A 40,736-nucleotide genomic window follows, 5' to 3' on the forward strand; every position below is an offset into this window, starting at 1 on the left:
CATTATATTACGCCACCCTAATGAGGAAAAAATTACTAAAAACACCGCTAATTTACTGAATTTAGGCTTAGAGAATTGCCAAATCATCGCAGGCGAGTCAGAACGGGACTTTTTGCAGCTTGCAACATTACCAAAGGCAACAACAGCGGTACTCTACCCTGCGGATGACGCATTAAATTTAGACGAGCACACTGCCACTACAGATGCTTTCAAACAGTCTTTGACCCATTTAATTGTGATTGATGGCACATGGAAAAAAGCCTACAAAATGCTGCAATTAACCCCAAGCCTCCACGCATTTGAGGCTGTGAGTTTTAAACAGGTACCACAAAACAAATACGTCATTCGCAAAGCGCCACGAGCAGATAGTTTATCAACTTTAGAAGCTGTGGCTCATAGCCTTAAATTAATTGAAGGCCTTGATGTAACGCCACTATATAGATTATTAGCTGCGCTGGTCGATAAGCAAACTCAGCATATGCCAGCTAATGTTAAGGCGCGCTATCTATAATGCGAGTATCAAAACGACTTAGTGCGGGTTTTCATCGTCAGGGACCCGATTATCGCTTTGATGATCAGGTCGATTTTGACGATATTCGCGATACATTTGGCTTTCGTACAATGGTGGTTGGCAATTGGGTCAACAAACAAGAACGTTTATTAGCGGCAAATTTAATTTACGATGCCTTAGCTGATCTTGCGCAAATACTGACTTTACCACCAACGGCAATTGGTCTTAGGGGGAAGCTTAATTTTGCCTTTGGTCATGGCGGCCAAAAAGGTGTGCAGGCTCATTATAATGCCAATAGTCAAACCCTTGCTCTGGCTAAAAATGCCGGTGGTGGCGCACTCGCCCATGAATGGTTTCATGCTTTTGACCACCATATTTGTCAGCATTTGTTTAGCGACAGAAAGAGTATGCAATTTTGCTCAGCGCTATGGCTCGAACAGTCACCAGATTTAAGTCATCCACTTAATCAGCGCTTAAATGAGTTTTATCATCAGGTATTTTTAGACAACTCAGGTGCGAACCCAAATGAGTTTGTGAAGCAATCTATCGCTTTTGATCAGCAGGTTAAGCAACTTTATATGAGTATGCCTGAAGAACTCGCGGCCCGCTGTTTTGAACAGTGTATTGACAGGCACCCTGATATAAAAAATAGCTTTTTGGTAAGTGGTTTATCAACAAGTGGCTTAATTTACCCAGATGAGCAACATACCATGCGCTGTTTTGCAGCGCTACTTAATTACTTTAATCAATTAGGTTCGCTGTTGCATCAAGACTAATTTCAACTTTCTGCACCTCGTTTATCCAATCTAAATAATCATCTGCACAGAGCGGCTTTGAAAAATAGTACCCCTGCCCAAACTGGCAGCCATAACTTTGCAACATAGCCAGACTTTGCTCATCTTCGATACCCTCAGCTACAACATGCGCCCCTAAAGTAGTGGCTATATCACAGGTTGCCCTACAGATACTTTGATCATTAACCGAAAACGGCAAATTCAATACAAACTGCTTATCTATTTTCACTTCATCAAAGCCAAGCTGACTTAAATAAGCAAGTGAAGAATAACCTGTACCAAAATCATCAATCGCGAGCTTTAATCCGATTAAACGGTAGTCATCCAGTGTTGCTTTAATCTTTTTACTTTCTTCCAAAGTTGCTGATTCTGTAAGCTCTAACATCACTGAGTCAGCCGATACTTTTTGCTCATTTAAAATGGTGATTAAAAGCACCGGTAAGTCTTTATTTAATAGATCTTTTGCTGATATGTTAATGGAAATAACGTGATCGGGTATCAGTTTGCAAAACTTCGCTTGCCACTCAATACCTCTTTCAACAACCCATTCAGTCAACTGATTGATCACCCCTGCTGACTCTGCTATTGGAATAAACACATCAGGGCTTACTGCGCCAAATACTGGATGCTGCCAACGCAGTAATGCTTCACAACCCACTACTTTGCCTGTTTTCAGACATATCTGCGGCTGAAAATGCAAGCTAAGTTGGTTTTCATCAATTGCAGTTTTAAGAGCCGCAGCAATAGATAACCTTTGCTCTGAAAGACGCGCACTTTCAGAGTCGAACATACGCCAACGCTCACCTTGTAAACGCTTTTCCGACATCGCTTGTATAGCACATTGAAAAATTTGCTTCGCAGTATTGCCATGCATAGGGTAATACGCAACACCAATATCAACACTGTCGACTAAATTAATCTCTTCATGAGTTAGTCCTTCTTCAAACACGCCATGGATCAAACATGCAAACTGCTCTATGTGACTTAGCTCAAGTTCTCCCATTACTAAACAGCCAAACGTACTGTCATCAACATGAGCGAGCCATGCACTTCTGCTGGCTTGAATTTCGAGTTTCAATGCATTCATACTCTGCAGCTGACTATTTAAAATACTTAATCTTTCATTGATACAAATATTGGCTTGTTCAAAGCCAAAAGTAGAGCGTGCATTTGAAAGTACATGAGCCTTAAATAATAAAACTGAAAAGTGTTGTTTCTGCGATACTTTTTTTACAATTTGCGCGATCAAAAATTGTTTATTTGGCAGTTTAGTATCTACATCATGCAGCATCGAATAACTAAATGCTGAAATTTGTTGGCGATCTTTTAACAACAGCACAGAACAAATCGCCAATGAAGTAATAAGCAAAATGGTATTATGAACGTCATGATAACCAATGCCAAAGCCATTCCAAATGAATAAACTAAATACTTGAATAACGATAGTTAAAAGCATAAAAACACGCAGATGAGTACGGTTGTTAATACGCTTAATCAAACTGTAAAAGATTGCTGCAACAAAGCCCAAAAAGCCCAAACAGCTGACTATAAATAGCCACTGACGATTAAATTGAGGCAATATTGATGAGAGCAAGGCCGCAATCAACAAACAAGCCATCATTGCTTGCCAAGCTTTTTTAAACTTAGCTGTGTAAGTATGAATCGCTAAAAAGTGATATAAAAAATAGCTAACAAAGCACAATGCAAGCTCATTAACAGGCCATTTAGCTTCCCAATCTAAGCCGTCAGCCAGGTAGCTAATCAGGCCGTTATCAATCAAGAAACCGATACAAACCAGTACAAAGTAAGCACTTAACACCATATATTTTGGTTGCTTCGATACAAAGAAGTACATTGCGCTTACTAAGATACATAAAATGAGTACACCTAAAATAGCACCGTAACCTAAAATTGTTTGATGTAAGTTGGCTTCAAATACTTTTGCAGCAACAACTCCCACCTCAATAGTCAACGCCCTATCATGCACAAAATTAACCAATGCCCAGCGATGCCCTTGGCCATGCTCAATCAACCAATGAGGGCGAACATTCGATAAGCTTTCTAGTGAAGCAAGCCGCTGATTATTAGTAGCCTGAAAATTTTCATCTAAAAGATAAAATTTAGCCCATGTTAAGTTTGGCTCGCCGAGAAAAACAACATAGTTTTTGTTCTTAGGTAATTGATATAAATCGATGATCAGCCAATGAGATGTTTTTGCTGCAAGGCGAATCGAGCTTGTTTCTAACGCATTTAATTTTTTTGCATTTTGTAACGATGCTTCGAGGGATTGGCTCAGTTTGGCAAGTGGCTGCTCTGAATCAAGCAACCATACAGGCAAATCTTCATTAGCAGCAGAAACAATGCCGCTGTGTAGCAATACACAACACCATAATATGAGCAGCTTTGTAATTATCCGACTGACTTGCTTGCCAATAAAGTGCATTTTAGCTCCGTGCTTTAAACACCAGCTAAAAGTATGGGGGTGATAAGCTTAAATTGCCAATTATAGTTAACTAAATTAGGTAAAAAGTTTGGCAACAAAATATTATGTGGCACTCAAGCCACATAATATACGATTATTTATTATCATCACTGATACGACTTGCAACGGCCGAATTTTGATCTTTATATTTCGCGTCTTTACGGGTGTTATATGGATTTTCTGCAGGGCTTGTCATGGTTTCAAAGCTCATAGCACCAATTTTCATCATCGGACGAAGTGCTAACGGCAATTTGCCTGAGTTATAAAACTCTAAGACAATATTTCCAGACCAACCTGGATCAATACGATGAGCGGTTACGTGTACCATTAAGCCTAAGCGAGCTAATGATGAACGTCCATCTAACCAACCAACAATATCAGCGGGCAAAGTCACTTTTTCATAAGTGATAGCCAAAGCTAACTCGCCAGGATGAAGGAAGAAAGCTTCTTCTTCTGCAAGCACAATTTCATCACTCATGATTGATTCCATCGCCTTGTTTAGCTGATCTTTTGGACCACTTAAGTCAACATAAGCTGCGGTATGATCTTGAAAGACTCGAAATTTATTGCCCAAACGTAAGTCCACAGTCACACCTGAAATCATTTCTTTACTCGGTGTTGGCTCAATAACAATGCGGCCTTCGTCAATATACTGCTGAATATGGGTGTCTGATAATCTCATTAATTATTCTACCTAAAACAACTTAAACATCTGATTTTAAGCTGAAAAAACACGCTAAGCTTTAAACTAAACACAGCAAAAGTCGCGTGTGTATTAGTAAAGCCAAATGGGGTGGATATAGTGTGACATATATTACACAAATCAACAGCGTGTTGCGCGAATAATTCTCAACAAAATAAGATAAGCCATCTCAGCTAATAACATCAGCTATTTCCGGTTTATCTGAACTGCTGAGTTTTGTTTTAATTCCCAGATTACAGGGAGAATGAGGATAAGTTGTTATGGATTACGTTATTTTATCCGTAATAACATTACCAGCATGCGTTGTCGCAATTTTAATCGCCAAACATTACGCTAAAAAGCACGATTTATGGTATGGCTTTCTCGTTTTTGTAGGTTCACTACTATTAACTAGCTGGTCGGTGGCTGGCTTAGTTGCTAACGAAACTTTCTTTTTTCCGCTACCTTCATTGCTCAGTATTGCCTTTTACTTCTACTGTTTTGGTGAAACCGATATTGTGTTTATGCCAAATTTTTTAATTAATCCTGGCATTGCTATTTTTTGCTATTTTTCTGGTTACTTTTTTTATCGTAATAAACTCTTTTAAAGCCCTGCTATTTTAAATCGATTAGCTTATCTCAATTAGTTTAATAAAAATAAAAGCCGCTCATTGAGCGGCTTTGGTTCTATCAGGGATCATATATTAAAAGCTATAACGGGCACCAATTGTGTAACGAGGTCCGTATTGACGAGCAAATAAGAACTGCTCTTGGTAACGACCGTAGCCACGCTCAGTTTCGTTGTTAAGATTTATACCTTCAAAGAAAACGGTCATGTTTTCGTTAATGTCATAGTTAACGCTTAAGTCCCATTGACCGTAAGTGTCGCCAAACTGTGGTGGCGCATCAGATGAACCTTGTGACTGACCCACACCAATCAAGTACGAATCACGCCATGCGTAAGTTACTTTAACTGACAAGCCATCTTTATCATAAAAGGCTTGGAAGTTAGCTGAATCGCTCAAACCTGATAACGGAGCTTGTTGGGTCAAACTATCAACATCAAATTCAACATCACCATCTACAAATGTGGCATTAACACCTAAACCGAAGCCACTTTCACCAAATAAGTGTTGAACAGCAAGTTCAAAGCCATCGACTGATTTGCTGTCGGTATTTTGTGGCTGAGAAATGTTCCATACCATGAGGGGGTCTGAGCTCGTCGGTTCAATAGCGCCATCCGCATTGCCATAACCAAGCGCTAACATTTCATTGAAAATAGCATCACTCGTAGCCTGCTCTCCGCGCGCTTCAACTGACGCTACAGCCTCTTGGTAACGAGGACCATTTAAGATGTCATGTAAACCATCAATCGTTGTTTCAGTAATTTGTGTTTGAATAAAGTTATCAACGTCTTTTTTGAAGTAGCCAAGCGATGCATAGCTACCTTCGCCGTAGTAATATTCAAGCGATAAGTCTAAGTTAGTTGATTCAAAAGGTAAAAGACTAGTGTTACCTTGGCCACCAGTGCGTGAACCCGGTTTAGGACTACCTGATAAGCTTCGGCCACCAGCAAGGTTACCAAGCGGTGCACGGGCCATGGTTTTACCCCATGAAACACGCCCCACAAGCTCGTCTGTGATCTCAACTTTTACATCGATATTAGGTAACCAGATATCGTAATTACCTTCTTCTTGATAAAAATTATCTGTGCCACCAGTTTCGTACTGCATAATCCATTCAGATGCACTCACCCAGTTCACTTGGCTTTCAACGCGTTGGCGAACCGTACTGGTTACATCCGTTTCTTCATAACGAAGACCTGCGTTAATCTGAACGAAGTAATTAGCTACATCAAATTCCCACAAGCTGTTCACATAAAAACTTTGCGTTTTCTCTTCTACATAGCTTTCGCTGTCGATACCATCAAAGAATGGGTCAATTGAATATTGATTATCACCCAATAAATCTTCGTTTAAAAAAGCAAGCTGACGAGCTAACGCCTCTTCAAAGCTGTAGGTGTAATAGTAATTTGGCTCAAGGGCACTACCACCACCAGCGAACTGGTCAAGCATGTCACCTGTATCGTTATAAGTGAACATGCCATCAGGGAAAATTTCGGTAAATGATGGATTAAAACCCGGACCGCCTCTTAAGCCACTCCATGCAGTAAAACCACCCATGGTTTGCTTGGTATTTGCCGCCCCAATTTTTACTTTTACTAATGGAATTTCGAAGCTTTCATTAAACCAAGTTGTATGAAGCTGGGCTTGCTCAACCTTAGACTCACCTGGCGAATAACTAAACTGGCTGAAGTTTGAATCAATTTCACTTGGGTCAAGTACTGTTGTGCCGTTGTTCCAGTTAACGTATGCGTGCGGAATTTCACCTGTGCGGTAGTCATATACTTTGCTCTTTAACTGGTCAGAACCAAGGATAATTTGACCGTCTGAGCCTAAACCGTCATCTGCACCATTATCTGTTTCGTTTTTCGAATCATGATAATCGAACTCAACTTCCCACTGATCGTTAATTTGCCACTCTAGGTTTAAACCGATTGAACGCGCTTTAACTTCTGTAGTAACACGGCTTGCAGTAAATGAGCCGTCGTTTCCACTGATATCGGCATAAAGTGCAGTACCATTTTCATCAAGCTCATAGCCATTAATGTTACCACCGAACTCATTCCAGATACCCCAACCTACGGTATTCACACCAGTAATAGCACGGCTTGCTGTGTAATCAACTGTTGCAGTAAAGCTTTCAACTGGCGAGTACTGTAAAGTTACTTGGCCATTAGTACGCTCACGTTCAACATCAGCAATACTGTAGTTCATGTCTTTCGGGAAGAAATGATTACCGACACGGTTGCCTTCGCTATCTAATGGACGCGGGTCAATGTACTCTCCTTCATCAAGAGTTGGTAAATCAACATTAGCTTGCCAACCTTGAATATTGGCACTTTGCTGTTGAAAGTCACGTTCTTGATGTGAGAAAGATGCCGCAAAACCAAATGTATCATCAGCATAGGTATTGCTGTACATCGCTGAAAATTCTGGCGTTACATCATCACCTTTTTCATTTGACGAGTCATGAATAGCTTTAATAGACGAGCTAAACTTTTCGCCTGGGCTATTTAATGGGCGAGTTGTAATAATATTTACAGTAGCACCTAGACCACCACTTGGTACATCAGCTTGACCTGATTTTGCTACTTCAAGTGCACTTACACCATCAGCGGCAATATTCTCAAGGGCGTATGAACGCGTATAACCCGTGCCTGGCATTTGGCGACCATTAAGCATTACGAGGTTAAACTCAGGGCCAAAACCACGTACCGTAATTTCGCTACCTTCGCCGTTTGAACGACTCACCGATACACCGGTAATACGCTGTAATGATTCAGCTAAGTTAGTATCTGGGAATTTACCCATCTCTTCTGCTGAAATCGCATCAACAACACCTGTTGCATCACGTTTCATATCCATGGCGCGGATCATACTGCCACGAATACCTTTAATTTCGATAACTTCAATATCGTTATCAGCTTTCTCTTGCTCATCCTGTGCATAAGCCGACATAGTGCCTAGCCCTGCGGTTAAAATCATCGCAACTGACGCTGCAAGAGGTGTTTTAATAAATTTTGTGCTTTTCATGATTTACCTGCTTTTGCAATATGTTGTCATGGATACTGGGTGCTGTAATCAGCACCCATCACTTGTTGCCAATGTTCATTACGGGTTTGCAATAACTGCATTATCAATACGGTAAACCGCACCTTCACCCATCCCCCATGACGGGAACACCATAACAACGTCGATTGCACTAATATCAAGACCTGCACTTAGTAGATCAGCAAGTGTATAGGTATACGTTTGCCACTCACCAACTACAGGCTCGACACCTTCTTGGCTTGCACTTAACGCAAGCTCCACAGCTTGAGCTGCATCGTTTGACTCAATTTTGAATAACCACTGAGCATCTTGGTTGCTGGCGTTTGAAACTATTTTCATTTCAAAGCGAACCACACCTTGTGATAATAAGTGTGAAGCATCAAAGCTTACGCCGTCATCAGCTAAGAAGCCCATAACTGTTGGTTGAGCGCCAATTTGAAACTCTGCAACTGAGCCATGTGCTTCGTCGTCAGTTTCAACTGTTGGCGTACTACCTGCACAACAATCCCAAATACTCCATTGGTCAGCTACATTATTAGCAAATAATGTTAGCTCTGACGCAGCCGTATCTTGCTCAGGTGCATAGATGCGGGCATTGTCAACACGGTAAACCGCACCTTCACCTTGCCCCCATGCAGGGAAAATCATAATTACATCAATTGCACTGACATCTAAACCAGCGTTTAATAAGGTGCTAATTGGGAATGTATAGGTTTGCCACTCTCCAGCAACAGGATCAACACCTTCAGCACTCGTGTTAAGGTTTAATTCAACTGCTGTAGCACCTTCATTTGACTCTACTTTTAGAAGCCAAGGTGCATCTGGCGTTGACGATAAAGACGTGATCTTCATTTCAAATTGCAACATGCCATCATCAACTAATGCTGATGCATCAAACTGGCTACCACTACCACCTGATGAAGTACGGTTGATAAAGCCCATTACTGTTGGTTGAGCACCAATAGAGAACTCAGCTGTCACACCATGCTCTTCATCGTCGACTACTTCGACAGGCGTTGAACCGCCACAACAATCCCATAACGGCCAATCAAGGTTCATTTCATCTGCAAATAAGGTTAATGAAGGTAATGTCGTCGTTGCACCATTGGTGATCTCTACGTTATCAACACGGTAAACTGCGCCCTCACCTTGACCCCATGCAGGAAAAATCATAATCACATCAATCAGTGAAACATTTAGCCCTGCATCTGCCAGTGTTTGCAGAGGGAATGTATAGGTTTGCCATTCACCGGCAACTGGACTTACACCTTCAGTACTCGCACTTAGATTTAACTCAACCGCTGTCGAGCCTTCATCGCTCTCAATTTTAAATAACCAAGGTGCATCTGGAGTTGAAGGAAGCGAAGTTACTTGCATGTCAAAAGTTACATAACCGTCTTCTAACATAGCACTAGCATCGAAAGGTGAGGCTTCTCCGTTTTCATCTGTGATAAAAGCATCACGACTAATGAAACCATTTACAGTAGGTTCTGCGCCAACAACAAACTCAACCACATCACCGCGCTCAGCATCTTCTACTAGCGCAGGTGTTGAACCGCCACAGCAGTCCCATGCAGGCCAGTTAGGATTAAAGCTGTTATCAAAAATGGTGAGTGGCGTTACGGTGCCATCACTCGGTGGAGTCGGAGCTGGTGCTGCACCCTGCACAAGTGCATCTTCTGGATTGTCGTAACCAGGACGAACTGTTTCACAGCCTTTGCCTGTGTCTGGGTTTTGCGAACATTCATAAACACGAACATAGTCAACTTCAAAAGTCTGACCATTTTCGAATGCACTAGCATCAATACCTAAAGCATTAACGTTTTCTGGCCAGTCACCGCCCACTGCAAAGTTAAGAATTAAATAAAACTCTTGATCAAATGGGGCTGTGTCCCAATGAGTTTCTAACTCACCCGTTGTTTGATCAAAATACTCGGTATACCAACCCTTATGTTTTAGAGCAAGCGCCTCACCATTTGCATTGTAAAGTAATTCTGATTTGCGCTGCGTGGCATACAAGTAGTCATCGACGTACCAGCGGATTTCACCCTCTTGCCACTCAATAGCATAAGTATGAAAGTCATCAGCAGGGTTTACACCTTGGTCAAATGTGTAAGCTTTGCCGCTTTGATCGTTATTTGGCCACTCTTTACCATAATGAAGTGTTCCGTAGATGTTTGACTCGACACCATCCTCGGTTGGAACTTTCAAGTTAACCGACTCAACAATGTCAATTTCGCCTGAACGAGGCCAGCCACCGTAAACTTCATCGGTTGGCATCATCCAAAACGCAGGCCAAGAGCCTTGGCCACTTGGTAATTTAGCTCTTACTTCAAAGCGACCATATTTAAAATCAGCTTTGTAACGAGTATTGATACGTGCAGACGTATAAGGTTTTGCTGCCCCTTCTTCTGCAGGTAATGCAACAATATTAAGAATACCGTCTGCAACAAAGGCGTTTTCTTCACTATCGGTATAACATTGTTTTTCGTTATTACCACCACCTGCACAGTCTATTTCGAAATTCCATTTGTTGTCATCTATGGCATCGCCGTCAAAGTTATCTTCCCAAACCATAACCCAATCTGAAACTGGCTCAGTCGGGTTTACAGTATCTATTTTTGTATCTGTGGCAGAGCCACCGCAGCCAGCTACAGTCACTACTGAAAGCGCCATTGCTAGTTGTGTTAAGTGTGTTTTGAATTTGTTCATTGCATTGAACCCTAACATTATGTGTTTGTTAGTACTCAACTGATTCATATAGTATTATTTTAATCAGTTAATTGTAAGCGCTTACAAAACAGGTTAAATAAAAAGAACCATTAATGTAAGCGCTTACATTAGAGTATGGCATGGTTATTAAAACGTCAATAAATTATTAACAATTACTGCAAATTTTTTGACATGTTTTACGTAAATTTAGGCTATATGCTGCTAAAAGCGTGGTTGGGAGTGAATTTAGTACAAAATAATCAATCAAGTCTTTGTTAATAAGAAAAACCCATTAACAAAATCTTTGCAACAATCAATCTTCAGTAATAACAATTTCAACGGAGCTTGTGTGTGACTGCTGATAATACAAGCTACTAGCAAGTACACGGGCAGCTGTTTTGTATGTTTCACTTATTTGAGCCGCGTTATCTTTCGCTATTAAATTGCCCTGCTCTGAGCTTTCACGAATTTCAATGGCCAACGGAATATTAGCAAGTACAGGCACACCATGGCGATGAGCTAATTTTACGGCACCATCTTTACCAAATACATGGTTTGGTTGCCCACAATGGCCACACAAGAAGTAGCTCATATTTTCAATTAAACCAAGCACAGGGACGTTTACTTTATTGAACATAGCTATACCTTTTTGTGCATCGGCAAGGGCTAAATCTTGAGGGGTGGTAATGATCACAGCACCACTAGCAGGCACTTTTTGGCTCATCGTCAATTGAATATCACCCGTACCAGGGGGCATATCAACGATTAGATAATCAAGCTCTCCCCAAACGGTTTCGTTCATTAATTGATTAAGTGCTCCTGATGCCATAGGACCACGCCAAACGGTGGCATCATCACTTGGAACTAAAAAGCCGATCGATTGCGCTTTGAGATTATGTGCCTCAAAAGGAAGTAAGTTTTTATTATCCGCTGTTTTAGGTTCAGCTCCTTGCAGACCTAAAAGTAATGGAATAGACGGGCCATAAATGTCGGCATCGAGAATACCTACTTGTGCACCCTCTTGCTCTAAAGCCGAGGCAAGATTCACTGCCGTGGTTGATTTGCCAACTCCACCTTTACCTGATGCAACTAGAACAATATGTTTAATTTGCTTAAAACTATAAGAATTAGGTAATTTGACTTTGGCGCTAATTGACACAGGCACTGATAATTTATCGGCGACAAACTTTTCAATTTCGTTGATTTCACCACAGCCAGCAAAAGGTAGGCTTAGTTTTACTTGCCAGCTTTTATCGCTGTTTTGATTAAGCTCTTCGAGCCAGCTTTGCTCAATACCAATGGCAAATGCGCTACTACGATAGGCGGCGAAGGCATCAATGATCGGTGCTTTTTCAGTCGATTTACTTGAGAATAGTTTTGACAGTCCAAACATAGCAATAAATTAGCGTTTCTTTGATGAAAAGTGCTGCGGAATTATGTAACATTCAAGGCATTAAAACCAGACAATTAGATAATATCATTGCTTTAGGTTGTATATAAGCAACTCACAATGAATTAAATAATGATATTCGTGCATGTTTGCATCGAACTAATCTCAATTCGGAATGATTATGGCACAGCGAAAGATCCTGATTACTAGCGCATTACCTTATGCCAATGGCCCGACTCACTTAGGTCATTTACTAGAATATATCCAAACTGATATTTGGGCGCGTTACCAAAAACAACAAGGTCATGAAACCTACTACGTTTGCGCGGATGATGCCCACGGCACACCAATTATGCTTAATGCGCAAAAACAAGGGATCACGCCTGAGGAAATGGTTAAAAACGTGAGTGTTGAGCGTCAACGCGACTTTGCTGATTTCAACATTGAATTTGATAACTATCACAGCACGCACAGTGAAGAGAATCGTCACTTTAGTGAATTAATCTACAATCGTTTAAATGAAGCGGGTCACATTAAAAAGCATACTATTTCTCAACTGTTCGACCCAGAGAAAGGTATATTCTTACCAGACCGCTTTGTAACAGGTACTTGCCCTACGTGTAAGTCAGAAGATCAAAACGGTGACAGCTGTGATTCTTGTGGTGCTACTTACAGCCCAACTGAGCTTATCAACCCACGTTCTGTAATGTCGGGTGCTGAGCCAATCTTAAAAGATTCTGAGCATTACTTCTTCGATCTTCCAGCTTTTGAAGACATGCTTAAAGAGTGGTTACACTCAGGTACGATTCAACAAGAAATGGCGAACAAGTTAGATGAATGGTTTGCAGATGGCTTACAGCAGTGGGATATCAGCCGTGACGCACCTTATTTTGGCTTTGAAATCCCTGGTGCACCGGGTAAATACTTCTACGTATGGTTAGATGCTCCAATTGGTTACATGGCGAGCTTTAAAAACTTGTGCGATAAAAAAGGTATCGATTTTGATGCATTCTGGAGAGAAGACTCAGATGCAGAGCTTTACCACTTCATCGGTAAAGACATCATCTATTTCCACAGCTTATTCTGGCCGGCAATGTTAGATGGCGCAAAATTCAGAAAGCCAACAAACGTATTCGCCCACGGTTTTGTGACAGTAAATGGCGCAAAGATGTCTAAATCAAAAGGCACCTTTGTTAAAGCGCGTACTTACCTTGATAACCTAGACCCTGAGTATCTTCGTTATTACTACGCAGCAAAACTAAACAACGGCATCACTGACCTTGACTTAAACCTTGAAGACTTTGCACTGCGTGTAAACTCTGACTTAGTAGGTAAAGTTGTTAACATCGCAAGCCGTTGTGCAAGTTTCATCACCAAGAAATTTGACGGTAAGCTTAGCGACACAGTGATGGATGAAGCACTGTTAGGTGAGTTCCAAGCGGCTTCTGCAAGCATTGCAAATCACTATGAAAACCGTGATTACAGCCGTGCAATTCGTGAAATCATGGCCCTTGCTGATAAAGCAAACCAATTTATAGATGCTAAAGCGCCGTGGGTGTTAATTAAAGACGAAACAAAACAACAAGAAGCACACGATGTATGCTCTCTTGGTTTAAATATGTTCCGTGTACTTATCACTTACTTAAAACCAGTTCTTCCAGGTATGGCTGCTAACGTAGAAGCCTTCTTAAACGACGGTTTAACATGGCAAGGTGCGCAAACAGCGCTTGTAGGTCACGCAATTAATAAATTCAAACCGTTAATGCAACGTGTTGAAATGGATAAAGTAAATAAAATGATTGAAGAATCTAAAGAAAGCCTAGTTGCTGAAAAAGACAAGATTGATCCAAACAGCCCGCTAGCAAAAGAGCCAATCAGCCCAGAAATCGAATTTGATGATTTTGCTAAAGTTGATTTACGTGTAGCAAGAATTGCTAAAGCAGAACACGTTGAAGGCGCAGATAAGTTATTAAAACTAACCTTAGATTTAGGTGGCGAAACGCGCCAAGTCTTCGCAGGTATTAAATCTGCATATGCTCCTGAAGACATCGAAGGCAAGCTAACGGTAATGGTAGCGAACCTTAAGCCTCGTAAGATGCGTTTTGGTATGTCTGAAGGCATGGTATTAGCAGCTGGCCCTGGCGGTAAAGAAATTTATATTCTTAACCCAGATGAAGGCTCAGAGCCTGGCATGCGCGTAATGTAATTGCACAATTACTAGCTACTAAAAAACCGTTGTGTTTTAGGCACAACGGTTTTTTTATGTTGAATGTATGGTTATGAACTTGGGCATGCCGGGTGCTCAGTCAGTACTTGAGTAATTATTTGTCCGAACTGCTGGTGTTGTTGCTCTGTGATAGCAAAAGCAGCATTGTAAGCGAGAGTGTCAGCAAGCTCACCGGTTACTACTTCATAAAAAGTCATTGCGGTAAGTAAGTGCCCTGCATCTGAAGCATGATTACCATCGGGACTGTAAAAATTCAGATCTGGTAATGCAGCTATTGCTTTGTCCCAAACTAAACCGACAGGTGCAACACAGCTTGTTTCTTTTTCGCTAATAGACAAGTGTAATTGATAGACAAGCTCCCCTTCTTTGCTGTCACCTCGCTGTGGATGCTCAGGAAATAAGATGGGTGTGATATCCAGCTCTTTCGCACTTGCAATCAATCGCTCTGCCTCACTCGTAGAATAGCTAACAGAGCCAGACTGAGAATATTTCTGACCTTGAAAAATAGCATGACTCCAATTGTCTTGCTGTAGCTTTTCAACATTGCCCGATTCGTTAACTATCTCATCTAAAAAGCGACCACTGACGGTAAGGGTTGATACTTGAGCGTTGGTTAACTCACTTGAAATGAGCTGTTCAAGCAAATCCCCTAATTTAGCGCTATGGCTATTACCGTAAATAATAACTTTATAGTCAGCACTACCACTGTTATCGACTAGCCCAACAGTTGTATCTGGGGTGGAGCTGTCATGCTCATCGACTTTTGTAGTTTCGCTTTTTGAGCTTGAACCACATGCAACGAGACTAAATGAAATGACTAGTAACAAATAGCATCGAATTAACCTAGCAAGCTTATCATTGATCATATTTAACCTTTTTGGCTTATTATTTTTATGTCGTTAATATTGAGACATAAAACTGTAAATTGCCAATTTTTATACGATTTTCATCTAAGGTGCTAAATATAAATCATGTAAAACTCGCTCTTTTCGAGGTAAATAATAGTCATCATAATCAAGTGACACTATGACTCTTTTAGCTTTACCTAACAACTCACTGCGAGGCACTAAACCAATCACTCTCGAGTCTGCACTATGATCGCGATTATCACCCATCGCTAAATACATATCCTTAGGAATTACGACAGGTGCAAAATGCTGCATCACCGAAGAGGCTTTTGATACCTGGATGGCGTGCTGAACACCTGCAAGGTTTTCAATCAGTGTCTGCTGTTGTTGCTTGTCATCAGTTAATGCGTAATTAAGCGCTTTACCGTTAATAATCAATTTATTATCTACTAAAGTCACTGTATCGCCCGGCACACCAATAACACGCTTTATTAAACGATTATTTGCAGCCTTGGAATCAAATACGATGATATCCCCGGCTTTTGGCTCATCGGTGCGCATAAGCGAAATATGAGTAAATGGCACACGCAGATCATAAGCCATTTTATCCGTTAAAATACGATCCCCTTCGACAATGGTCGGATTCATTGAACCTGTTGGCACTTCATACCAATCAGCTACCGCACTTCTAAAAACACTCATCAAGCAGATAAATACAATCAATGAACGGTTATTTTTCCATACTTTTACAATCCAGTTCATAGTCATTCCTTATTTTGTGGTTTGTTTTACTAAGAGCCTTTAGCTGAGAATTAGTTCTTAACTAAATGTAACGAGATACGTCAAAGATAAAAATATCATACATGATGTTAAAAATATTTGACACAGCAAGCGATGAGTAGTTTACTTAACATCAAGTCAAATATATTTTACATGGGATTATGAAATATGAGCTACAAAGAAATGACAATTTGGGGCACTTTAGTAGTGACAATTGGCCTTTTAAGTTATTACCTCCTAGTTATTAATTCACTACAAGCTGCTGGAAACCTTAGCCAAGATACCATGGTTTCATACTTATATAAGGTCGTTGTTGTAGCGGTAATCTTAGAGATAATCATGCAATCGATACTTGCAGGCATTAAACACAAAGAAGCAGACTTAGGTGATGATGAACGCGATAAGCTCATTGAATTAAAAAGCACCAAACTTGGACACTGGTTTTGCTCTGCAATTATCTTAATGTGTGTATTTCTAACGACTCAAATTGAGCGTGTGTCAGACCGTATGTTGTTACCTGAGGTCTCTGATCTATATAATATTATGCATTTTCTTATTATAGGTTTTTTAATTAGTGAAATTATCACTAATGCTAGCAAAGCGTATTTATATCGAAGAGATAGCTAAATGACAAAACAGCTCAGTAATACCATTCGTGAACTTCGATTTCATCACAATGAAATGACTCAGCAAGCATTGGCAGAGGCTGTTGGCGTTTCAAGGCAAACCATAGTAGCGATTGAAAAAGGTAAATACTCACCGTCCCTTGAAGTGGCTTTTAAGATTGCTCAATTGTTTGATAAGAAGCTGGATGATGTTTTTTCGTATCAATAGACCAACAAAAAAGGTTAGCTATTTAGCTAACCTTTTTTGTTCAGTAAGCATCGTAAAATCTTACGGCTGCTGATTTTTGAACTGCGCTTTGGCTTGTTCAACTTCGTCATCACTGATCCCAACTGATTCAGCCGCTTCTTTAATAAGGTGTGGCTGCGTCATCACTAATGCCATAAGTTGTTGAAGCTTTTCTGGTGGGATACCTAACTGTTGAAACAAACCCATTGCCATCATTGGGTTTTCCATAAATGCTTGGAACAGCTCACGCACTTTTTCGTCACTTACATTGTGCTCTTTGAGCATTGCAATAATTGGGTTCATACTAACCTTTACTTTTAACTACTAATAAAACCAATAATATGGGCAAATTAATGTTATTCAACTAACATCACCACTTTTCCCGAATTTTCGTTGTTATCTAAAATACGATGAGCCTCATTTGCATCTTGCCAATTTAACGTTTTATAGATATTGCAATCCAACAGTCCTTGTGCCAAATCATCATAAAAGCGGGTTATAAACTGCTCTTTTAAATCGCGCTTAAATTCAATTGAACGGTTTCGTAAGGTTGATGCATGAAATGAAATACGCTTACTAAGCAGCCTTGCAAAGTCAACCTCAGCAAAGCGCGCATCTAAAAACGCTAACATCACAATTTGGCAATCCATTGCTGCAACGGCGGCATTTTTGTTTAAATAGCTCCCTGAAACTGGATCAACAATGGTATTGGCCTGTAAATTATTTGCTTTGAAGTATTTTACAAAGTCGGTGGTTTTATAATTGATGGTATGGTCAGCACCCAGCTGTTTGGCATGCTCGCACTTTTCATCGCTTCCGGCGGTGATCACCACTTGAGCGCCAGCGCGTTTTGCCATTTGAATTGCGGCACCGCCTACGCCACTGGCTCCTGCATGAATAAGTGCCGTTTGCCCTGCTTTAAGCTGACCAAATTGAAACAAAGCAGAAAATGCCGTTAAGTAAACTTCGCTGATAGCAGCGCCTTGGGCCATTGTCATTTCATCTGGTAAAGGCATCACTTGCGCAGCATCAACGGCAACATACTCGCTGTAAGCACCGCCCGCACACAAGGCAAAAACGCGTTTATTAAGCCAGTCACCGGATACTGCACTACCTTGCTCAACAATGGTACCGGCGCATTCTAACCCTAGAATTTCACTGTCACCTTTGGGCGCAGGATATTTACCTTGTCGCTGTAAACAATCAGCCCGATTAACGCCGATTGCTGCAACAGCAATAAGAACTTCGTTATCTTTTAGGGCTGGTTTATCTGTTTGCGCAAAATGTAACTGTGAGTCTTCGTGCTTAATATAACGCATATCACCTTCTATTTAATTCGTTGCCAGATCTCAGCTTCGACTAATTTGCCATTTTCATACAAGGTGTGGTGCCACAAGTCACCTTCTATTTTGTAATCAAATGCCATGGTCTTGCCAAGTAATGAAGGTACATTACCATAGGAAAAAGTTTCGATAAATTGCTGGTCTTGCAAAACATATTTGCCGCCACCAGCATAATGAAAGTTACCTTTCTTTTGGGTGATATAGCTAAAATGACTAGGCGTAATCAGCTTTACAGAAGTTATTTCTGGCGCTTTTGCCGTTACATAACCATCACTGGTTGCATATTTACCTTCAACAAATTGCCAACTACCTAATAACGGATTGGCGCTTACCATAGACGAAATAAATAAACTCGATAATAACAGTGTGTTTTTCATAGTGCGTTCCTTAGCAATTTTTTCAATAGCATACGCTAACACTATGTTTCGATTAAACAGTTATAGGTTGAGATTTTTTCATTTGAGCTTTCATCGAAGAAAAGCGCCAAGACTGCTTATAAGGATAAACATCAAGCAATTGCCCATCGTTAATAGCCGCTTGTAATTGCTGCCACATAGTGGCTGTGAAAATATCTTGGTGGGCTGCATTAAAATAATCAAACGCCCGCTTATTGGCGCTAAAAAATACTTTAAACTGGCTCGGAAATACGTCGTTTTCTGCGATATCAAAGTAGCTTTCGCTGCTGAGCTCATCCAATGAGTCATCAGTTTTTGGTAGCTCTCTAAATTGACATTCCGTCATTGGGCAAATTTCATCGTAGTCATAGAACACCACTCTTCCCCAACGAGTGACACCAAAGTTCTTCATCAGCATATCGCCGGGAAAGATATTAGCCCCCGCGAGCTCTTTTATTGCTTTACCGTAATCAACCATGACTTGCTGCAGTTTTCGCTCATCACAGTCATTGATATACAAATTAAGCGGCGTCATTTTGCGTTCTACATAAACATGGCGCAATATAAGTGCATTACCCGAAATTACTAAACTATCACCAATTTGCTGCTGCATTGTCTTTATTAGCTCTTCACTAAATCGACTTAAATCAAACGCTAAATAACGAAATTCGTGTGTATCAACTAGCCGGCCTACTCGGTCGGCTTGTTTAACAAAGTCGTACTTGGCCATGACCTGCTGTTTGGTGGCTGTTTTCGGTGCACTGAATTTATCTTTGATTACCTTATAGACATAATCTGAGCCTGGGGTTGTAAATACTAGCATTACCATGCCCGGCGTTCCTGGCGCAATAATGTATTTATCATCCACAGGGCTATTGCGCGTGGTATCAACTTTGTAACGATAGAACTCGGTTTTAGCATGTTTGATAAAGCCTATGGCATTAAACAACTCAAAGCGTTGCTTATGGGGCATTAAAACACTGAGATAATCAACGTATCGTGCGGGTTGGTCGGTATCGACCATAAAATAAGTACGCGCAAAGCCAAACAATAAGCTAAGTTGGTCAGCTCCCATCATCACAGCATCAATATGCAGACCTTTTTCACTGTTTAACAACGCAATCGCAAATGGCATGTTATCGCCATTTTTAGCAATACATCGACCTATGATGTAACACGCTTTATTTCTGAAAAACAAAGAATTTGCGTATTCAATATAACCATCGTTGAGTGCAAGTAGCTCATAGACTTGCGGGCATTGCAGTTTTGCACCCGCAATTAAAGTACGCTGCAACATGGCAACATCACCAGTAAAATCAGCGTATTGTGAACGAAACACATGGCGTTTTATTAAGCTGCTGATGGCACTTTCAAAACCATTTTGTAAAGAAATGCGGCTAACCAATGAATCAAAAGGCCGCGGCCCAAGTTGATAACGTGCTTTTAGTACAAACAAATGTACATTGCGGATTTTTCGTGAGTCCCAAATAGCACCGAAGGTTGAGTTAAAAAAAGTATGAGCAATCGGCTGATTTTCATGGCTTTGCACCATTTCTGCGTATATTTTTTTGGCTAGTAACCAAATTGCAGGGTCATCTACCTCGCTATAAGCAATAATTTTTACAGCTTGGCTTACCTTTTTTACTTGCCCTTCGTAAACCTGTAATCGCGATTTCATTGCCCCTTGAACTTGATGCCACTGGCGCTGTTCAAAACGACTTTGTGCACCGAGGGTAATATTTAAAAACTCTGCAAACATAGCCTCAAAGCCAGCATACACCGCGCGGGCAAGCTTAGTCGCTACTACCTGATTTAACTGTTCGCTGTGTGATTTAACAGCCAAATGTGAGCTCTGCTGTGGCATTATTTTTATCGCTTATGCTGATTATTTTAGTCGCCTTGTTTACACACAATAGCAAGCGCGCTTTAATTTAGGTAATTAATAAAGATAATAAATAAGATTGATCAAATGAATATTAGGCACGTCGACCTCAACCTATTGGTGTATTTAAATGTCCTCATTGATGAACAAAGTGTGTCAAAAGCCGCCAATAAACTGGCTTTGACTCAACCAGCAATGAGTAATGCCCTTAAGCGTTTACGTGATTTATTTGATGATCCATTATTAGTGAGAGCCGCTGGCACGATGACGCCGACAGCAAAAGCGCTCAGCCTTAAACCTGAAATAGAATCACTGTTAAAAATGGCCGAAGAAATTACTCAGCCAAGTGAAGTATTCGACCCTAGCACAGCTAAAATTACATTTCGGATTATGGCAAACGACTACCTAGAATCAACCCTAATTGCGCCGTTTATCACGCAGCAGCTGGAAAAAAATCCGGGACTTAACTTTGATATTTTGAGCCCAAGCGATGTTAATCTTCAAGATATGGAAAAAGGCACCATCGACCTTGCCATAAACCGCTTTAACGGCCTGCCCCGCTCATTCCACCAAGCCAGTGTTTGGCGCGATAATTACTGCTGCTTAACACACCCAGACAATCCCTACTTACAACAGCAAAATCTTGAAGGCTACCTTGCACAAGAGCACATTTGGGTGAATCGGGCAGGTTGGGGCGTAGAAGCGGCATTGACGAATAAATCAGGTAGTCAAAAACTCGGCTGGGTCGATGAGGCATTATGGCAATTAGAACAAACCCGCAATATTCGCGTATTCACCCGCCACTACATGGTGGCAAGCTTGCTGTGTCAATCACCAAAACTGATTGCCACATTACCTCGTCGACAAGCCATGTTATTAGCAAAACACACTGATTTGGTAATAAGTCCAGTACCTTTTCAAATTGTTCCTATTGAAGTGAAAATGTTATGGAGCCCTTTGTTACATCACGCAAACCCGCACCAGTGGCTTCGCAGAGAGCTACTTGCCTTTGCCAGCACCGTGGCTGATCGCTAAAAACAGCGTAATATTGATAAAATCAATATCAGTTATTGAAAACAACAATTTCATTAATAATGAGTGAAGGGCTAGAGTGAAGTTAAGCACATAAACAAAGAGAAAATGATTATGGAAACTTCAGCGCAATTCACTCAACAGGACGGCCTTTACATTAATGGTCAATTACACTCATTCATCGAGCAACAACTTTGTAAAAAAAGTAATTTACCTTGTGAAGAAATTTACCAAACATTAGCCACTATGGTTGATGAGTTTGGTTGCCAATGCCGTAAAACCAAACATCAAGATGATGATGTTTTACAAGCGGACACACTGTTAAAAGCATACAGCACAGTACGCACTCACCCGCATTGTCATGTTGATGCTCAAACAACAACTGCAGTACTCGATGAATACTGCTGCCAAGTACCAGCTATTTTAGTGGTTGCGTTAATGGACACATTAACAGGCATGACAAGCAATGAACCAGGTGCAGAACATATTTACCAACGTGCAGCACAATTAACAGGTAAACCATGTGTCTACGCAGTTAAAAGCGCCAGTGCCGCATAATATGGTTAATTATTTGAGTTACTTATTCGCGCGATGATGCTTTTTGCAAAATCACTGCAACTAAGCATCGTCGCATCGGCTACTAAATTAGCCAAATCAAACGTCATTTCATTTGCTTTAAGCGTCTCTTCTAGAGCTTTTTCTATTCTATTCGCAGCCTGATGCCAGTCCATAAAACGTAGCATCATTACCGCACTTAAAATACTGCTTGTTGGATTTGCACTGTCTTCACCGGCAATGCGATTAAATGTGCCATGAGTCGGTTCAAAAAAGGCTACTTCATTATTTAAGTTTGCCGCAGGCATAATTCCTACCCCACCGACTTGTGCTGTTAACATATCAGCTAAGTAATCGCCGTTTTGATTGGTTGTTACCACCACATCGAATTGCTCAGGAGTGAGCAGCGCTTGTTGTAACATGTTATCGGCAATGACTTCTTTGATGATTAAATCATCTTGCTCTTCACGTTTGATAACTAACCAACGACCATTGTCATGCGCTATAGCGTTAAACTCTTGCTCAGCAAGGGCAAATGCCCAGCGTTTAAAAGCGCCATCGGTAAATTTAAGTACATTACCTTTGTGCACCACAGTCAGTGATTCACTGTGCTCTTTAAGGGCAAAGTTAAGGGCATAGCGCATCAAGCGTTCTGCCGCCTCTTTCGAGCTGTTTTTAATACCAATGCCGCATTGGTTATCAAAACGTAGTCGGGTGACACCCATTTCTTGACACAGAAAATCAAGCATCCGCTCGTTGTCAATACTGCCAGCCTGCCACTCAATGCCTGAATAAACGTCTTCTGAGCTGTCGCGGATTACTGTTATTTGGGTTTTTTCAGGTTCTTTTAAAGGTGATGGTAAGTGCGGATAACTGCGAATGGGCCGCATGTTAACGAATAAATCCATCTCATGACGAAGGGCCACATTTAAAGAGCGAAAACCACCGCCGAGGGGGGTTGTTAATGGCCCTTTTATGGCAATTTTATACTGTCTAACGGCATGTAGGGTTTCTTGCGGGAACCAGTCGCCATCGTAAAGCGCAGCTGCTTTTTCGCCATTGAACACTTCCATCCAATGTATTTGTTTATCGCCTTGATAAGCCTGATTCACTGCAGCATCAACAATATCTCGCATCACCGGGCTGATATCTTGACCAACACCATCGCCTTCAATGTAAGCAATAACCGGGTTATCAGGAATATGCCATTGACCCTTACTATCGATAGTAATTTGCGCGCCATTCGAGGGTACTGAAATGTGTTGATACTGCATCATGCCTTCCCAGCAAGGTGTTTTAATAATATTAATATCAAGAAATAGCTAATTTGTCTGTGCTTACAAAGAAATAGCGGCTATTCAAGCAATTAATGCGTCACTTTAGTAAATTCACTTTCCATTGCATTGAATAATGAAAAAATGAGCTGAGTGTCCAGGGTGACCGTATCGTTTTTTAGCGCAGTATCAACGGCAACCGCTTTAACATAGAGCATTTCACATTCGAACATGTTTGCAGCGCCTTTAAGCATATGAACATTTCTGCTTAAGCCATCAATATCCATGTTTTTATATTGCTCACGCATTTCTCGATATTGTTCTTCAAGGCCCTTTATATAATCATCTTTAAGCGCCTGAAACTCTTTTTCAGGTAATTTAATATCAGCTAATTCATCACAATCTAAGTAACTGGCAATTTTATGACTAAACGCATTTCTATCAATTGGTTTGGCTATTAAATCATTAAACCCTTGCTTCATATAACGGGCAATTTCATGCTTCATGGTATTAGCTGTAAGTGCAACGATAGGAACGCTCACTCCTGTAGCTTGCATCATCTTTAATGCTTCTTGGCCGTCCATGATTGGCATTTGAATATCAAGCAAAATAAGATCAAAACTCTCTTCTAGGGTTGCTTGGACTGCGTCTTTGCCATTTTCAACGGTTGTTACAGTCAGTCCCATACGCTCTAATATTCGCGCAATTAAACGCCGGTTGTCTGGGTGGTCTTCAGCAAGTAGTACCCTACCCTTTAAGTTCTCAGGTGCATCAAGCTTACTAAACGGTGAGGTTTCAACTAGTTTGACTTCACTCATATCATTGAGCCAACGTGTATTATCTGTGGTATAAACCGACATGGTAAAAATAAATTCACTGCCAGAACCGACATTACTTTTAACACTGATATCCCCATCCAATTTTTTGGCGAGGCTTTTAGAAATATTAAGGCCAAGACCAGTGCCGCCATATTGCCTAGAAATACTTGAATCCGCTTGATAAAAGGCACTAAACAAGGCTTGTTGCTCTTTGTCTGTCATGCCGATACCGGTATCTTTTACGCTTATCGACAACTTATCGTTATGACAGCTCACCGTTAAGGATATACGCCCGACTTGAGTAAACTTAAGGGCGTTGGTTGTTAGGTTTAATAAGATTTGCCTTAATCGACTCGGATCAGTAATTAGGTAGTCTGGCAACGGGAACTGATAATCAACACTGAACTTTAAGCCCTTATCACGGATTTGCTTGCCAATAAGTGACTCAATATTGGCAATCGTGGCAAACAAGTCTGTTTCGACTAAATCTATTTCTAGCTTGTTGGCTTCAATCTTCGACATATCGAGTATATCGTTTATTAATCCAAGAACATGGCGGCTATTTTGCAATATAACGCCAATCCCATGGTTGCGCTCATGAGGCTTAATGTCCCCGAGCATAATGCCATCTGCATAGCCAATAATTGATGTCATTGGGGTGCGAATCTCATGACTGATATTCGCTAAAAAGCGACTTTTAGCTTCATTCGCATCGCGAAGCTCAGAGGCAAGCTCTTCAAGCTCCAAGGTTCTTAAATGTACTTTTTCTTCTAGATTTTTATTGAGCTCTACGTTGTCATCGTGAAGCAGCCTAAACTTATCGGCCACAGCAAACGCCAGCAACATGGCGTCCATGGCTGTGCCTATCAACCCCAATAAATATAAATTAATGGAAGTAGCTGGCAGCAAGCCTAAATTAGTTAAATTACCCACCATATTCGGTAGCATCATGGCAATGTAAGCCAGCACAAAATAGCGTGCTGGCTTAAAGCCAATGAGCATACAGCGAATACCTATGTATAAGCCTAAACATAAAGCAACACCCGTTACTAACGTTGACCAATAAAAACCAAAGCTTGGCCATAAAATACAAAACGGAATACCCAAAGTGGCAATTACACCCACCGTGAGTGATAATTGCGCCAGTTTCGGAAATGTTTCTTTGAGTTTAAGTAAGTTGTTGTAAAACAGAATATTGGTTAATGGTGTGAGGGCAAAGCCGAGCCAGTGAAGATGAGGATTATAGTAACCAAACAGCTGATCAGAAATATGGAAAAAATGGCTCCAAGCAAACACCCAAGATGCAGTAAATAATGCGTAGTAAAGGTGTGTGACATCACGGGAAACCAAGTAAATTAATAAATTATACAAACCAAGTGCAATGCCCACCCCAAAGCACAGCATCATGATCATATTTTCAACGGTTATGTTCTGAAAATAATCTTGATAAGGCGTTAATACCAGCTTTGCGGGAGTATAAAAGTAGTCACTCTCAAAATAAGTGATTAACGTGTAGTGCTTACCTTTTTCAAGAGATAAACGATTGCCATAGTGAAAAGCAAATTGGTTAGGCTCGACCCCACCGGTTACAAAGTGCTGTATCGGGGCACTTGGATCAGATATATCATAAATGCGGCTTTCTATTTTCGAAACCAAAGTGTTATACGGATAGAGGACTAAATCTTCGATATCACTTTGATTTTCAATTTCAACAATTAACCAATAGCTACCGCCGACAGAGCTTATTCGAGATTGCGGTTTTTTGCTGACTCGCCAAGCATCAATCGCAGCCACAGATTGCGGGAACATATTATCGTTCGCCATAAACACTTCACCTACATCATGGAGGTTTTGATCAGCTACAGCATCAGTGTAGACAAACGTATCTTGTGCATTAGCCGAAACACTTAATATAAACAATAACAGCAGAGTACTTAAATACAGCTTTAACCGCATTCACAAAACCCCTGTACCATTGTGGTGATGGCAACGACTAGAATTGTAGTGAAACATCAAAGCCATAGCGACGCCCTTCCCCTTTAAAGTCTTCAAGCATGCCTAGGAACGAACTTAAATCGAACTTTAACTGACTATATTCAGTATCAAATAAATTTTTGCCCCACAAAGTAAATGACCAATTATCAACATCGTATTTTAGATGCGCATTCACAATGCTAAAGCCGTCTTGGCGAGCATATGGGTTCATGTTCTGATCAAAATAAAATTCAGACTGATAATCGTAAATAATGTTTGCCGATAACGGATACGACGCCAAGCTGGTATCATATTTTAATCCCGCTGATACATTCCATTTAGAAGTAAATGGTAGTTGGTTATCGGTAATACTATTGCCAAGAGGGTCAACGTATTCTTCAAATTCAGCATGGGGGATATAACCTACTGAAAGTAGCATGGCTAATTGCTTAGTTGCTTGGTAATTAATTTCAGTTTCAAGACCATAAATAGTTGAATCAGCAACATTTTCAAGTAATTGCACAGGAGGCATTTGCGGTGTTTCTGACGCTTGGTTCATAAACACCTGTTGGTCGTTATAATCATAGTAAAACGTTGCCCAATTCATTCTTAATTGCTGGCTAGGCCAGAACGACTTCAAGCCAACTTCATGGGCATTTAAGCGCTCTTTGCCGTAGTTTGCTAACATTGCTTGTTCTTCAGATGATAAAAAGCCACCATTGTAGCCGCCACTTTTACTACCATTTGCAAAACGATAATAAAGATTGCTTGCATCTGAATAACGATAATTAATTGCAAATTGCCCGCTAAAGCCATTATCTGATTGCTCATCCGTGACGCGATAAAATGGTACAAGCACACCGTCTAAGTCGTTCACATCAAGCACCGTATTTAACGTGGCGATTGAGTCATACTCAAGTGACTCATAGTCATATCTAAGACCCGCGGTGATCATCCATTTATCTGCGACAGGCACTTCAATTTGGCTAAATACTGCCAAATTTTGCATCTCGATTTCGTTATCGTAGATAAAGGTCGCGGTTAAGTTTGTGGGTAAAATGCCACGAAAATCGCGCAAAATATCATTTAAATTATCTTGCTCAATTGTTTCATCTGCAAAATACACCCCACTGGTTAACGTGTAATCAGCAAATTCGTTAAGTAATCTGAATTCTTGGCTAATTAGATGTGTATCTAACCCTAATACTCCTTCACACAAGCGAGCTGGCGAGCCATCGCAATTAAAAGCATGGCTTCTTTCGAGATCGTTAAAGCTCGAAAGCGTTGTAAAAGTACTTTGCTCGTTTAAATGCCAATTTACTTCAGCAATAAAGCCATAGCCATCAGATTTATGAGGCGAGTCATTATTGACGCTTACCGCAAAGAAATCATCACTGCCATCATTAAAACCAAAGTTATCAAAGCAGCGTGTTGAGCCTGCATCTGCTGGTGAACACAGCTCACCCGTTAAAGGGTTGGCGACAATACCAATACTGCCAACAGGCTGGGCAATACCATCCCAGTCTTCAATATGCGCTTGCAGGTAAAGATCAACCTCATCCCACTCAGATAGAAAAGACACACGGGCATTTTTTTGCTCCATACCTGCTGTTGGTGAGTCTGTATAGATATTATTTGTTGAGTACTCGTAGTCTTGATAGTTAACAGCAATACGCATTGCACTTAAATCTGATAGTTGTTGGTTCCACATACCATCGATGCTAGTAGCGTTATTATTGGCAATGCCTAATGTCAATGAACCATAGCTATCAAACTCAGGGCGGTTTGAGCGAATCAGAATTGCACCACCGGTAGAATTGCGCCCAAACAGAGTGCCTTGTGGGCCGCGTAAAATATCGAGCTGTTCAATATCGTATAAGTTAACAATTTGATTATTGGCAGACCCCACCGCAACGCCATCAATATACATAGCGACAGGTGAAGTGTTCGCCGTATTGTAATCAAGTAACCCTACCCCTCGAATACTAACAGCAGGTGGCGTTCCTTCTGCGGCGTTTTGGGTTATTTTTACATTTGGCGCAAACAAACCAATTTCAGTTGAATCTTTAAAATGCTGAGCTTTTAAAATTTCGCCATCCACTTGGCTTACCGCTACACTCACGTCTTCAATTGCTTGCGGACGTTTTTGTGCATAAACGCTAATAACTTCCATGTCTTTTTCAATCTCAGCTCCTTGTGCAACAGCGCTTGCAATTACACATGCCGCCAAGCTGGTGCTCGACAACATCATAAACTTAGGATCTTTCAGAAAGGGACGCTTCATTAGCTTTTAGACCTTAAAAGAGGGAAACTTGTTAAATTGTTGTAATTTAGTAGTAAGTATAGACCAAACAATCAATTAAAGTCGCATATAAATCATGGAATTTCATGACTTATATGCATACTTATTTACAACTTTACTCACACTAACCTTTTTCGAATGCGTGCTCTCCGCTGATCTTAGTTGGCCAACCACATATTGCCCGCGCTGTTTGCATACCGGCCATGACCGCAGCCTCAACACAGCCTGCATTAACCCCTGTTTTTATCCAGTCGCCAGTGATGCGTAAATTGACAAACTGACTGCCATCTGTAGCAAGGCGGTATTTACTCGAATCAACCACAGATAAAACATAACGCTCACTAGGGTCTACATTAACGCGCCAATATTGCTGCTCAAGTACAGGTAAAATGCTGTGTGGATCACTATAAAAAACCTGCCAATCAAACTTGTTATCAATATAGGCTTCGGGCCAAAGTGGCCGCATATCTGCGCTAAACAAATTATGCATATTCAATTTGACTTCGGCTTTCATTTGCTCTGGGAATTGATGTGCACTGGCAGGTGGGTAGTTTTCGCAGCTAAACGCACTGCAAAAATAGGCAATGTTCACTGGCGCATTTTCACTTGGCCAATCTTCTTTATCTAGCAAATTGCCCATTGCGGCCCAAGTATCAAACGGCTCAACAAAGCCGCTTAAAATAGGCCCTTCATCAGCGGCATTAGTTTGCGTAAAGCCAAGTTGTGGATCGGTTTTATTCAACCATACTTGGCAAGCCTGGATCGCCACACTTTGCACTTTTGTTGCTTGTTGAGAAAGCGCGTAATCTACAGCTAATAGTTCAGAAGCAACGTGCTCAAGTGAGGCAACTGAGACACCTAAAATCAGTGTATCAAAATCAATACCATGGCGAAGCGTCACTGTTGGCAATGGGCTACTAAAGTGCTCTTGATAGACCTCAGGCCAATTACTCCAAAATGACTCTAAATTGATCTGATATTCTTGTAATAAATGCGCTTGTTCAGGACTGATTTGCTCATACAATGGCTCACTAGGCCAGCAAGGTAGCTTTTTTACATCAATAAGCGGTTCATAATCTTGGCCAATTAAACTCACCTGTTGGCAAAGTTTAATTTCACTTACCAGCGGCTCACCTTGGTCATTTTGTCCTGCCGATAAGTTAGTTAACTGATGAAAAAACTTAAACTTAACGCCGCGCTGCTTTAAAAGCTCATAAATTGGACCGAAAATGACATCGCCCATCCCTGCTTGCATTTTCCACATCACGCCACCTTTATAGCAAAGGCCTATTCGTAACATGGCAAGGGCGGCAACGCCGGCTTCAACATTGGGTTTATTAAAGTCTCCTTTTGGGTAAGCGAACACCAAATCATAAAAGCCACGTACTGGCGCTGAATCGACGCTGTAAGTTTTGTTAGCACCATTTTTTTCTAGCCACTGACGAAAATCGTAGCAATTAATGACGCCAAAACCGTCTCGATAGACCTGGTCTTTAATCAGTCCTGTGAGCATTGCAATAGCAAGATCGGCGCAAATATAAAGTCTACGCAACTCTGGGTTGTCCTCCAGTAAATCAATCACTTGATCTTTGAACCAACGTTTTAACTTTCTGACGATATACCAAATCACCAAGCGATCAGCTTGCTTATCGGTGTGCGTAGCCTGCTTTTCAGTGAACTGTAGCAAATGGGTTATCAATGTTCGTGGGTTCGAGGCAATTTCAGTTGCGCCTGCTTCAATATCATCAATAAACTGCTTTGTGCCATTTAAATGGGTATCAATATCTGCTTTGATTTCTTGATACATGTGCTTGAGTAACGATTGATCCCGTGATTTTTTAGTCACTAACGTAGTTTGAGCATGTTGCTGCTGACAAACATGCTCAATGCCTTCGGTCCATTTTTTTAGCCATGCTAATGTCATGGTGACAAAGTCCCACACTGTTATATCTAGGCTGCCATCAGCGGGGTTACCTGCAACGGTTGGAAAATCAATCGGCCAAGTTTGCCATTCGTTATCAATAAACTCTTGTAAGGCAATAAAGCTGTGTGGTTTAAAGGCCTGCTGCCAAGTAGCCAATGAACAACTAGCGGGTCTATTGAGTGAATTATATACACCTTCTAAGGTGCGAAAACTATTCACGTATGCGCCAAACCAAACATGTAAACCATGCTCTTCAATTCGCTGTCCGAAATGGGCGTTACGGCCACTTGCCCCTTTCCCGCCAAGACGCCAGCCTTGTTGATAGACAGTAATTTCGCGCTGGCTTTGCCAATTAACTTGCTCGGTTAAGTACACAGCCGCAGTCATCGCTGCAACACCGCCCCCGACAATAGTGATTTTTTCTTTTTCCATGGTCACCTCTATGCTGGTAACAGTTGTGTTGCGCCAAGCTGGTCAAAATCCATATTGACGTAAAAAGGTAAATGAACAACTTGCTTGCCAAGTGCGATGCCAAACATGTCATTTAAAGGAAAACTCGCAAGCGCTTTTACATCAAGACTAAAATCATTGTGTAAAAGTTTTAATTGGTGGATTTTTTTGATTAGTGATGGCGAATGAACAACGCTCTGATAAACCGCTTTTTCTCCTACACCATCAGGAAATTGTTTAAATAAAATCTGATCCATCTGCGGGTGTATAAATCCCTCTAACAATTGTTTAAGAAGTGATATGTCAATGCCTTTAATTTGCGCATCAAACAAGTCTGTTACGTGTTTAGAAAATTGCGATAAGTTATCGAGTAGGTTTTCACTAGTAATTGCATCTGTCTGCTCAATGCTTAATAGCTCATGCATTGCTAATTTAGAGTCAGGGTGAAATACATCAAAACATTCTAAAGTTATACTAAAGGGCCCCGCATCACTCACAGCTGTAGGCATTTGGTATTCACATAAGTATTTATTGTAACCCCAAGCCTCTCTGCCATTAATTAAGGCATAGATATTATTCACACTAATAAAAGCCGGATACCAATATAAGTGGCTAATATCACCATCTTGCATTTTTGCTACTGGAAGCCAGATGATAATATCTGTTTCTTGCATCCAACCATGATCTAAAAACGGCGGTGTTAACGAAGAAATTTTCTCAATATCAGTGAAGGTAAGTAAGCAATAGCTACCTAATACATTGAACGAGACTGATTCAGTAGCAAGTAGGTTTAAGGTTGCATCAACATACTGCTGCATTTTTTGCTCACACCCAGAGACAAAAAATCCATACATTTGTGCATTGATCATTCGACAAGGTGGTTTAGCAACCGGGTTAGATAAGAAGTGGCTGTAATTTGCTTGGTCCGTCATAGTCATTACTTATATTATTGTTTAGTAATGACTATAGACTAATTTTTAATCGTTGGTGACAAGTTCTAGGTTACAACTTTCTTTTAACAGTTGTTCTGTAAATTGCTGATAACCGAGCTGATTAAAATTCTCAGATAACGGATTCATAAAACCATGACCAAAGTCGGCTATTTCACAACTTACCTTAGCTTTATTTTTTAATGTTGCAATCACAGGCTCAATATCAAAATGTTCTTCACTGTGAGGAAAAATAAATCGACAAGGAACGTTAGCCTCAAGCTCAAGATGATGTCTAACTTGGGATGGGTAAAAGGCAATAATTTTTTTAATAAACGAATTTTTTAACTCTGCTTGAGCTCGCCAAGCGGCAGCTGCGCCCGCACTAAATGCAATAATCGTGGTTGGCTGACGAATAGCAGCCATCTTTACATGCACCCTTTCAAAATAATTATCGTGGCCGCAATGAGTTAGAAAATGTTGGTATTGAAACTGCTCGTTAATCGGGAGCTGAATTTCTCCCAAGTAAGGATCACAAAGACTCACTTTACCGCGAAGCTGCTGAGCAAGCAGCGATAGATGCGCTGTTTTACCGAATATATCTGATACTAAAAGGTAATTCATAAGCATACTTCTTATTATTATTTTGTGCCTAATCACAATACGCCTGTTTCTGTTAAACATCCAGAGATTATTTTTGATGTTTAAAAAATAAACCTTGCGCTTAATTGATTCTTACAGTACTCTGATTGTCTGGTTTTTAGAAACCACGCGGTTAACCCCTTACCTTGATCCAGTAATTCCCGCATATTCGTATAAATACTTGCAGCTTGTTCACTAAATGACATTTTGATGAATTTTCAAATCATCACCAAACTGTCACAAACTTAGTCGACACTGTTAGCAAGACAACAAATGTCGGTCTGTATTTTTTAAATGCCTATTAAAGCTCTACAGACACAGACAAAAGAAAAAGTGAGTTTTATTATGTCATATAAATACAACGGATCTTTGATCCAGATCGCACATCCAGTGCAATCAATCTCGGTAAATAAACAGCGTGTAATTTTTAGCGACACGCAGGGCTTAAAAAATGCCATCTTCCAAAAGGCGAGTGATGCACGCCAATTTGTGAAGTGGTTAAAAGCCAACTAAACCCTACCGATAAACGCCAGCCAACAAGCTGGCGTTTTAGTTTTCACCACCAGCCAGCATAAGCCTATATTCCTGCTACACTTATATTTTAGTTCCTAAATAGGTAGTAACTATGCGTAGTGTGTGGTCTATTTTACTATTACTTTTTTGCTTGCCAGCTTATGCAAATAAGCAACCTAAAGCCATTGAGTGGATCATGGTTGATTTTGCCCCCTACTACATCATGCATGATAAATATGAAGGCACAGGTCGTGATGAAAGTGTGATCAAATTATTAGAAAAAGCACTGCCTGAGGTTTCATTTAAACGCACTTTATTGCCAGCCAGTCGTGCTGTGCATGAACTATCAAACCCACACAATAATTACTGTATGCTGTCGTTATATCAAAACGAGCACCGTAAGCAGCATATTCAGTTTACTGAACATTCATCAACTGTAGGTTTGTCGCCGTCTATTGCAATACGTAAAGAGTTAGCCGCAAAACTTAAGCTAGACTCAACAAAACCTGTGTCACTTAAATCATTACTAGCCGAAAACCTTGCTTTAGGGGTCTCTATGAGTCGCTCTTTTGGAGCAAATATCGACAAAGTTATTAACGAAAGTCATGACGCTAATATTATCTCACGCCCCGGCAGAGACACCCTCGCAAGCTTGACTTATATGCTACAAAAAAAGCGTATTGATATATTACTTGGCTACCCAAGCGAGCATTATTACTTGGCTCACTCCATGGGCTTTGAAGATGAACTAACCCAAATCACACTTACTGAAGCACCAGCGTTAAGCATTGGCTATGTAGGCTGCACTAAAAACAAGCAAGGTGAGGTAACGGTAAAATTATTAGATCAAACACTTGAGAAAATCGCTCATACAGATGCTTTTCATGATGTGTTAGTGCGCTGGCTACCTGATAATTTGCAGCCAATTTTAGAAAAGAGATTAAAAGATAGAAACGAAAGTGCCGCTCACTAAGCGGCACTTTTATTAATTAAACATTGATAAACTTACTTACGTACGCCTTCAATAAATAAACCTATATCAACATGTGTCGAAGCAGGACCAAGGTTGTAGTCGATACCATAGTCAGCTAGTTTTAGGCTTGTTTCGCCTTCAAAGCCAACACGATAACCACCCCATGGATCTTTACCTTCACCAATTTTATCAATTTCAAAGGTAATGGTTTTAGTGACACCATTTAAGGTGAATTCACCCGTTACATCAGCTTCATCACCGTCTTCATCAAATTTGATTGAAGTACTTTTAAATGTTGCGGTTGGGTACTTATCAACATTTAAGAAATCTTTGCTACGTAAATGTTTGTCACGCTCAGCATGATTTGAGTCGATGCTTTTAGTTTCAATCGTTACATTGATTTTAGACGCATTTGGCGCTTTATCGTCATAGCTAAAATCACCTGAGAAAGTATTAAAACGACCATGTAACCAGCTGTAACCTAAGTGCTTAATTTTAAAAGTTACAAATGCGTGCGCACCGTCTGTATCAATAACGTAGTCAGCTGCATTTGCGTTAGCAGTTGAGAAAAGTGCAGCACTTAGTGCTGTGCTTAATAGTAATTTTTTCATGTTAATCATCCTTCAATGGTTTGATCATTCTAATTAAGGTTTTATCTTTATCGATAAAATGATGTTTTAGTGCCCCTAAAGCATGTAAAACAACCACAGCTATTAGCCCATACGCGGCATAAAAGTGAATTTTACCTGCAATATCTTCTTGATTCGCGACCGACTCAGGTAGTGCCGGTACAGCAAATAAATTAAATACTTCAATTGCACGGCCATCGGCCGTAGAGATTAAATAGCCAGATGTCACAATGACAATTAAAGCTAAATAAATCAGTTTATGTACTGAGTGTGCAACCCGATTCATTGCTTTCGAGCTACCTGCAACAGGCTCAGGTTGAGTATCTAACAAGCGCCAACCAAAACGAAACAACAATAATGCCGCTAAGGTAATACCCATGCTTTTATGCAAGTCCAAAGAGCCTTTGTACCAAGCGTCGTAATAGGTTAGCTCAACCATATAAACGCCTAAGCCAAATAAACCAAACACCCCAAGTGCCATTAACCAGTGCACTAAGATGGCCACCCAGCCATAACTTGACTTTGAATTCTTTAACATACTCATTTCCCATGAGAATCGTGAAACTAAATACAGATTAACCGATGGGTTAAATAATGAAAATAGCGTAAAACGAACAGCTTCTGTGCATATATGCACACACAAGGGGAAAGAGAAAAGGTGCTAGGTGCTAGCAGATGATGGAGAGCTTATTACCGCAATATTAAAATTGTATCTTCAGTAAAAAACGAATGTAGTTTCGCTAAGCTGGGCTGGTGGCTGAATTTGACCGATTAGATACTTTTTTTCGAATTAAATTTGCTACTGGCTTTTCAAAAAATTGATATGAAATAGCTGCTGCTATGACACTCAGCAGCAGAGATAGCAAGAGTTTTAGCTCAATCGAGGCGTCTAATTGGTTCACTTTTGCGATTATTGGCATATGGAGCAAGTAAAGCGAATACGATATCTTACCAATAAAATCACCAAATCGATTAGCGAGCAATACATTATTGTCTGGCACGAGGAAAACAACACAAAAGAAAACAGAGCTCATTACAAGCAGAACTTCATAACTCAACCACATTCTTACCTTATCAGCAGTATTTATGGGAGAAAATGCTGGGTACAGCAGAGGAATAAAACCAAGCGTTAATACAAACCAATGTTTTCGCAAGTAATATGGAATAGTTAATGAACGATAGTTCATGCCCAACATAACCCCGACAAAAAAGAAGGGGAATGTCCTCAATACACTAAACAGACTGTATGGAACACCATTTATATCACCATAAATACGTGGATAATTTGTAAAGAACAACAATAGCATTACAGCTAAAATTGAAAGATAAATATACCCTGTTCTATTTTTCGCCATTGCCCAAAAAAGTGTAAATATAAAATAAAAGTGTATTTCTGGCGGTATTGACCACAGAACACTTTCGCCATAAATAAACAGCAAATGGGCTAATAAGGTCTCGGTATCAGGAATGTTATAAAGAACAGAACACCCATTATTCGATAACAAGTAAGAAGCAAGAACAACCACTAAATACAGAGGAATAACTCTAGCAAAGCGAGCAGAAAAATAGCGGACAATATTATCTTTGTTAAAGCCTTTTTCTATATATAGATAAGACATCAAAAAGCCACTAAGAAGAAAGAAAAGCATCACCCCATATGCCCCTGAGCCCCCTCCTAACACACCACCAAGCCAATTAGTTATGTCGCTAAAATGAGTGAAAAAGACAATGAGCGCAGCTAAAGCACGTAGTGAGTTAAGTTTTCTAATTTCCAAAATACGTCCTTGGATAAATGTAAGAACTTATATTAATGTTTAATCGAGCTTTGAATATCTCGTGAAATTGAATAGCTATAAGATTTAACTCAGCCGATTTCAAAAGAAGTAACACCAAAAATACGATTTAATGGCAAGCTCGGACATTCGCTGGTATACATTCTGGCGGTTTCAAATGACACCTGCATGTTGTATTTCTGTGCTAAAGCGACAGCAGCTTGATTGATTTCTGGCGTATCAAGGAAAATAACGTCGGATGCACTCGCTTTAGATTTTAAAGCAAGGAACAAAGATTCGGCCAATTCTGGTGAGTCGGCAAATAAAGGGCCAATTTTAAAGCCGTTTTGGCATTTGCGAATTACGCCGTACCCTGCCAATTTCCCGTTATTCATTATGCCAAACGCGTCGCACTGGGGTTGGCTTAACCATGCTTTATTAAAGTTTGACCTATTTACAGGGAAAAATGACTGTTCGTATGCGTCAATGATTTCGAATGGCACAGCATTAAGATCAACAATGTCAGCATTTTGAGGCGAACTACCACCGCCAACTCCTGCAAAGCGAATATTGCGATAGGCCAGATTAAAACCAGACTTTTTATAGTTCTCTTGCTGCTCCACCACACCATCAAGGCCAATATTCAACCCTTCAAGGCGCTTTAACGCAGCATTCCAAATTTGCATTCCGTAACCTTTGCCACGGTAATCAGGTTTAACAATGTAAAAGCCGATAAAGCCAAATGCATCGTGGTAATTAATGGCAGAAATTGTCGCTATAGGCTCATCGCCAAGAAAACCAACAAGAAATCCTTCAGGATCAGCAGCAAAATAACACTCTGCATCATTAAGGCCTGGATTCCAGCCTTCTGCTGCAGCCCAATCAATCATGAGTTCAACTTCCTTCTTGGTCATGGTTTTGATTGTAAAGTGTTTACTCTGCATCTGCTTTCCTTAAAAAGTTGAAATACCTCTAACTCAATAGCTATTTGTATTATGATGCCACTCAAAATACATCTATTTATTAAACGCATACCTAAATCTAGCCGCTATAAAAATGTATAGTAAATTTCATAGCAGCTATATTTTACTTGCTGTTATTTCAATCCTATAAACTTCAACACCCTCAGTACCAACCTCAATCGTTGCAGGTTTATTAAGGTTTACCATTAACTTAGGTTCTTGAAATTTATTGTAAGAGCCATTTTCAAATTTATATAGTGTTGATGTCAGTGTCACAATTTGGTTGTTCAACGAAGGGGTTACATCAAATTTAAGAATGCCATCTGCAGTCACTGTTTGAATTTTGTCTTCTTCAGTTTTAACTGCGTGCGTTTTTACAAGTTGGTTATTCAAATAAAGGTTAAGGTCTAATTGCAAATTTTCTGCAGCAGAGGCTCCAAATGCCGCGAGAGATAACAGTACCATTCCTAACTTTTTCATTATATTTTCCTTAATAGTAGGCTTATACCTAGCAGCGTGGGAAAAACAACTTAGCAGGTACTGAGCCTTGGCGCAATTATTTAACACTCTCTTAGTTAAGCGCTTCATTCGTATGGAAATATCTATTTTTTGAGTGGTGAATACCTACTTGCTATGAAAGCAGGTACAGCTTTTGAAACTTAGAACTTACCGCTTAAAACGATTAGCTTGCTACTATTCGCTTTCTTCCACCAAACCAATATAAATCTGGCTATTGGCATCAACCTGAAAGCAACTGATGAGGTTTTCTTTCACTAGCTCTAACATGGCGATAAAGCTTACTACAACACCACTTCTGCCCTCTTCAATAGTAAAAAGAGTATGAAAAGGTAATTGTGATTGCGCTTCTGAGAGCTTATCTAATATTAAGCTCATGCGTTCACGGGTCGATAAAGCTTCTGCTGTAATATGATGGTGTTCAAATGTTTTAGCTCGGGCCATAACGTCGCTTAACGCAACGAGTAAGTCTTTCATGTCAACATCAGGTAACAGTACCTCACGTTCACTGAATTCTGGCACCAGAGCTTCGGCTACAAAGATATCGCGGCCTTCGCGAGGGATCTCATCAAGATTCTCCGCTGCTTTTTTAAATTGCTCATATTCTTGTAAACGTCTTACAAGCTCAGCTCTTGGATCTTCTTCCTCTTCAAGCTCTTCATGTTTTGGCAGTAATAATCGTGATTTAATTTGTGCTAATAGCGCCGCCATCACAAGGTACTCACCAGCTAGTTCAAGCTGAAATTCACTCATCATTTCAACATAACTAACATATTGCTCAGTAATACTAAATATAGAGAGCTCTAGCACATCGAGTTTATGTTTTTTGATTAAATACAGAAGTAAATCGAGAGGCCCTTCAAAGGTTTCTAAAATGATCTCTAACGCATCAGGTGGAATGTATAAGTCTTCAGGTTTGTCGACTACTGCTTTGCCATGCAAAAAAGCCAGTGGCAGCTTTTGCTGAACTGGCTCTTGTATATTATCTGGGGCATCAAGCTCTGGGCTAGTCAACGAAGTCTCTACATTTCAAATGGTTTAGTATCACCACAACCCACACGTAAGATTTCAATATCATCATCCGACAAATCAATCACTGTGGTTGCTTGTTCAGGAAGATAACCACCATGAATAATTAAATCAACTTGCTTTTCAATGCGATCGCGAATTTCATCAGGATCAGCCTCGGTATATTGCTCACCCGGTAAAATCAAGGAACACGACATTAACGGCTCCCCTAGTTCAGCCAATAAAGCGCAGGTGATTGGGTGTTCGATAACACGAATACCAATGGTTTTTTTCTTTTCGTTTAATAAACGCTTGGGTACTTCTTTTGTGCCTTTAAAGATGAACGTGTAAGGCCCCGGCGTGTTATTTTTAATTAATCTGAATAGCTGGTTATCGACGCGAGCATAAGTAGATAGCTCCGATAGGTCGCGGCAAACTAAGGTAAAATTATGGTGTTTTTCAATACCACGAATACGTTCGATGCGCTCTTTTGCTTGCTTATTACCAATGCTGCAGCCAAGTGCATAACCCGAATCGGTTGGGTATACAATAACACCACCTTGCTTAATAATATCAACCGCTTGGCTGATTAAGCGTGGTTGCGGATTATCTGGATGAATATGAAAAAACTGACTCATTACACGCTCCTATTGCCCTTCCCATGCTTGCCAAACCCCTTGGCAATCTTTTGGCAAGTATAAATTTTTACCTAACTCCAACCAACTGGTCGGAAAATGAAAATCTGACCCTTGCGACGCAAGTAAACCATATTCACGACTAAGTTCACCTAAAAACTGGCGCTCACTCGGTGCTTGTTGTGGTTGTGCTACTTCCATTGCATCGCCACCCGCGTCTTTAAATTCAATAATTAACTTACGCAGCCATTTGTTAGACATTTGATATCGCCCAGGGTGAGCGAGCACTGCAACCCCACCAGCTTGGTGAATTGCAGCAATTGCCGTTTGCATATCGCACCAACTACTTGGTACATAGCCTGTTTTTCCTCGCCCTAAGTATTTTTTAAATACGCCAGGGAAGTTTTTAGCTACGCCACGCTCTATCAGTGCACGAGCAAAATGCGCGCGTGTGATTTGTGCGTTTTCAGCGAATGTTTTTGCTTGGTCGTAAATGCCTTCAAAACCATTTTTAGCAAGGCGGCGACCTATCTCGGTGGCTCGCTCTTCACGCTTGGCTTGTTGCGCGTGTAATAATGAGAGCAGTGAATTGTTCTCATCATCAATATTTAAGCCAACAATATGAATCTCAAAGCTTTCCCATTTTGTTGATACTTCAACACCAGCAATCAATTTAAGCGGTAAATTATCATCTGCAATGACTTTGCGTGCTGGTTTTATCGCACTTAAAGTATCGTGATCGGTAATTGCAAACACATCTATGTTTTTCTCAACCGCGCGGTGTAACAATTGCTCGACTGATAGCTGACCATCTGAGTATGTGGTGTGGCTATGTAAATCGTATTTTATCAAAGGGAAAGACTGCTTTACGTAAGTTCTTGAATCAATGATGTGAGTATAACAAAAATTTAGTGCGAGGGCGTGATTATCTTTTTAAGTAAGATATATAACTGTGTGTTTTACCCTCATAAATGGGCAATTACGATGGGTAAATGCCGAACTCGTATTAATATGTAAATTAATGCTTGACAGTATCGGCTTAGGTACGCTTTACTGTAGGCACTTTCAGACACGTTAAATAAGAAATAACAATGAACAAAACAATTCAAATCACAATTTGGTGGTGGCACTCGTAACTAGCGGGTGACGAATTGTCGTGTCTAACGATTTCAAAACCCGCTCATGTAGCGGGTTTTTTTATATCTAAATTTTAAGGTTTTATAATGAATTACATAGCAACTCTTACACATCATTGG

At 40.5% G+C, this 40,736-nt stretch carries 35 protein-coding genes; 10 read left to right on the forward strand and 25 right to left on the reverse strand.

The features are described 5' to 3' along the window. Window positions 1-511: tRNA-uridine aminocarboxypropyltransferase (locus L1D46_RS07305; RefSeq protein WP_275668418.1), on the forward strand; the 511-nt coding region annotated here is incomplete at its 5' end. Beyond that, entirely contained in the window at window positions 511-1,287 is a 777-nt protein-coding gene (locus tag L1D46_RS07310; protein WP_178926853.1) for a CLCA_X family protein, read from the forward strand. The genes L1D46_RS07305 and L1D46_RS07310, both read left to right, overlap by 1 nt. Here the strand turns inward: L1D46_RS07310 and L1D46_RS07315 are convergent. Both L1D46_RS07315 and dcd read right to left on the reverse strand, forming a co-directional pair. Beyond that, window positions 1,253-3,748 (reverse strand): EAL domain-containing protein, encoded by a 2,496-nt coding sequence (locus L1D46_RS07315; RefSeq protein ID WP_239977186.1) that lies wholly within the window; start codon window positions 3,746-3,748, stop codon window positions 1,253-1,255. The two genes, L1D46_RS07310 and L1D46_RS07315, sit on opposite strands and share 35 nt — an antisense overlap. Window positions 3,749-3,881: 133 nt before the next feature. Next, a complete protein-coding gene (gene dcd, locus L1D46_RS07320) occupies window positions 3,882-4,469 on the reverse strand; it encodes a dCTP deaminase (RefSeq protein ID WP_130051745.1) in 588 nt (195 codons plus the stop codon). Window positions 4,470-4,750: 281 nt separating this feature from the next. Between dcd and L1D46_RS07325 the strand changes: the two genes are divergently transcribed. Beyond that, entirely contained in the window at window positions 4,751-5,077 is a 327-nt protein-coding gene (locus L1D46_RS07325) for a hypothetical protein (RefSeq protein WP_130051746.1), read from the forward strand. Between the two features lie 96 nt (window positions 5,078-5,173). On the opposite strand, the gene L1D46_RS07330 is transcribed toward L1D46_RS07325, so the two are convergent. The 3 genes from L1D46_RS07330 to apbC all read right to left on the reverse strand — a co-directional run bounded on the left by L1D46_RS07330 (window position 5,174) and on the right by apbC (window position 12,248). After that, window positions 5,174-8,125 (reverse strand): TonB-dependent receptor, encoded by a 2,952-nt coding sequence (locus tag L1D46_RS07330; RefSeq protein ID WP_239977187.1) that lies wholly within the window; start codon window positions 8,123-8,125, stop codon window positions 5,174-5,176. A gap of 78 nt (window positions 8,126-8,203) precedes the next feature. Then, window positions 8,204-10,855 (reverse strand): glycoside hydrolase family 16 protein, encoded by a 2,652-nt coding sequence (locus L1D46_RS07335; protein WP_239977189.1) that lies wholly within the window; start codon window positions 10,853-10,855, stop codon window positions 8,204-8,206. Between the two features lie 313 nt (window positions 10,856-11,168). Further along, window positions 11,169-12,248: an iron-sulfur cluster carrier protein ApbC gene (gene apbC / locus L1D46_RS07340; protein ID WP_130051749.1), complete on the reverse strand. Its 1,080-nt coding sequence runs from the start codon at window positions 12,246-12,248 to the stop codon at window positions 11,169-11,171. 178 nt (window positions 12,249-12,426) lie between these two features. Between apbC and metG the strand changes: the two genes are divergently transcribed. After that, the gene (metG, locus tag L1D46_RS07345) at window positions 12,427-14,451 is read left to right on the forward strand and encodes a methionine--tRNA ligase (protein ID WP_239977191.1); all 2,025 of its coding nucleotides are present in this window, start codon (window positions 12,427-12,429) and stop codon (window positions 14,449-14,451) included. A gap of 71 nt (window positions 14,452-14,522) precedes the next feature. Here metG and L1D46_RS07350 read toward each other — a convergent pair whose 3' ends face one another. Next, complete coding sequence (locus L1D46_RS07350; RefSeq protein WP_239977193.1) at window positions 14,523-15,338, reverse strand: hypothetical protein; 816 nt, start codon at window positions 15,336-15,338, stop codon at window positions 14,523-14,525. A gap of 84 nt (window positions 15,339-15,422) precedes the next feature. Next, window positions 15,423-16,082, reverse strand: coding sequence for a signal peptidase I (gene lepB / locus L1D46_RS07355; protein WP_167658610.1), 660 nt, complete (start codon window positions 16,080-16,082; stop codon window positions 15,423-15,425). 186 nt (window positions 16,083-16,268) lie between these two features. Between lepB and L1D46_RS07360 the strand changes: the two genes are divergently transcribed. Together L1D46_RS07360 and L1D46_RS07365 are read left to right on the forward strand one after the other, a co-directional pair. Then, window positions 16,269-16,727 carry a hypothetical protein gene (locus L1D46_RS07360; protein WP_239977195.1) on the forward strand — a complete coding sequence of 153 codons (459 nt, stop codon included), beginning with the start codon at window positions 16,269-16,271 and terminating at the stop codon, window positions 16,725-16,727. After that, a complete protein-coding gene (locus L1D46_RS07365) occupies window positions 16,728-16,934 on the forward strand; it encodes a helix-turn-helix transcriptional regulator (protein WP_054552938.1) in 207 nt (68 codons plus the stop codon). It abuts the gene before it with no gap. A 60-nt stretch (window positions 16,935-16,994) separates the two neighbouring features. Here L1D46_RS07365 and L1D46_RS07370 read toward each other — a convergent pair whose 3' ends face one another. From L1D46_RS07370 to aceK, 4 genes are read right to left on the reverse strand one after another with little or no spacing between them, the layout of a single operon-like run. After that, window positions 16,995-17,255 (reverse strand): DUF2999 family protein, encoded by a 261-nt coding sequence (locus L1D46_RS07370; protein WP_239977196.1) that lies wholly within the window; start codon window positions 17,253-17,255, stop codon window positions 16,995-16,997. A 53-nt stretch (window positions 17,256-17,308) separates the two neighbouring features. Continuing rightward, entirely contained in the window at window positions 17,309-18,271 is a 963-nt protein-coding gene (locus L1D46_RS07375) for a zinc-binding dehydrogenase (RefSeq protein ID WP_239977197.1), read from the reverse strand. Between the two features lie 8 nt (window positions 18,272-18,279). After that, window positions 18,280-18,672 (reverse strand): hypothetical protein, encoded by a 393-nt coding sequence (locus L1D46_RS07380; protein ID WP_239977198.1) that lies wholly within the window; start codon window positions 18,670-18,672, stop codon window positions 18,280-18,282. A 52-nt stretch (window positions 18,673-18,724) separates the two neighbouring features. Next, window positions 18,725-20,554, reverse strand: coding sequence for a bifunctional isocitrate dehydrogenase kinase/phosphatase (gene aceK, locus L1D46_RS07385; protein ID WP_167658613.1), 1,830 nt, complete (start codon window positions 20,552-20,554; stop codon window positions 18,725-18,727). A gap of 105 nt (window positions 20,555-20,659) precedes the next feature. On the opposite strand from aceK, the gene L1D46_RS07390 reads away from it, so the two are divergent. Together L1D46_RS07390 and L1D46_RS07395 are read left to right on the forward strand one after the other, a co-directional pair. Next, entirely contained in the window at window positions 20,660-21,607 is a 948-nt protein-coding gene (locus tag L1D46_RS07390) for a LysR family transcriptional regulator (protein ID WP_130051757.1), read from the forward strand. A gap of 111 nt (window positions 21,608-21,718) precedes the next feature. Next, window positions 21,719-22,162 (forward strand): hypothetical protein, encoded by a 444-nt coding sequence (locus L1D46_RS07395; RefSeq protein WP_130051758.1) that lies wholly within the window; start codon window positions 21,719-21,721, stop codon window positions 22,160-22,162. 5 nt (window positions 22,163-22,167) lie between these two features. Here L1D46_RS07395 and icd read toward each other — a convergent pair whose 3' ends face one another. From icd to L1D46_RS07425, 6 genes are all read right to left on the reverse strand, one after another. After that, a complete protein-coding gene (gene icd, locus L1D46_RS07400; RefSeq protein WP_239977213.1) occupies window positions 22,168-23,433 on the reverse strand; it encodes an NADP-dependent isocitrate dehydrogenase in 1,266 nt (421 codons plus the stop codon). Between the two features lie 92 nt (window positions 23,434-23,525). Beyond that, the gene (locus L1D46_RS07405; RefSeq protein WP_239977199.1) at window positions 23,526-26,207 is read right to left on the reverse strand and encodes a 7TM diverse intracellular signaling domain-containing protein; all 2,682 of its coding nucleotides are present in this window, start codon (window positions 26,205-26,207) and stop codon (window positions 23,526-23,528) included. A 37-nt stretch (window positions 26,208-26,244) separates the two neighbouring features. Continuing rightward, window positions 26,245-28,509: a TonB-dependent receptor gene (locus L1D46_RS07410; RefSeq protein ID WP_239977200.1), complete on the reverse strand. Its 2,265-nt coding sequence runs from the start codon at window positions 28,507-28,509 to the stop codon at window positions 26,245-26,247. 142 nt (window positions 28,510-28,651) lie between these two features. Beyond that, complete coding sequence (locus L1D46_RS07415) at window positions 28,652-30,883, reverse strand: NAD(P)-binding protein (protein ID WP_239977202.1); 2,232 nt, start codon at window positions 30,881-30,883, stop codon at window positions 28,652-28,654. An 8-nt stretch (window positions 30,884-30,891) separates the two neighbouring features. Further along, entirely contained in the window at window positions 30,892-31,833 is a 942-nt protein-coding gene (locus L1D46_RS07420) for an acetoacetate decarboxylase family protein (protein WP_239977204.1), read from the reverse strand. A 45-nt stretch (window positions 31,834-31,878) separates the two neighbouring features. After that, on the reverse strand, window positions 31,879-32,454 hold the full coding sequence (locus L1D46_RS07425) for a hypothetical protein (RefSeq protein WP_239977205.1): 576 nt from the start codon (window positions 32,452-32,454) through the stop codon (window positions 31,879-31,881). Between the two features lie 363 nt (window positions 32,455-32,817). On the opposite strand from L1D46_RS07425, the gene L1D46_RS07430 reads away from it, so the two are divergent. Together L1D46_RS07430 and L1D46_RS07435 are read left to right on the forward strand one after the other, a co-directional pair. Then, a complete protein-coding gene (locus tag L1D46_RS07430; RefSeq protein ID WP_165381452.1) occupies window positions 32,818-32,985 on the forward strand; it encodes a hypothetical protein in 168 nt (55 codons plus the stop codon). A 112-nt stretch (window positions 32,986-33,097) separates the two neighbouring features. Further along, window positions 33,098-33,958 (forward strand): TIGR02285 family protein, encoded by an 861-nt coding sequence (locus tag L1D46_RS07435; protein WP_239977206.1) that lies wholly within the window; start codon window positions 33,098-33,100, stop codon window positions 33,956-33,958. Between the two features lie 32 nt (window positions 33,959-33,990). Here L1D46_RS07435 and L1D46_RS07440 read toward each other — a convergent pair whose 3' ends face one another. From L1D46_RS07440 to L1D46_RS07475, 8 genes are all read right to left on the reverse strand, one after another. Further along, on the reverse strand, window positions 33,991-34,569 hold the full coding sequence (locus L1D46_RS07440) for a YceI family protein (RefSeq protein ID WP_239977207.1): 579 nt from the start codon (window positions 34,567-34,569) through the stop codon (window positions 33,991-33,993). Window position 34,570: 1 nt separating this feature from the next. Further along, a complete protein-coding gene (locus L1D46_RS07445) occupies window positions 34,571-35,125 on the reverse strand; it encodes a cytochrome b (RefSeq protein ID WP_239977208.1) in 555 nt (184 codons plus the stop codon). A gap of 202 nt (window positions 35,126-35,327) precedes the next feature. Next, the gene (locus L1D46_RS07450; RefSeq protein ID WP_239977209.1) at window positions 35,328-36,362 is read right to left on the reverse strand and encodes an acyltransferase; all 1,035 of its coding nucleotides are present in this window, start codon (window positions 36,360-36,362) and stop codon (window positions 35,328-35,330) included. Between the two features lie 89 nt (window positions 36,363-36,451). Next, window positions 36,452-37,303 (reverse strand): GNAT family N-acetyltransferase, encoded by an 852-nt coding sequence (locus tag L1D46_RS07455; RefSeq protein WP_239977211.1) that lies wholly within the window; start codon window positions 37,301-37,303, stop codon window positions 36,452-36,454. Window positions 37,304-37,438: 135 nt separating this feature from the next. Next, window positions 37,439-37,801, reverse strand: a complete 363-nt coding sequence (locus tag L1D46_RS07460; protein WP_239977212.1) for a hypothetical protein — start codon at window positions 37,799-37,801, stop codon at window positions 37,439-37,441. 213 nt (window positions 37,802-38,014) lie between these two features. Continuing rightward, window positions 38,015-38,818, reverse strand: a complete 804-nt coding sequence (locus tag L1D46_RS07465) for a ScpA family protein (RefSeq protein ID WP_167658634.1) — start codon at window positions 38,816-38,818, stop codon at window positions 38,015-38,017. Window positions 38,819-38,859: 41 nt separating this feature from the next. Then, window positions 38,860-39,483 carry an L-threonylcarbamoyladenylate synthase gene (locus tag L1D46_RS07470; RefSeq protein WP_167658620.1) on the reverse strand — a complete coding sequence of 208 codons (624 nt, stop codon included), beginning with the start codon at window positions 39,481-39,483 and terminating at the stop codon, window positions 38,860-38,862. Between the two features lie 9 nt (window positions 39,484-39,492). Next, complete coding sequence (locus tag L1D46_RS07475) at window positions 39,493-40,332, reverse strand: PHP domain-containing protein (RefSeq protein ID WP_130051769.1); 840 nt, start codon at window positions 40,330-40,332, stop codon at window positions 39,493-39,495. Between the last annotated feature and the right edge of the window lie 404 nt (window positions 40,333-40,736).

The sequence above is a fragment of the Pseudoalteromonas sp. Isolate3 genome (assembly GCF_022398505.1).
Taxonomy (GTDB): domain Bacteria; phylum Pseudomonadota; class Gammaproteobacteria; order Enterobacterales; family Alteromonadaceae; genus Pseudoalteromonas; species Pseudoalteromonas apostichopi.

Coding starts and splice junctions, on each gene's coding strand:
- L1D46_RS07310 (WP_178926853.1), top strand. CDS start 511: ATGCGAGTATCAAAACGACTTAGTGCGGGTTTTCATCGTCAGGGACCC.
- L1D46_RS07315 (WP_239977186.1), bottom strand. CDS start 3,748: ATGCACTTTATTGGCAAGCAAGTCAGTCGGATAATTACAAAGCTGCTC.
- dcd (WP_130051745.1), bottom strand. CDS start 4,469: ATGAGATTATCAGACACCCATATTCAGCAGTATATTGACGAAGGCCGC.
- L1D46_RS07325 (WP_130051746.1), top strand. CDS start 4,751: ATGGATTACGTTATTTTATCCGTAATAACATTACCAGCATGCGTTGTC.
- L1D46_RS07330 (WP_239977187.1), bottom strand. CDS start 8,125: ATGAAAAGCACAAAATTTATTAAAACACCTCTTGCAGCGTCAGTTGCG.
- L1D46_RS07335 (WP_239977189.1), bottom strand. CDS start 10,855: ATGAACAAATTCAAAACACACTTAACACAACTAGCAATGGCGCTTTCA.
- apbC (WP_130051749.1), bottom strand. CDS start 12,248: ATGTTTGGACTGTCAAAACTATTCTCAAGTAAATCGACTGAAAAAGCA.
- metG (WP_239977191.1), top strand. CDS start 12,427: ATGGCACAGCGAAAGATCCTGATTACTAGCGCATTACCTTATGCCAAT.
- L1D46_RS07350 (WP_239977193.1), bottom strand. CDS start 15,338: ATGATCAATGATAAGCTTGCTAGGTTAATTCGATGCTATTTGTTACTA.
- lepB (WP_167658610.1), bottom strand. CDS start 16,082: ATGAACTGGATTGTAAAAGTATGGAAAAATAACCGTTCATTGATTGTA.
- L1D46_RS07360 (WP_239977195.1), top strand. CDS start 16,269: ATGAGCTACAAAGAAATGACAATTTGGGGCACTTTAGTAGTGACAATT.
- L1D46_RS07365 (WP_054552938.1), top strand. CDS start 16,728: ATGACAAAACAGCTCAGTAATACCATTCGTGAACTTCGATTTCATCAC.
- L1D46_RS07370 (WP_239977196.1), bottom strand. CDS start 17,255: ATGAACCCAATTATTGCAATGCTCAAAGAGCACAATGTAAGTGACGAA.
- L1D46_RS07375 (WP_239977197.1), bottom strand. CDS start 18,271: ATGCGTTATATTAAGCACGAAGACTCACAGTTACATTTTGCGCAAACA.
- L1D46_RS07380 (WP_239977198.1), bottom strand. CDS start 18,672: ATGAAAAACACACTGTTATTATCGAGTTTATTTATTTCGTCTATGGTA.
- aceK (WP_167658613.1), bottom strand. CDS start 20,554: ATGCCACAGCAGAGCTCACATTTGGCTGTTAAATCACACAGCGAACAG.
- L1D46_RS07390 (WP_130051757.1), top strand. CDS start 20,660: ATGAATATTAGGCACGTCGACCTCAACCTATTGGTGTATTTAAATGTC.
- L1D46_RS07395 (WP_130051758.1), top strand. CDS start 21,719: ATGGAAACTTCAGCGCAATTCACTCAACAGGACGGCCTTTACATTAAT.
- icd (WP_239977213.1), bottom strand. CDS start 23,433: ATGCAGTATCAACACATTTCAGTACCCTCGAATGGCGCGCAAATTACT.
- L1D46_RS07405 (WP_239977199.1), bottom strand. CDS start 26,207: ATGCGGTTAAAGCTGTATTTAAGTACTCTGCTGTTATTGTTTATATTA.
- L1D46_RS07410 (WP_239977200.1), bottom strand. CDS start 28,509: ATGAAGCGTCCCTTTCTGAAAGATCCTAAGTTTATGATGTTGTCGAGC.
- L1D46_RS07415 (WP_239977202.1), bottom strand. CDS start 30,883: ATGGAAAAAGAAAAAATCACTATTGTCGGGGGCGGTGTTGCAGCGATG.
- L1D46_RS07420 (WP_239977204.1), bottom strand. CDS start 31,833: ATGACGGACCAAGCAAATTACAGCCACTTCTTATCTAACCCGGTTGCT.
- L1D46_RS07425 (WP_239977205.1), bottom strand. CDS start 32,454: ATGAATTACCTTTTAGTATCAGATATATTCGGTAAAACAGCGCATCTA.
- L1D46_RS07430 (WP_165381452.1), top strand. CDS start 32,818: ATGTCATATAAATACAACGGATCTTTGATCCAGATCGCACATCCAGTG.
- L1D46_RS07435 (WP_239977206.1), top strand. CDS start 33,098: ATGCGTAGTGTGTGGTCTATTTTACTATTACTTTTTTGCTTGCCAGCT.
- L1D46_RS07440 (WP_239977207.1), bottom strand. CDS start 34,569: ATGAAAAAATTACTATTAAGCACAGCACTAAGTGCTGCACTTTTCTCA.
- L1D46_RS07445 (WP_239977208.1), bottom strand. CDS start 35,125: ATGTTAAAGAATTCAAAGTCAAGTTATGGCTGGGTGGCCATCTTAGTG.
- L1D46_RS07455 (WP_239977211.1), bottom strand. CDS start 37,303: ATGCAGAGTAAACACTTTACAATCAAAACCATGACCAAGAAGGAAGTT.
- L1D46_RS07460 (WP_239977212.1), bottom strand. CDS start 37,801: ATGAAAAAGTTAGGAATGGTACTGTTATCTCTCGCGGCATTTGGAGCC.
- L1D46_RS07470 (WP_167658620.1), bottom strand. CDS start 39,483: ATGAGTCAGTTTTTTCATATTCATCCAGATAATCCGCAACCACGCTTA.